A 57,098-nucleotide genomic window follows, 5' to 3' on the forward strand; every position below is an offset into this window, starting at 1 on the left:
TTTTTCTTACTTTAGAGTCTGTTATCTCCAAGTCTATACTTTATTATCTGAAAAAAATATGAAAGAAGATTTTCTCCATTACCTATGGAAGTTCAAGAAGTTTGATGCCTTGAATTTAAAAACGTTCAACAATGAGGAAATCACAATTAGTAATTCAGGTCAATACCTTGAATTGGCAGGTCCTGATTTTTTCAATGCCCAGATTACTATTGGAACTCAAAAATGGGCTGGAAATGTAGAAATTCATCTCAAATCGTCTGATTGGTATGTGCATCATCATGAAAAAGATGCAAATTATGAAAATGTAATTTTGCATGTGGTTTGGGAGCATGATACAGAAATTTTTAGATGTGATAATTCGGAAATTCCAGTTTTAGAACTTAAAAACTATGTCGAAAAAGATACCATAGAAAACTACCAATCTTTAATGTCTCAAAAATCATGGATTTTTTGCGAAAACCAACTCAAAAACATTGACGAATTTGTGTTTAAAAACTGGCAAGAGCGTTTATTTTTTGAGCGTTTAGAAAGAAAATCTAAACCTGTTTTTGATTTATTGGAACAAACCAATCAAGATTGGGAAGCGGTGTTGTTTTGTCTTTTGGCTAAAAATTTTGGTTTAAATACGAATGGTGATATCTTTTTAAAAATGGCCCAATCTATTCCTTTTTCAATCATTAGAAAAGAAAGTTTTGAAGTGGAGAATCTAGAAGCTTTAATTTTTGGAACCGCTGGTTTATTGGATTCAGAAAAGGAAGATAATTATTTCAAAGATTTAAAATTCAGGTATTTCTATTTGTTGCACAAATATCAAATCACCAAAATTTGTATGGAACCTGTTCAGTTTTTTAAGCACCGTCCGGATAATTTCCCTACAATACGACTTTCTCAATTAGCCAATTTATACCATTGTCAGCAAAATTTATTTTCGAAAATAAGTACATTAAATTCATTAAAAGATATTTATGAAGTTTTCCAAGTTTGTGCTTCTGAATATTGGTTAAATCATTATCAATTTGATAAAGAAAGCCCGAAGAAAAAGAAACCACTTTCTAAATCTTTCATTGATTTGATTGTTATAAATACTATAATTCCACTCCAGTTTGCTTTTGCAAAAAGTCAAGTCAAGGAGATTTCTGAGGATTTGATAAGTTTAATAACTGAAGTTTCTGCAGAGAAAAATGCTGTTATTGATAAATTTAGTTCTTTTGGAGTGCGATCAAAAAGTGCTTTTGAAACGCAATCCTTGTTGCAACTTAAGAACGAGTATTGTAATAAAAGTAAGTGTTTAGAATGTGCTATTGGGATGGAACTACTGAAAAAAAATTAATTCAGTTATTTTAGGATTTATTTACCGGAGAATGTGGTAATGTTGTAAATTTGTCTTTCGAATAAACGAATAACCAATTAAACTAAAGAATGTCAGTAGTAATCAAGCTCAAGTTTTTTTTTGAGAAGCACGGGTTTCATGTTTCTTCGCGTTTGGCTGATACATTAGGAATGCGCGCCAGTAGTGTGCGATTGTTTTTTATCTACTTGTCGTTTGTTACTGTTGGATTGTGGTTTGCCGTTTATTTGACATTGGCTTTTTGGATTCGTCTAAAGGATTTAATTAGAGCTAAACGTACCTCGGTTTTTGATTTGTAATTTATATTTTTTGCATAAAAAAAGGACTAAAAAGTAAGTGATTACTTTTTAGTCCTTTTTTAGTTTATGATAGAAATTTTATTTATCGGGATTGTTTAATTTACTGTTTTTCTTTCCATATACAAAATAGATAATAACACCTAACGCCATCCATATAACAAGTCTAGCCCAGCTTTCATTTGGTAATGAGTACATTAAAGCTAAACAGATTAAAATACCTGCTATCGGTACAAATGGTACCAAAGGAGTACGGAACGATCTTGGTGCATCTGGCATTCTTTTTCGCATTACTAAAACTCCGATACATACTAAAACGAAGGCTAATAATGTTCCAATACTTACCATGTGACCCAAATCACTTACGGGTACGAAACCTGCAAAAAGGCTTACAAATACCATGAAGAAAATATTTGTTTTCCATGGAGTTCTGAATTTTGCATGAATATCACTAAAGAAAGAAGGTAATAAACCATCTTTACTCATCGTGTAGAAAACACGACTTTGTCCCATTAACATCACAAGCATTACCGATGTATATCCCGCTAAAATAGCTACGATTAAACCAGTTTGTAGAAATGTATATCCAGTTCTGGCAAATGCTGTTGCTGCTGGTTTAGCATCTCCTGCAAATTCACCGTAAGGAACAAGTCCTGTCATTACATGTGCAAATAATACATAAAGGATAGTACAGATTACTAATGATCCTAAAATACCAATTGGCATTCCTTTTTGTGGGTTTTTTGCTTCTTGCGCTGCTGTTGATACAGCATCAAAACCAATAAAAGCAAAGAAAACAGTTCCTGCTCCGGCAGCTATTCCAGACCATCCAAATTCTCCAAAAACTCCTGTATTCTCAGGGATATATGGAGTATAGTTTGCAGTGTCAATAAAACTCCAACCTAAAACAATAAACATAATAACTACGATTACTTTTACAACAACGAGTATGTTGTTTATAGATGCAGATTCTTTTGTCCCTCTTATTAGTAATAAAGATAGCATAGAAACGATAAAAATTGCTGGAAGGTTTATCATTCCGCCTTCTATAACAGTTCCATCGCTTAATTTTAAGGTTTCCCAGGGCGAACAAATCAAATTATGTGGGAGGTGAATTCCGTATTTATTTAATAATTCGAGTAAATATCGAGACCAGCTTACGCCTACTGTAGCGGCTCCTAATGCATATTCAAGAACTAAATCCCAGCCAATAATCCAAGCCATAAATTCTCCCATAGTTGCATAGGAATATGTATAGGCACTTCCTGCTACAGGTATCATTGATGCAAACTCTGCGTAACAAAGTCCTGCAAAAGCACATCCTACGGCGGCTAAAACAAAGGAGAGTGTAACTGCAGGACCTGCGTGTTCCGCTGCTGCAATACCTGTTAATGAAAATAATCCTGCTCCAATAATTGCTCCAACTCCAAGTGCTACTAGTGAACGTGAAGACAAAGTCCTTTTTAATCCTTTTTCAGATTCTGATGCTTCATTTAGCAATACCGACAGTGGTTTAGTTTTCCAAATTGACATGGGTTATATGGTTTTGTTTGTTATTAAGCTCCAAATGTATTCTTTTTTATAAAAAATAAAAACAATAATTTAAATAAACTTTTAAAATAAAAAAAAACTAACAATATTTCAATAAATACATAATAATTATTTTAACGACTTGTTTTTGTGAATTGTGTAAAAAATTCAACTATATTTTTTTAAATCCTTATTTTAAAGTTATGAAACTTTCATTAAGAAAATGCAAATTGAATTGATTTTTATTATATTTTTAAATTTAAATAGTTTTCTTGTTTTTAGCTGTTAAAATAAGTTTTTTTAATCAAATTAAAATAATGGATTTCAGAACGATGGTTACTTATTTTAAATTTTCTCGTGAGCAACGTAATGGTGTTTTATTGTTGTTTGGGATTATAATTGTTTTACAATTGATTTATTTTTTTGTTGATTTTAGTGTTGTAGCAAAAAATTATCCAGAGAAACAAAAGTGGCTTTCACTACAATCTCAAATTGATTCCATGAAAACCGAGAATCAAACTGAACTTCCTAAAATATATCTCTTCAATCCTAATTTTATTACAGATTATAAAGGATATAAACTTGGAATGTCTGTTGAAGAAATAGATAGGTTGCTTTCTTTTAGAAAAGAAAATAAATATGTGAATTCTCCAAAAGAATTTCAAAGCGTGACTAAAGTTTCCGATTCGTTATTAAATGCAATAGCTCCATATTTTAAATTTCCAGATTGGGTAAACAATAAAAAAGAATTCAAAGCCAATAAAAATTATTCAAATCAGGCTTTCGCTAAAAAAGAAAAAATTGTTTTAATTGATATCAATTTGGCGACGAAAGAAGATTTGATAAAAATTTACGGGATAGGTGAGGCCATTTCTTTGCGGATTTTAAAACAAAAAGAAAGTTTAGGAGGTTTTGTTTCGATGGAACAAATGAAAGATGTTTGGGGGTTATCTCCCGAAGTTATTGAAAATTTGAACACTCATTTTAAAGTTTTAACTCTCCCAAATTTAAAAAAGATAGACGTTAATAATGCTTCGCTAAAGGAGCTTTCCCAGTTTTCTTATTTTAGATATGCTTTAGCCAAAGAAATTGTGACTTATAGAAGTATGATAGGAAATATTAAGAATATTGAGGATTTAACAAAAATTAAGGGATTTCCTGTTGATAAAGCAAATATAATTGACTTATATTTGGACTTTTAAAATAAAACACTATCACAATGAACTTTGATTACAACGAAACGCAAGCTATGATTGCACAATCTATAAGAGATTTTGCTGAAAAAGAAATTCGTCCGAATATAATGGAGTGGGATGAAGCACAAACATTTCCTGTGCCATTGTTTAAAAAATTAGGTGAAATGGGGTTTATGGGTGTTTTAGTGCCAGAAGAACTTGGAGGTTCTGGATTAGGATATCATGAGTACATTACCATTGTAGAAGAAATATCAAAAGTAGATCCATCTATTGGTCTATCAGTAGCAGCTCATAATTCTTTATGTACCAATCATATTTTGACTTTTGGAAATGAAGAGCAAAAGAAAAGATGGATTCCGAAACTAGCCACCGCAGAACATATAGGTGCTTGGGGATTGACAGAACATGATACAGGGTCAGATGCTGGAGGAATGAATACTACGGCAAAAAAAGATGGAGATTTCTGGATTGTCAATGGAGCTAAGAATTTCATTACACACGCTATTTCGGGAGATATCGCTGTAGTTATTGTTCGTACAGGTGAAAAAGGAGATTCGAAAGGAATGACTGCTTTTGTGTTCGAAAAAGGAATGCCAGGTTTTGCCTCAGGAAAAAAAGAAAATAAATTAGGGATGCGCGCCAGCGAAACTGCTGAATTGATATTTGATAATTGTCGTATTCCTGATGCTAACAGATTAGGGGAAGTAGGACAAGGTTTTATTCAAGCGATGAAAGTTTTAGATGGTGGAAGAATATCTATTGGAGCATTGTCGCTAGGAATTGCTAAGGGAGCGTATGAAGCGGCGTTGAAATATTCGAAAGAAAGACATCAATTTGGGCAGCCAATTTGTGAGTTTCAAGGAATTTCATTCAAGTTGGCTGATATGGCAACTGAAATTGAAGCATCGGAATTGTTGTTGCACAAAGCGGCTTTCTTAAAACAAGAACACAGACCGGTTACCACGATGGGAGCTATGGCCAAAATGTATGCTTCAGAAGTTTGTGTAAAAGTAGCGAATGAAGCGGTGCAAATTCATGGTGGATATGGTTATATTAAAGATTATCCAGTGGAGAAATTCTATAGAGATTCTAAATTGTGTACTATTGGTGAAGGAACTACTGAGATTCAAAAAATAGTAATTTCCAGAAATTTGTTGAAAGAATAGTTTTTGAAAATTTGAATATAGTAAAAGAGTCAAGATGCATTAAATTGTAGATTGGCTCTTTTTTTTGCGTGAAGGATGGAAGAGGAAAGCCCGGAATGCAATGAGGACTTGAAACGGACAGCCTGACGGCGGACGAATTGACGTTTTGTGAATGGTAAAAGTGATGTCCGCCGGCACGCCCAAAAATAATCTATAATTCATGACTCGTAATTCAAAATAATGTTTACTTTTGCACACTTAAAGAAAGGGGGTGTCTATATTATGTTAATTATACCAATTAAAGACGGAGAAAATATCGATAGAGCGTTAAAACGTTACAAAAGAAAATTTGATAAAACAGGAACTGTTCGTCAACTAAGAGCACGTACTGCTTTTATTAAGCCTTCAGTTACAAATAGAATCAAAATTCAAAAAGCGGCTTATATCCAAAATATGAGAGATAACTTAGAGAGTTAGTCAATATCTATTAAAATAAAGTACCGTTAGTCATTAAAGTTTTATAACTTTGATGCTAACGGTTTTTTTATGGCTACTAATAAAGATGCATTTCGGGATTATCTACAGTTGGAGAAAAAATACTCTTCGCATACTGTAACTGCGTATTGCAATGATATTGCTTCTTTTGAGTCATTCAATACAATTCATTTTGATCAAGAGAATATTGAGCAAGTTAATTATAGTCAAATTAGAACTTGGATTGTCTCTCTTGTTGATAATGATATATCAAATACCTCGGTTAATAGAAAAATTGCATCCTTAAAAGCATTTTATAAATTTCTATTAAAAACAAAACAAATAAAAGTGAGTCCGCTATTGAAACACAAAGCGCTAAAGACTCCTAAGCTATTGCAAATTCCGTTTTCTGAAAAAGAACTTGAAGACGCGTTGAGTCATGTGCAAAATCCAGTGGGCTTTGAGGAAATCAGAAATAAACTTATAGTCGATTTGTTTTACACTACTGGCATGCGAAGAACAGAGTTGATTCATTTAAAAGTAGTTAATGTCAATTTATCTGGTGGTACAATCAAAGTGTTGGGAAAAAGGAATAAGGAGCGGATATTGCCAGTTTTACCGATAATTATAAATCAGTTTTCTTTGTATTTAAAGGAGCGTTCCTCTGTGTTGTCGATAGTGGATGGCGATTATTTTTTTCTCACAAAAAAAGGGTTAAAATTAAATGATTCTTTTGTGTATCGATTAATAAATTCTTACTTTAGTGCTGTCTCCGAGAAAGTAAAAAAGAGTCCGCACATATTGAGACATACGTTTGCAACTCATCTATTAAATAACGGAGCTGATTTGAACTCAGTAAAAGAATTATTAGGACATTCTAGTTTGGCGTCAACGCAAATATATACGCACAGTAGTTTAACAGAACTAAAAAAGGTATATGAAGATGCGCATCCAAGGAATCAGAAGTAATTTGGAAATGTTTAACTATTAAAAAATAACGATTATGAAGGTAAATGTTCATGCAGTTAACTTTACTGTTGACAAAAAGCTAGTGGATTTTGTTCAAGAAAGAATGGACAAATTAGAGAAATATTACGATAAGGTAGTGTCGGTGGATGTTTTTTTGAAAGTTGAAAAGACAAGTGATAAAGAGAACAAAATTGCTGAGATAAAAATTAATGTTCCGGGAGATGATTTTGTAGTTAAAAAGCAGTGTAAAATTTTTGAAGAAGCGGTGGAGCTTTGTGCTGAATCCTTAGAACGATTGTTAGTAAAAAGGAAAGAAAAAATAAGTTCGCATATTTAATATAAATTTTTTTGAAAAAATGTTTTGATTGAGAGATAAAATCTATACATTTGCAGTCCGTTAGAAATAGCGGACTTTTTTATTGATATTGCCAGCGTAGCTCAGTTGGCTAGAGCAGCTGATTTGTAATCAGCAGGTCGTGGGTTCGAGTCCCTCCGCCGGCTCTAAAATTTTGTTTCCAAAGCGTTTGGAAATAGTTCTTTTAAAGTACTGGGAATCAATAAAAGGGGAGATACTCAAGCGGCCAACGAGGGCAGACTGTAAATCTGCTGTGTAAACTTCGCAGGTTCGAATCCTGCTCTCCCCACAAAATGAAGTTTAAAAAAAATCAAATTTTTATAAATTTGAAATGTTGAACTTGAAATGAAGATTTCTCTGCCGGTGTAGCTCAGGGGTAGAGTGCTTCCTTGGTAAGGAAGAGGTCTCGGGTTCAATTCCCGACATTGGCTCAAAATGAAATATTTGAACACTAATAAATTATAATAACTAAGATTAAAAATTAAGTAAAATGGCAAAAGAAAATTTTAATCGTTCCAAACCGCACTTAAATATAGGTACAATTGGACACGTAGATCACGGAAAAACTACTTTAACTGCAGCAATAACGAAAGTATTATCTGATGCTGGTTACTGTCAAGCAAAATCATTTGATCAAATTGATAATGCTCCTGAAGAAAAAGAAAGAGGTATTACAATTAATACATCTCACGTTGAGTATGAAACTGCTAATCGTCATTACGCTCACGTTGACTGTCCAGGTCACGCGGATTACGTAAAAAACATGGTTACAGGTGCTGCTCAAATGGATGGTGCTATTCTTGTTGTAGCTGCTACTGATGGACCTATGCCGCAAACACGTGAGCATATCCTTTTAGGACGTCAGGTAGGTATTCCTAGAATGGTTGTATTCATGAATAAAGTGGATATGGTTGATGATGAGGAATTGCTTGAATTAGTTGAGATGGAAATCAGAGACTTGTTATCTTTCTACGAATATGATGGAGATAATGGTCCTGTTGTTCAAGGTTCAGCTTTAGGTGGATTGAATAATGATCCAGTTTGGGTACCAAAAATTCTTGAATTGATGGAAGCTGTTGATGCTTGGATCGAAGAGCCGGTAAGAGACGTTGCGAAACCTTTCTTGATGCCTGTTGAAGATGTATTCTCAATCACTGGTCGTGGAACTGTTGCTACAGGTCGTATCGAAACAGGTGTTGCTAATACTGGAGATCCAGTTGAAATCATTGGTATGGGAGCTGAAAAATTAACTTCTACTATTACAGGAGTTGAGATGTTCCGTAAAATCCTTGATAGAGGAGAAGCTGGAGATAACGTAGGTATTCTTTTAAGAGGTATTCAAAAAGAAGATATCAAAAGAGGAATGGTTATTTGTAAGCCAGGTTCAGTTAAACCACACGCTACTTTTAAAGCTGAGGTTTATATCTTGAAAAAAGAAGAAGGTGGTCGTCATACACCATTTCATAATAACTACCGTCCACAGTTCTACGTACGTACAACTGACGTAACAGGTATCATTACTTTACCAGCAGGTGTAGAGATGGTTATGCCTGGGGATAACTTAACTATTGATGTTGTATTGCTTAGTGCAATTGCATTAAATGTTGGTTTACGTTTTGCTATCCGTGAAGGTGGTAGAACAGTAGGTGCAGGTCAGGTAACTGAGATTGTAGCATAATCCTAATTAAATAAATTAGAAGCCAGTAACTTCTTAGGTTGTTACTGGCTTTTATTAACAGACGGGCGTAGTTCAAGGGTAGAATAGCGGTCTCCAAAACCGTTGATGGGGGTTCGAATCCCTCCGCCCGTGCAAATAAACTAAATCATAATGACAAAAGTTGTTAATTACATATCAGAAGCATTTGAAGAATTAAAATCAAATGTTACTTGGCCGGCTTGGGCTGAGGTGCAACGTCTAACGATTGTTGTTGCTGTTTTCTCAGTATTATTCGCTTTGGCAACTTGGGGAGTAGATGAAATTTTCGCAAAAGCTTTGGCTGGATTTTTTAACTGGATAAAAGCGTAATTTTTTTGTTATGGCAGATAGTAGTATTAAAAAGTGGTATGTAGTTAGAGCAGTAAGCGGGCAGGAAAATAAAGTGAAGGCATACATCGAAACTGAAATCGCAAGATTAGGCATGGGTGATTATGTTTCGCAAGTTCTCGTTCCCACTGAAAAAGTAGTTACTGTAAAAGAAGGAAAGAAAATAATCAAGGATAAAGTTTATTTTCCTGGTTATGTTATGATTGAAGCGAATCTAATAGGTGAAATACCTCATATTATCAAGTCTATAACAAGTGTTATTGGTTTTTTAGGTGAAATTAAAGGTGGTGAGCCTGTGCCATTAAGACTTTCTGAAGTGAATAGAATGTTAGGTAAAGTAGATGAGTTGGCTGTGAATACAGATACTCGTTCTATACCTTTTAATATTGGAGAAACTATTAAGGTTATTGATGGTCCTTTCAATGGTTTCAATGGAACAGTTGAGAAAATCAATGAGGAAAAGCGTAAACTAGAAGTGATGGTTAAGATTTTCGGAAGAAAAACACCATTAGAATTGAGTTTTATGCAAGTTGAAAAAGTATAATTTTTTGTTACATCTATAATATCCATTACAATCGCTTCCAATGATTGTAATGTTAAATTTTTTAAAAAATGGCTAAAGAAATTAGTAAGGTAGTTAAACTACAAGTTAAGGGAGGTGCTGCGAACCCGTCGCCACCGGTTGGACCTGCTTTAGGAGCTGCTGGGGTAAACATCATGGAATTCTGTAAGCAATTTAATGCTAGAACTCAAGATAAACCCGGCAAAATATGCCCAGTACAAATTACTGTGTATAAAGACAAATCGTTTGATTTTGTTGTAAAAACTCCTCCTGCTGCTGTCCAGTTATTGGAAGCTGCAAAGCTAAAGTCCGGATCAGGTGAACCAAATCGTAAAAAAGTAGCTAGCGTTACTTGGGATGTTATCAAGGCAATTGCTGAAGATAAAATGGTAGATTTAAATGCATTCACAATCGAATCTGCTATGAGCATGATTGCTGGAACTGCTAGGTCTATGGGTATAACTGTATCAGGAGATTCTCCTTTTTAATTAAGAGAAAGACATGGCAAAATTGACAAAAAAGCAAAAAGAGGCTGCTTCAAAAATTGAAAAGAACAAACTATATTCTCTTAAAGATGCTGCGGCATTGATAAAAGTAGTTGCTTCTGCAAAATTTGATGAGTCTGTTGATATCGCAGTTCGTTTGGGCGTAGATCCAAGAAAAGCGAATCAAATGGTTAGAGGTGTGGTAACATTACCTCATGGAACTGGTAAAGACGTTAAAGTATTAGCATTGGTTACTCCAGATAAAGAAGCGGAAGCTTTAGCAGCTGGTGCAGACTATGTAGGTCTTGACGATTATTTGCAAAAAATTAAAGACGGTTGGACTGATGTTGATGTAATCATCACTATGCCTTCTGTTATGGGTAAATTAGGTCCATTAGGTCGTATTTTAGGACCTAGAGGTTTAATGCCAAACCCTAAGACAGGTACTGTAACTATGGATGTTGCAAAAGCTGTTCAAGAGGTTAAAGCTGGTAAAATTGACTTTAAAGTTGATAAAACTGGTATTGTGCATGCAGGAATTGGTAAAATTTCTTTTGGAAGCGAACAAATCGTTGACAATGCACACGAAATTATTCAAACATTAATCAAACTTAAGCCAACTGCTGCTAAAGGAACTTACATCAAAAGTATTTACCTAACTAGCACTATGAGTCCAGCAATTGCTTTGGACCCTAAAGCAGTATAATTGGTAGTTAAAAATTTTTAGTATGACTAGAGAAGAAAAATCAATCGCGATTGAAGTTTTAACTGCACAGTTAGCTGGTACAAACATTGTTTATGTATCTGATATTTCTGGAATGAATGCAGAAACAACTTCAAACTTGAGAAGAGCTTGCTTTAAAGCAGGTATTAAATTAGAAGTGGTTAAAAATACTTTGCTTGCAAAAGCAATGGAAGCTTCAGCTAATGATTATGGAGATTTACCTTCAGTTTTGACTGGTAATAGTGCTATATTCATTTCTGAGATAGCAAACGCTCCTGGTAAAATAATCAAAGATTTCAGAAAAAAATCAGCTAAACCTGTATTAAAAGGAGCTTTTATTAACTCTGAAATTTATATTGGAGATGATCAATTAGATGCATTAGCAACTATTAAATCTAAAGAAGAGCTTATCGGCGAACTTATTGGATTATTGCAATCACCAGCACAAAGAGTTATTTCTGCTCTTCAAAACCAATTCGCAAAAAGCGAAGAGGCTACAGAAGAAGTGGAAGCATAATGAAAGTAGGGTTTTACTCTAATTTTATTTAAAAAACGCGCACAATAAATAAATTATATTTTTACAAATCATTTTAAAACGATAGAAAAAATGGCAGATTTGAAACAATTCGCAGAACAATTAGTTAACCTAACGGTAAAAGAAGTTAACGAATTAGCAACAATATTAAAAGATGAGTACGGAATCGAACCAGCTGCTGCAGCTGTAGTAGTTTCAGGTGGTGGTGAAGCTGCTGCTGAAGATGTTCAAACAGAATTTACAGTTGTATTAAAAGCAGCAGGTGCTTCTAAATTAGCAGTTGTAAAATTAGTTAAAGAACTTACAGGTTTAGGTTTGAAAGAAGCTAAAGATGTAGTTGATAGCGCACCAAGTAATGTAAAAGAAGGTGTTTCTAAAGAAGAAGCTGAAGGGCTTAAAAAATCTTTAGAAGAAGCTGGAGCTGAGGTTGAACTTAAATAGTTAAACTCGGTTTTGAGAACTAGGTTTAGGTCTTGGATATACTTCCAATGACCTAAACCATTTTTCGTATAACAAAAGTCTACCTTGTATAATTACATAATAGCCTTTTAAAACAAATTCATTTTACCCATTACGAGGAAAAAAAATTAACAGATAATAAGAAAGTAGTTATCTTAAATTGGTTTTTAAAGATGTAATGGTTGTAAAAGGAAAGTATAAATAAATCAATATTTGTACAAAAAAAATTACTTTTTTAATCAAAATTTTGTCCATTGATGATAACAAATCAGACTGAAAGATTGAATTTTGCCTCTACAAAAAATATTCCTGATTATCCAGATTTTCTAGATGTTCAGGTTAAATCGTTTAAAGATTTTTTTCAATTAGAAACTAAATCTGACGAAAGAGGCGACGAAGGGCTTTACAATACCTTCATGGAAAACTTCCCAATTACTGATACAAGAAATAACTTTGTATTGGAATTCCTTGATTATTTTGTAGATCCACCACGTTACACAATTCAAGAATGTATAGAAAGAGGTCTTACTTATAGTGTGCCCTTAAAAGCAAGGTTAAAACTATATTGTACTGATCCAGAACACGAAGATTTTGAAACAATTGTTCAGGATGTATATCTTGGTACAATTCCTTATATGACACCAAGTGGTACCTTTGTTATTAATGGTGCTGAGCGTGTAGTTGTATCTCAATTACACAGATCACCGGGTGTTTTCTTTGGTCAATCATTCCATGCAAATGGTACAAAATTGTATTCTGCCAGAGTAATTCCTTTTAAAGGTTCTTGGATAGAATTTTCTACAGATATTAATAGCGTAATGTATGCTTATATTGATAGAAAGAAAAAATTACCAGTTACCACTCTTTTTAGAGCAATTGGTTTTGAAAGAGATAAAGATATTCTAGAAATTTTTGACCTTGCTGAAGAAATTAAGGTTTCTAAAACAGGTCTTAAAAAATATGTTGGTAGAAAATTAGCTGCCCGTGTATTGAATACATGGCATGAAGATTTCGTAGATGAAGATACTGGTGAAGTAGTTTCTATCGAACGTAACGAAATAATCCTTGATAGAGATACAATTATCGACAAAGATAATGTGGAAGAAATCATTGATTCTAACGTTAAATCTATTTTGTTGCATAAAGAAGATGCTAATCAAGGTGATTATGCCATCATTCACAATACGCTTCAAAAAGATCCAACAAACTCTGAAAAAGAAGCTGTTGAGCATATCTACAGACAATTGCGTAACGCAGAACCGCCTGATGAAGAAACTGCTCGTGGTATTATAGATAAATTATTCTTCTCTGATCAACGTTACAACTTAGGTGAGGTAGGTCGTTATAGAATGAATAAAAAACTTGGTTTAGATATTCCAATGGAAAAGCAAGTGCTTACCAAAGAAGATATCATTACCATTGTAAAATATTTGATCGAATTGATCAACTCTAAAGCAGAGATTGATGATATTGATCACTTATCAAACCGTCGTGTTAGAACAGTTGGAGAACAATTGTCTCAACAATTCGGTGTTGGTTTAGCTCGTATGGCTAGAACTATTAGAGAGCGTATGAACGTTAGAGATAACGAGGTGTTTACCCCAATAGATTTGATTAATGCTAAAACATTATCATCTGTTATCAACTCTTTCTTTGGAACAAACCAGTTGTCTCAGTTTATGGATCAAACGAATCCGCTTGCCGAGATTACACACAAAAGAAGATTATCTGCACTAGGACCAGGTGGACTTTCGAGAGAGAGAGCAGGTTTTGAGGTACGTGACGTTCACTATACGCATTACGGACGTTTATGTCCAATTGAAACTCCTGAGGGACCAAACATTGGTTTGATATCTTCTCTTGGTGTTTATGCTAAAGTAAACGGAATGGGTTTCATCGAAACACCTTACCGTAAAGTAACTAACGGAACTGTAGATTTAGTTTCTACTCCGGTTTACTTAAGCGCAGAAGAAGAAGAAGGAATGATGATTGCTCAGGCAAATATCCAAATGGATGCTACAGGAAAAATTACTGCCGAAGACGTAATTGCGCGTCAAGAAGGGGATTTCCCGGTAATTGAACCAACAAGAGTTGATTACACTGATGTTGCTCCAAATCAAATTGCTTCTATTTCAGCTTCTTTGATTCCTTTCTTAGAACATGATGATGCGAATAGAGCCTTGATGGGATCTAACATGATGCGTCAGGCCGTACCATTAATTCGTCCTGAAGCTCCAATTGTTGGAACTGGTTTAGAGCGTCAGGTTGCTTCTGATTCTAGAGTTTTAATTAACGCTGAAGGAGATGGAGTTATTGAATATGTAGATGCTAATATCATCACTATCAAATACGATCGTTCTGAGGAAGAAAGAATGGTAAGTTTTGAGCCTGATGAAAAAACATACAATCTAATTAAATTTAGAAAAACCAATCAAGGAACAAGTATCAACTTGAAACCTATCGTAAGAAAAGGGGACAGAGTGATTCTTGGTCAAGTATTATCGGAAGGATATGCAACTCAAAATGGTGAATTAGCTTTAGGTCGTAACCTAAAAGTTGCATTTATGCCATGGAAAGGATACAACTTCGAGGATGCGATTGTAATTTCTGAAAAAGTAGTTCGTGACGATATTTTTACCTCTATTCACGTTGATGATTATTCATTAGAAGTTAGAGATACTAAATTAGGTAACGAAGAATTAACGAATGACATACCAAACGTTTCTGAAGAAGCTACTAAAGATTTAGATGAAAATGGTATGATCAGAATTGGAGCCGAGGTTAAACCTGGTGACATTCTTATCGGAAAAATTACTCCAAAAGGAGAATCAGATCCTACTCCGGAAGAGAAATTGCTTCGTGCAATCTTCGGGGATAAAGCAGGTGATGTAAAAGATGCTTCATTGAAAGCGTCTCCTTCTTTACATGGTGTTGTTTTAGACAAAAAATTGTTCGCAAGAGCAGTAAAAGATAAACGCAAACGTACGCAAGATAAAGATGCTTTAGGCGCTTTAGAAATGGAATTCGAAACTAAATTCGTTGAATTAAAAGACAAATTAGTAGAGAAACTTTTCTTAATCGTTAACGGAAAAACATCTCAAGGTGTAATGAATGATTTGGGTGAAGAAGTTTTACCAAAAGGTAAAAAATACACACAAAAAATGCTTTATGCTGTTGAAGATTTTGCTCACTTAAGTAAAGGTCAATGGGTTGCTGATGATGCAACTAATAAAATGGTTAATGATTTAATTCATAACTATAAAATTAAATTGAACGATTTACAAGGGGCATTACGTAGAGAGAAATTCACTATTACTGTTGGAGATGAATTGCCGGCAGGAATCTTGAAATTAGCGAAAGTATATATTGCCAAAAAACGTAAACTGAAAGTTGGGGATAAAATGGCGGGACGTCACGGTAACAAAGGTATTGTTGCTCGTATCGTTCGTCATGAAGATATGCCTTTCCTTGAAGACGGAACGCCAGTTGATATCGTGTTGAACCCATTAGGTGTACCTTCACGTATGAACATTGGTCAAATTTATGAAACTGTTCTTGGTTGGGCGGGACAAAACTTGGGTAGAAAATTTGCTACACCAATTTTTGACGGAGCAACTTTAGATCAAATCAATGAATTGACTGACGAAGCTGGAATACCACGTTTTGGACATACACATTTATATGATGGTGGTACAGGAGAGCGTTTCCATCAAGCGGCAACAGTAGGAGTTATCTACATGTTGAAACTTGGACACATGGTTGACGATAAAATGCACGCACGTTCTATAGGTCCATACTCGTTGATTACGCAACAACCACTTGGAGGTAAAGCTCAATTTGGAGGTCAACGTTTTGGAGAGATGGAGGTTTGGGCACTTGAAGCTTATGGAGCATCAAGTACACTTAGAGAAATCTTGACTGTGAAATCTGATGATGTTATCGGTAGAGCAAAAACTTACGAGGCAATCGTAAAAGGAGAATCTATGCCAGAACCAGGATTACCGGAATCATTCAATGTATTGATGCATGAATTGAAAGGTCTTGGACTTGATATACGTTTAGAAGAATAAATAAATTTTGTCAATTGTAGAGACGCGATTAATCGCGTCTCTACTTTGGCATTTATATAAGTTTTTAGGATTTATACCCGTAACCCGTTCCGATTTTTTATTTAGACCCAAATAGGTTTTATAATTAGCACTTCAAAATTTTTATTTGAAGTTTAGAGAAGTAATTCGAGGTGATAGAGACGCAGCACTGCTACGTCTGTACAAAATCAATTTTTAATTGCAAATAAATCAATAGTAAAAACTATGATGAATAATAGAAATAATAACAATAAAGATAAAAACCCTGTAAAAAGGTTTAATAAAATCTCAATAGGACTTGCTTCTCCTGAATCGATCTTGAAAGAATCAAGAGGTGAAGTATTGAAGCCGGAAACTATCAACTACAGAACGCACAAACCGGAGCGTGATGGTCTTTTCTGTGAACGTATTTTCGGACCAGTAAAAGATTTTGAATGTGCTTGTGGTAAGTATAAAAGAATACGTTACAAAGGAATCATCTGTGACCGTTGTGGTGTAGAAGTTACTGAGAAAAAAGTACGTAGAGACAGAGTGGGTCACATCAATCTTGTTGTGCCAATTGCTCATATCTGGTATTTCCGTTCTCTTCCAAACAAAATTGGTTATATCCTTGGTCTTCCATCTAAGAAATTAGATATGATTATTTACTACGAAAGATACGTAGTAATCCAAGCAGGTATTGCTAAAAATGCAGAAGGTGAATCATTACAAAGATTAGACTTTTTGACAGAAGAAGAGTATTTAAATATTTTAGATACACTTCCTGCTGACAATCAGTATCTTGATGATTTTGATCCTAATAAATTTGTTGCCAAAATGGGAGCAGAATGTATTATGGATTTATTGGCAAGAATAGATCTTGATGCATTGTCTTACCAATTGAGACATAATGCTAACAATGAAACGTCTAAACAACGTAAAACTGAAGCGTTAAAAAGATTACAAGTTGTTGAATCTTTCCGTGAGTCTAACTTGAACCGTGAGAATCGTCCGGAATGGATGATTATGAAAGTGGTACCAGTTATTCCACCAGAACTACGTCCACTTGTGCCACTTGATGGAGGTCGTTTTGCAACTTCAGATTTAAATGATTTATACCGTCGTGTAATTATACGTAACAATCGTTTGAAAAGATTAATGGAGATTAAAGCTCCAGAAGTTATCTTAAGAAACGAAAAACGTATGTTACAGGAATCTGTAGATTCACTTTTCGATAATACGCGTAAAGCTTCTGCAGTAAAAACAGAATCAAACAGGCCATTAAAATCATTATCTGATTCCCTTAAAGGTAAACAAGGACGTTTCCGTCAAAATTTACTTGGAAAACGTGTGGATTATTCTGCTCGTTCGGTAATTGTTGTTGGACCTGAATTGAAATTATCTGAATGTGGTATCCCAAAAGATATGGCAGCAGAATTATACAAACCTTTTGTTATCCGTAAATTGATAGAAAGAGGAATTGTAAAAACTGTAAAATCAGCTAAGAAAATAATAGATAAGAAAGAGCCTGTAGTTTGGGATATCCTTGAAAATGTTATCAAAGGTCACCCAATATTACTGAATCGTGCTCCTACTTTGCACAGATTAGGTATCCAAGCATTCCAACCAAAATTAATTGAAGGAAAAGCAATCCAATTGCACCCTTTAGTTTGTACTGCATTTAATGCGGATTTTGATGGGGATCAAATGGCAGTTCACTTACCATTAGGACCAGAAGCTATTTTGGAAGCTCAATTGTTAATGTTGGGTTCTCATAATATTCTGAATCCTGCAAATGGTGCTCCAATCACGGTACCTTCTCAGGATATGGTTTTGGGTCTATACTATATGACCAAAGAACGTTTATCTACTCCTGAGCTTAAAATTTTAGGAGAAGGAATCACTTTTTACTCTGCTGAAGAAGTAAATATTGCTTTGAATGAAGGTAGATTAGAATTGAATGCATCTGTGAAAATTAGAGCAAAACATTTTAATGAAGCTGGTGACTTAGTTTACCAAATCATTAAAACTACTGCGGGTCGTGTATTGTTTAATGAAGTAGTACCGGAAGCAGCTGGATATATCAATGATGTATTGACTAAGAAAAACCTTAGAGATATTATCGGACACGTTTTAAGCGCTACCGATGTACCTACAACTGCGGCTTTCTTGGATAACATGAAAGACATGGGTTACAAATTTGCCTTCAAAGGTGGATTGTCATTCTCTCTTGGGGATATTAGAATTCCAGATCAAAAACCAAAATTAATTGCAGACGCCAGAGAACAAGTTCAAGGTATTTCTGCAAATTATAACATGGGTCTTATTACTAATAACGAACGTTACAACCAAGTTATTGATGTATGGACTTCAGCGAATGCTCAATTGACAGAGTTAGCAATGAAGAACATTAGAGAAGACCAACAAGGTTTCAACTCAGTGTATATGATGCTTGATTCTGGAGCGAGGGGTTCCAAAGAACAAATTCGTCAGTTAACCGGTATGCGTGGTTTGATGGCTAAGCCTAAAAAATCTACTGCTGGTGGTGGTGAAATTATTGAAAACCCGATTCTTTCTAACTTTAAAGAAGGTCTTTCTATCCTTGAGTACTTTATCTCTACTCACGGTGCGCGTAAAGGTCTTGCGGATACGGCTTTGAAAACGGCCGATGCAGGATATTTAACAAGAAGATTGCACGATGTATCTCAAGATGTTATTGTTAATATCGAAGATTGTGGTACATTAAGAGGTGTTGAAGTATCAGCATTGAAAAAGAATGAGGAAATAGTTGAATCTCTAGGAGAAAGAATTTTAGGGCGTGTTGTATTACAAGACTTAATTAATCCTTTAACTAGTGAAATATTAGTTAGATCTGGTCAGCAAATCACTGAAGTTATAATGAAAGCAATTGACGCTTCTCCTATCGAGAAAGTTGAAGTTCGTTCACCATTAACTTGTGAAGCGTTGAAAGGTATTTGTGCAAAATGTTACGGTAGAAATTTAGCTACTGGTAAAATGACACAAAGAGGTGAAGCGGTTGGTGTAATTGCAGCACAATCTATTGGAGAACCTGGTACACAGTTGACATTACGTACATTCCACGTTGGTGGGGTTGCGGGTGGTATATCTGAAGAGTCTAGTATCGTTACAAAATTTAACGGTAAACTGGAAATTGAAGATTTAAAAACGGTTAAAGGAGAAGATAGTGAAGGTAATGCAGTTGATATTGTAGTTTCTCGTTCAACTGAATTAAAATTAATCGATGAGAGAACAGGTATTTTATTAAGTACTAATAATATTCCTTACGGTTCTAGTATTTTCGTTAAAGACGGTCAATCTGTTGTTAAAGGAGATGTAATTTGTAAATGGGATCCATATAATGGAGTTATCGTTTCTGAGTTTACCGGTAAAATTGCTTACGAAGATTTAGAGCAAGGTCAATCATTCATGGTTGAAATTGATGAGCAAACTGGTTTCCAAGAAAAAGTAATTTCTGAATCCAGAGCTAAAAAATTAATTCCAACTTTATTGGTTTACGGTAAAGAAGGGGAACTAATTCGTTCTTATAACTTACCAGTTGGAGCCCACTTGATGGTTGAAAACGGTGAGAAAATTAAAGCAGGTAAAGTATTGGTAAAAATTCCACGTCGTTCTTCTAAATCAGGAGATATTACAGGAGGTTTACCTAGAATTACAGAGTTGTTAGAAGCTCGTAATCCTTCAAACCCAGCTGTTGTTTCTGAAATTGATGGTGTTGTTTCTTTTGGAAAAATCAAAAGAGGTAACCGTGAGATTGTTATCGAATCTAAATTTGGTGACGTTAGAAAATACTTGGTTAAATTATCAAGCCAGATTCTAGTTCAAGAAAATGACTTTGTAAGAGCAGGGGTGCCTTTATCTGATGGTGCAATTACTCCGGATGATATTTTAAGAATTCAAGGTCCAGCAGCTGTTCAACAGTATTTGGTAAATGAAATTCAAGAAGTATACCGTTTACAAGGGGTAAAAATCAACGACAAACACTTTGAAGTAGTAATACGTCAAATGATGCGTAAAGTAAGGGTACAAGATCCAGGTGATACTTTATTCTTAGAAGATCAATTGATTCACACTAAAGATTTTATCGTTCAAAACGATAAATTATATGGTATGAAAGTAGTTGAAGATGCTGGAGATTCTAGTGCTTTAAAAGAAGGTCAAATTATTACGCCTCGTGAGTTGCGTGATGAAAACTCTCTTTTGAAACGTACAGACAAAAATCTTGTTGTAGCTCGTGATGTTGTTACTGCAACAGCTACACCGGTTTTACAAGGTATTACAAGAGCATCTCTTCAAACGAAATCGTTTATATCAGCTGCATCTTTCCAAGAAACTACTAAAGTATTGAATGAAGCTGCTGTTGCAGGTAAAATCGATTACTTAGAAGGATTGAAAGAAAATGTAATTGTAGGTCATAGAATCCCTGCCGGAACTGGTATGAGAGAATATGACAATACGATTGTAGGTTCGAAAGAAGATTACAATGATATGATGGCTAATAAAGAGGAGTACATTTACTAATAAAAAGGATATGAGCAATTCAAATCAACAACAAGAACAAATCAACATTGAGTTAGATGAAAAAACTGCCGAAGGAATTTATTCCAATTTGGCAATAATCAATCATTCCTCTTCAGAATTTGTTTTAGATTTTGTAAGTATCATGCCTGGTATTCCTAAAGCTAAGGTAAAATCAAGAATTGTCTTGACACCACAACATGCCAAAAGATTGTTGAAAGCGATTGGAGAAAATATTCACCGATTTGAAGTCGCTCACGGCGAAATAAAAGATAGTGAACAACCTTCAATACCACTTAATTTTGGTCCTGCAGGACAAGCATAATTCTAAGTTATAGAAAAAAGGCTCCAGAAATGGAGCTTTTTTTTTGTCATTTTTTTAATGAAAAACCTTCTTTAAAGTATTATAATTCAATCTTTTTCTTTGTTTTTATTTAAAAGGTTAAAAGGAAAATGGTTGATTACCTCATGTTAGTGCTATAAATAAACGGAGTTTTTATTCAAATTTTGTCGCTTAGACGAGTATTAAGGCGATTCATCGGAAATATTTTTTATTAGAAATTTAATGGTATAGTTTCGTATCAGAATAAGAGAGACATCTTATTTTATTTTAATAAAAAACATAAAATGAACTATATTTCACAACATAATGATACTAAAATAACTAATAATATTTTTATATTATTAGTTATTCTTTTACTGTCTAATGTTTCTGTTTTTGGTCAATCGACTGAAAATATTGTTGCTACTAATGCTATTGAAGTTGTTAGTGTTGCAAAGCAAGATAATGTTTCAACAAGTACTACTTCTAATAATATGAATTTTGTGCTTTGGTTCATGGGTTCAAAACAAGATCCTAACGTTACGATTTCAACAGAGGGAATTAACACAAAGAAACAAATTATGACTTCAGGAATGGCTCCAAATAGATTGTTAATTAAAGCTTTTTTGAAAAAAGCGGTAAATTTAGAGAGTTCATTAACTTAAGATTAAATTGATTTTAACCCACATAAAAAGAGGCTGTCCGAAAAGTAATTTCGGGCAGTTTTTTTTGTTTTCAATCTTGATTATTGGCATTTTTCAGTACTAAAAACACTGATTATGCAGCCCGTTTTCAAACATCATTAGAATTTTTTTCGTTGAATTTAAATGATTTAATCTCAGAATATCATTCCGCTAGATTAATAGATTGCGTTATTGAAATATAAGAAATTACTGATATTATCTCACGATACAAAGGTGGTGGAACTTCTAGTTACCACTCTAAAATACTGCTTAAAATATTATTTTACGGGTATTTAAACAATACTTATTCTTACAGAAAATAGCTAGAGCCATTAAGGAAAACATTTACTTTATGTGGCTTTCAGGTGGTTTGCAACCTAATTTTAGAACCATAAATGATGTCCCGTCCTGAAATAACGACACACAATTTAATTTGTCTACCCTAAATTATTGTTACAGTTAATAGACAAATTATCATTAAATGTGATAATTTTAATTTGTCAGTATAATTTAAATGATTTATAAAATTTAAGTGTTAATTTTATCCATATTTAGTTTAAAAAGGGGGTGTTGTAATATGAAAAATTTTATTTTGTTTTGTTGTTTAGTGTTGTTTTCCATAGCTGTTTGGGCTCAAAAACCAATTGAAAAATATAGATTTGTTAATATAAAAGAAAACATTTCCCAAATTGGCGTACATACAATAATTCAAGACCACTACGGTTTTATTTGGCTAGGTACCGGTGGAGCTGGATTAAATAAATTTGACGGAAGTGATTACAAAACATATAAATTCAAACCAAACGATCCTACCTCATTAAGTAATAATATTATCAATTGTTCTTATCTTGACAATATGAACAGATTATGGTTTGGTACAGACGAAGGACTCAACTTATACGACTACAAGAATGATTGTTTTAAAAGAATTCTTTTATCTGAATTCAAAAAAAATAAAAGAAATGTTTCGGTTAAGAGTTTGATAGGAGATAAGAAGGGGAACTTATTTATTGGTACTGTAGAACTAGGATTATTCAAGATGGATTTAAATAATTTTAAGGTTGAAAAAATATTATGTCAAGAATCTAACTTAACTTCAACTATTACGATAAATGCGCTTCAGGTAGATGCTAAGGGAAAGGTATATGCTGGAACTGATAGAGGTCTTAAAGAGTTTGACGCTAAAACAAATACACTTAAACGTTCTGTTTTTAAAAATAAAGAAGGGCTTAAGTCCATTAATGACCCTATTCAATGTTTATTAATAGAAAAAAATAATATATGGATTGGAACTGTGTCTACAGGCTTATTTAAAATTAAGAGCAATGATAATAGTAAAGATCATCTATTAGAGATAAATCATTTTCAAATTTCACAAAATCGTCTTTTATCAATTATTACTTTACCGGACAAAACCTTAATGTGTGGTACGGAGAATGAAGGGTTATTTCATATTGATTCCAATGGGAAAATTTTAAATCATTATTTATCAAGTAAATACGAAATAAAAAATATTCTATCTAATTCTATTTGGTCTTTATTTTTGGATCGTAATGAACGTATATGGATGGGATATTACAATGCAGGAATTGGTGTTTACGACAAGTTATATGATAAGTTTGAAAATCTAGAAAGTATACCTGGCATTCCTAATTCATTACAAATAAATTCTGTTACTGCTATTGTAAAAGATCATTTTAATAAATTTTGGTTAGCTATGGATGGAGGAGGCATTGATGTTTTTGATCCTAAATCGAGTCAGTATACTCATATTGGCCCTACAGAAAACAAGGTGTTTTCGGGGCTGACCAATAATTACGTAGAAGCATTATTTATTGACAGTAAACAAAATATATGGGCTGGTACTTGGAATGGAGGGGTATATTTTTTAAAGAATGGCAATAAAAAATTCATTAATTTCACAGTAAATAATTCAGGTGGAGGTTTAACCTCCAATAATATCATCAGTATTACGGAAGATTTAGAAGGAACTATTTGGTTTGCTAGTTGGGACAAAGGTCTGCATTCGTTCAATCCGGAAACAGGAAAATTTACAAATTACAGGTCAGGGGTATTTTTAAAATACGGTATTTCAGATAGTTACGTGTCTAAAATATTAGTTGACAAAAAAGGTAATCTTTGGGTAGCGACAACAAGTTTAGGTTTGTTTAAGATTAAAAAGTTAGCAGGGAATACGTTTTCTATTGTATCAATGGCTAATAGGATGTCTAAAGAACTTAAAAATTACGCAAAAACTGACGCCGTTTGGTCACTATATGAAGGAGAAGACGGTTCAATATGGATTGGAACAAGAGGTGGTGGTTTGTGTAAATACAACGGTAAAACTGATCGTTTTAAATGGTATAACAGACTAAATGGTTTAGAAGCCGATAATATAGTGGGTATTATTGGAGATTTAAAAGGAAATATTTGGCTTAGCTCAAATTCAGGAATTATAAGATTAGACGTTAAAACCAATAGGTTTACTAGTTATACAAAAAATGATGGACTTCTTTCTAATGATTTTAACCGAAATGCTACTTTTAGAGATGAACAAGGAATCATTTATTTTGGTAATTATTTTGGATTAGATTATTTCAACCCTTCAAATATTTTAGTTAATAATGTTTTACCATCGTTATATTTAACAGACTTTAAGTTATTTAATAAAACGGTTACGACTAATCAGAAAGGGTCGCCTCTTCAAAGTGCTATTGGTGAAACGAAGAGTATTACTTTAAATAATACCCAATCTGTATTTACTATTGAATATACAGGCATTAACTATACAAGACCCGAAAAAAATCAATATGCTTATTATCTTGAAGGTTTAGAAAAATCATGGAATTATGTTGGTAGATTAAGAAGTGCCACTTATACAAATTTGGAACAGGGTAATTATATATTCAAATTAAAATCTGCCAATAGTGATGGTAAATGGAATAAAGAAATATTAGAACTAAAAATAACTGTTTTACCACCTTGGTGGAAGTCAAATATAGCTTTGTTCTCTTATGTTGTTTTGTTGCTTTTGGGGGGCTATTATTTTAATAAGATGATGCTTATTAGGTTGAATAAAAATAAAGGAATAATTCTAGAACAAAATAAAAGAGTGCAAGAAAAGGCTTTAAATGAAAAAAAGTTTCAGTTTTTCACTAATATATCCCATGAATTAAGAACACCTCTTACCTTAATTATGAACTCTATTGACGATATTATTAGAGATGATACCTTAAACCTTGCAACACGAACAAAAGAAAAGTTAAATATTATTCATAAAAACACCAATAGACTTTATAGATTGATTAACGAGCTATTAGATTTTAAAAAACTTGAATCAAATAAATTAAAGGTTAAAGCTGTGAAATTAAATTTAGTGGATTTTATTAAAGATGTTGTAATCCATTTTAGAGAAGAATTATCTATCAAAGGAATAGAATTTGATCTAGATTCAGATGTAGCAGATCTATCAATTTGGAGTGATGCAGATATGTTGGAAAAGATTATTTTCAATATCCTATCAAATGCTATTAAGGTAACACCAAATGGTGGGACAATCAATATCAACCTTCAATCAACGGATAAGTTATTCCATTTACCTTTAGTAAATAAAACTGAGGGGGTAAAAGCGGTAGAGATTATTATTTCTGATACGGGTCCGGGCATTGAAAAAGGAGAAGTGGAAAAAATATTTGAGCGTTTTTATCAAGTTGAAAATTTAAATAAAAGTTATTACGGAGGTACAGGAATTGGTTTAGAATTGGTTCGAGATTTTGTTAGGTTACATAAAGGCGAAATTGAAGTTGACAGTAAAGTAGGAGAAGGAACAACTTTTACAATCATATTGCCAATGGGCAAGTCTCATTTTGATGATAATGAAATACTTTTAAATAGTATAGCGGTTCAAGTTAAAAAGGAACAAGCACTTACAAATTTTGAAATAGAAAAGGAAAAGGGAATTGATATAGATGAAAATCTACATAAATATACATTGTTAATAGTAGAAGATAATTACGAACTTAGAGATTATTTAAAAAAAGAACTTGAAAATGAGTACAAGGTTTTAGTTGCTAATAATGGAAAAAGTGGAATTGATTTAGCTAATGAGTTTCTTCCGGATATTATATTAACAGATGTCATGATGCCAGAAATGGATGGGTTCGATTTTTGTAAAAATATAAAGAGAGATTTAAGAACAAGTCATATTCCTGTATTAATGCTTACTGCCAAAACTGAAATCGAAGATAGAATAGAAGGTATTGAAGTGGGTGCAGATGCTTATATGGTTAAGCCTTTTGATATGAGGTTATTAAGGTTGCGCTTATCCCAGTTAATAACTAGCAGGCAGTTAATTTTTAATAAATATTTTAGTTTAATTAGTACAGTGCCTGAGGGAATTAAAACATTATCCTTAGATAAAGAATTTATTGAGAAAGTGTTAAACTATATTAAAGAGAATATAAGTAATCCGGATTTAAATGTAGAATCACTTGCAACTCAATTAAAATTGAGTAGAAGCCAGTTTTATAGAAAAATTAAAGTGCTCACTAACCAGACCGCTAATGAGTTTTTAAGAAATGTTCGACTTCAAAAAGCAAAACAAATTTTGGAAAAGGACAATGTAAGTATAAGCGAAGTATGTTATAAAACTGGATTTTCTTCCCCTTCTTATTTCACAAAATGCTTTAAGAGTTATTTTGGTATATTACCTACAGATGTTAAAATCAATAAAAACGAGCTTTGATGATTGGTTTAGTCGATTAGAAAATCAGTGTAGAATCCTCATTTTTAAACCCACCAAGTACACTATTCCAAAAAGGGTGTAAGTTGAAATGGATATGTAATAAAAACGACACTCTCCCCAAAAGTGTGTAAGTTAAAAAGTTAGGCTTCGATTTTATAATAGGAGCCTTTTTTTAATATAAGGGTAAATTGGTTTAAAACAATTCACCAATTTTGAATCGGCATGGACTATTTTTTGGTTGCTTCTCTTAAAGCCAAAAAAACACTGATTTTAGAACTGCCTCATCCGTGGGGAATGACAATTTATTTTTGGTGTATTTTCGGATTTTACCAGTAAGATTTTCAATTAAATTGTGGCATAAATGTTTTTTCGGATTACAATTGGAAAGTCAAAAAATACCGTTAGCTCCTTCCAGTTATCGTGCCAGGATTTGAGTACATAAAAATAGTTGTTTTCCCATTTGTCGGTAAAATCTTTTAAAGCCAGCTCTGCGGCTTGCTTGGTTGGAGCGTTATGATAGTTTCATATCGGCAGTAAATTGCTTACGGTCCTTCCAAGCAACGTGTTTACAAGCGTTTCTAATTTGATGAACCATGCATATTTGTGTTTTGGATTTTGGAAAAACACTTCTGTCTTCAACAACACAAGCTTTTAAATCGGTTAAGATACTCATCCAAAAACTGCTGCTTTCGTATTTGCCGAACCGTATCCCCAAATCTTCTTTTTTATCCTTTTCTGTTGGGCCTAAGGCTAAAAAGATGGTTTTGTAGATGACTTTTGAGCCTTCTCTAACTTTAAAAACAATGTCATCCATCCAAACAATTAATTAAAGGTCTTCTAATGGTTTATTGGATATGTAAATAAATCAATTATAGGATCGAAATATCATAGAAGGCCGTTTGCAAAGGGATATTTTATAGTTAAAATGGAATTTAAGACTATAAAAATTGTTGCATCGACTATAAAAATATCGCTTAAAAGCTAATTAAATGCGTAATAGCTTTAAAAATTATAGTTATTGCTTTAAAATTGATATTTAAATTTTTGTATTTTCTTAACATTTGCCAAACTATAGAATTCAAATTTTTTAAATTGAATTAATTTGTTGAAATACTACTATTAGATGCTCTCAGCACTTTTTGATTATTCACATTAATCTTTTTTAAAATTAAATCTCATAGTACTAAAACTAACCAAAAAAAAATTTTTATGAAAAACAAACTGCTAAAAAAACTAATACTTCCAGTATTCTTATTATTTGGAAGTATTATTTATGCTCAATCAGTATCGGGTACTGTATCCGATAAAACAGGTCCTATCCCAGGTGTTAATGTATCGGTTAAAGGTACTGCTGCAGGAACACAAACAGATTTTAATGGGGCTTTTGAAATCAATGTTAAGAATGGAGATGTTTTAGTCTTCACTTTTATAGGTTTTAAATCCCAAGAGATTAATTACAAAGGGAAATCTCCAATTAATGTAGTGTTGGAAGAGGATTCAGCTGTTTTAGACGAAGTTGTGGTTGTAGGTTATGGGGCTAAGAAGAAAAGTTTAGTAACAGGGGCAATTTCTAGTATTAGTTCTGCTGATATTCAAAATTCTTCGTCAGCACGTGTTGAGTCCGTGTTACAGGGTAAAACATCAGGTGTTACCGTTGTATCTTCTTCTGGGGCTCCAGGTTCTGGTTCTAAAGTTAGAATTAGAGGTGCCGGTTCTAATGGAAATTCAGATCCATTATATATTGTTGATGGAATGAAAGTAAGTTCTATAGATAATATTTCTCCAAATGACATTGCTAACATGGAGGTTTTAAAAGATGCAGCATCTTCTGCAATTTATGGTACACAAGGAGCAAATGGAGTTATCATTATTACAACTAAACAAGGTAAGCCTGGAGAAACAGTAGTTAGCTATAGCACTCAATTAGGTACTCAATCAGTTAGGACTAATATGAAGTTGATGAATGCGTCTCAATTTGTAACCTATTTCCAAGAGGCAGGAAGAACCCATGTAGTTGATAACGGTATTAATACAAATTGGATAGATGAAACTTTTCAAAATGCAGCTACACAAAGACATGATTTAAGTATCTCTGGAGCTAACGAGAAAACGTCTTTCTATTTTTCAAGTTCCTATATGGATCAAGATGGAGTTGTTGGTAAAGATTCAAACTATAAAAGGTTTACAGGAAGACTTAATCTTAAAACTCAAGTCAATAATTGGCTAGAAATAGGTTCTAATATAACCTATTCAAATATAGGGTCTTCACCAATTGCTGAAGATGATTCAACACGTGGAGTTGTAACTAATGCTTTAGTTATAGATCCATTAACGCCAGTAATTTATACAGGAACTTTACCACAAAGAGCTTTAGATGGAGTAGCTGCAGGAACAGCTATGACAGATAGTAATGGGAATGTTTACGGATACCCAACTTATGCAACTGGTGAGGCTGTCAACCCTGTGGCATCTGCAAATTACAGATTTAGAGGAGGTATTGATACGGATAAAATTTTAACATCGGTGTTTGCTAAATTGAATTTAGCAGAAGGTTTATCATTTACGTCTAGATTCGGATATGAAAGAACAAATACGTTTGATAATAGATGGAGTCCTATTTGGGTTGTATCTTCAGAATCTCAAAATTCTACTGTAACATTAAACAATCAGATTTCAAGAAGTTCAAAATGGTTATGGGAAAATTTTGCGAGCTACACTAAAGAATTTGGTAATCATAATATAACAGGATTATTGGGGTATTCATCTGAGAAAACTAAGAGTCCATTTTATTCTTTACGCGGATCGGAAATTCATGATCAAACAGACCAATTTGCATACTTTGACTATGCAAACCGAGATAATGATGTAATTGGTGGTAGTATTGTTGAGAAAAAAGGAAGCTCAGTTTTTGGAAGAATTTCATATGATTATATGGGTAAATATTTATTAGAAGGCTCGTTGCGTAACGATACCTCTAGTTTTTTTCCGACTTCAAAAAAATCGGGGTATTTCCCGGCAGCTTCTGCAGGTTGGTTAGTATCTAAAGAAAATTTTTGGAAAGAAGGTTCGAAAATTGATTATCTAAAACTACGAGCTAGTTGGGGACAAAATGGTAGTGATAACAATTTAAGTACTTACATAAGCAGCTTAATATTTCAAACTGTTGCAACAGAAGTCGCTACAACAGTTCCAGTTGTTTACGAAGGCGTAAGTGGTATTACTCCAGGGAATTTACCAAATGCTAATTTAGAATGGGAACGTTCTGAACAATTGGATTTAGGTTTAGATTTACGAGCATTAAATAATAGGCTAAATTTTTCAGTTGACTATTATGTTAAAACAACTAAAAATTTACTTCTTGTAAATGGAAATATCATTGCACCTCCATCTTTAGGTGTAGGAGTTCCTTCTATTAATGCTGGAACAGTTGAAAATAAAGGGTTTGAATTTGAAATGGGTTACAGTGATAAAACAGTGGGTGGTTTTAGTTATGGTATAGACCTTAATTTGTCAACCTTGCATAATGAAGTTACCGAAATTAATTATGTAGGTGATGATGGTTTTATAATAGGCGCACTTGCACCACAAAACAATGATGGTGTAACTCGTTTTCAAAAAGGATTACCATTATGGTATTTCTATGGATACAAAACTGACGGTATAGATCCTGCAACAGGACAAATAAATATTGTAGACACCGATGGTGTAGCTGGAATTACATCAAACGATAAAACAAAAATCGGTTCTCCTCACCCTGATATTCTTTATGGAGGAAATATTGAATTTGGATATAAAGGCATTGATTTAAACATTAGAATTCAAGGTACGCAAGGGAATGATATTTTTGAAGCTTACCACCAGACTTCAAGACCGATCACCAATAAACCAATTCAATTTTTTACAGGTAGATGGCAACAGGCAGGAGATATTGCATCTTATCCTGCTGCGCAATATGCAACATCTGCATATGATACTGATTTAGTAGTAAAAGATGGTTCTTATATGAGAATTAAACAAATTCAATTGGGATATAATTTCTCTAATGAAGTTTCTAATAAATTGAAATTGAGAAAACTAAGAACTTATGTGTCTTTAGACGACTATTTTACTTTTACTAAATATAATGGTTTGGATCCTGAAGCAGGAAGTTTTTCTGATAATAGTATAGGGGTAGATAGAGGATTTTATCCAATAGCTGCTAAAGTATTACTTGGTTTGTCACTTGAATTTTAATAAAATAAAACATTAAATATGAAAAAAATAATATATAGTGTTATGGTTATATTTTTTATAACTGTATCATGTAGTTCAGATTTTACGGAGGTAGCTCCGGTAGGTGTGCTGGAGAGTACAACTTTCTTTGATAGTGAAAGTAATACGGAAGAAGCCTTAATTGGATTGTATGACCTTGTACAATTTAATAATGATCAGGCCTGGAATTCAGCTTTTTTTATTAAAGTACTGCCTGGTGATGAGGCTAATGCCGGTGGTGGTAATGCAACAGATCAAAAGCAATTACAAGATATTGATGATTATGCAAATATATCTATTTCTAATCCCTCTTTGGAAGGTGTTTGGAATAAGGAATATAAAACAATTGCACTTGCAAACACTATTATAGAGAAGGTTGAAGCAGGAAGTTTAAGCAATAAGACCTTTGCAATTGCAGAAGCAAAGTTTATGAGAGCTTGGTGTTATTTTGAGCTAACAACTATGTGGGGTGATGTGCCTTTGCGTTTAGAAAATCCAACAACAATTAGCGCTGATGCTTTTGCTAAACCAAAAAGTTCAAGAGCAGAAATTTATGCTCAAATAGAAGCTGATTTAGCTGTTGCTATTGCTGGTTTGCCAGATAAAAGCGCGGTTAAAAATAATTTTAGAGTTTCAAAAGGGGCTGCTCAAGCATTATTAGGGAAAGTGTTGATTTTTCAAGGAAAAACTCTTGCTGCAATTCCTTATTTAAAAGCTGTAATAGATAATCCCGCTCATGGTTTAGAGTCAGACGTTTCAAAAGTTTGGTTAAAAGATTCAGAATTTGGAAAAGAGTCTTTATTCGAAGTAGGCTTTATTACTACAAAAGGTTACGATTGGAGTAATCAAACTATTGCTGGTCGTCAAGAAAGTAACATATTTATACAATTAATGGGTGCTCGTGGTGATGGTTACTTTAATTTGACAGGTACTGGATTGAGTAATGGATGGGGCTTTAACTTGCCAACAGCAAAAATATTAAATGCTTTTGATACTGCAGGAGATGTAAATCGTAAAGCTGCTACAGTAATGAGTGAAGCGGAACTTAATGCATTTGGAGGAAGTTTAACTGGCACCCCTTGGGACTATGAAGGAGGTATCAGAACAAAATATGCTGCACGTGCTTCAGAAACAAGCAGTGGTGGTGTTGCAGCATTAAATTATGGTACAAACTTGAGATTATTTAGATATGCTGAAGTATTGTTACTTGCGGCCGAAGCTTATAATAAGGAAGGACAAGATGACAAAGCGAGAATAGAATTAAACAAAATTAGAAATAGAGCTGGATTAGCTGATGTGTCTTCGTCCTTAACAGGTGCAAATTTGTTTAACGCTATTGTAAATGATAAATTCTTGGAGTTAGCTTTTGAAGGACAGCGTTTTTGGGATTTAGTTAGATGGGGAAGAGCTAATGCAGAGTTATCTAGTAAAGGATATACTTCTAAAAATGATTTATATCCAATTCCTGCATCAGAAATTGCTAAAAATAAAGCGCTAACAACTGCAGATCAAAATCCAGGTTATTAATATAATTTGTTAAGTTTGTTTGTTAATGGTGGCTGCCCGAAAAGTGATTTTCGGGCAGTTTTTTTATAAAATGGTTAGATTTTGTATTTTTAGGCATTATAAAAACTGAGAATGCAAGCTGTATTTAAATCCCATTCTGTTCATGAATAAATATTTTTTTTATTTAGATTTAAATGTTTTAATTCCAGAAAATCATTCGGAAAAACTTATAAATTCTGTAGTTGAAAAAATAGAGATTCCTGATGTGATTTCACAATACAGAGGCGGGGACCTATCGAGTTGTTTCCTAAAATGAAGATAAAAATACAATTTTAGGCTATCTGAATAACACCAGTTTTTTGTAGAAAAAAAGCTAAAGTTGTCAAGGGAAACATTTACTGTATATGACTTATAGGTGGTTTTCAGCTTGATTTCAGAACGATAAATGGACACTTTTTGTAGCATATTCAATCTTTGAGCTTTTTCTCCAGTTCATGAATTTTTGCTTGCTCGGGAATTAGTTTTAAATTTTCTTTTCCAGAAAAAATTCCTTCTTCAAACTCCTCGGACTCTTTGCTCTATTTATAAAATTGTGGGGCTGTTATTCCTAATTCTTTGGCGAATTCTGATATGTTTATTCTATAAACTCAATTGGATCGCTTTCTCTTTAAAAGCTTTGTCATAAATTTTGCGCACTTGTTTCATAAGCTAAAATTAAGATTTTTCTTAACTTTCTGTGATTGCTAAGTTAACATGTCCAAATGTTTGATGGCTTTTAAAATTGTAACTTATTAAAACCTAAAGAGGCTGTCTATTTTTGGACAGCCTCTTTAAAATTGTACTTTATTTTTTATTAATCCAGTATCACTTTCTCAGGAATAAACATTTTTTTATAAGTACCTTAATCAAATTCCGAAGTGAAATATAATTTAACATTTGGATATTTATTTTGTGTCATTTGAATTGTAAAGTCAGAATCAGCTAGAAATACCAATTGTCCGTATTTATCATGAGCCAAGAATTTTTGTTTAATTCTTCTAAATTCTTTAAACTCATCGCTTTTTAAATCATTTGGTTTCACCCAGCAAGCTTTATGAACAGGAAAATTTTCATAGGTACATTTTGCACCGTATTCATGTTCTAGTCGATATTGGATAACTTCATATTGAAGTGCTCCTACGGTTCCGATAATTTTTCTGTTATTCATTTCTAAGGTGAATAATTGTGCAACACCTTCGTCCATCAACTGATCAATACCTTTGTCAAGCTGTTTAGCTTTCATTGGATCAGCATTATTTATATATCTGAAATGCTCTGGAGAGAAACTAGGAATTCCTTTAAAACTCATAATTTCACCTTCGGTCAACGTATCTCCAATTTTGAAATTTCCTGTGTCATGTAAACCAACAATATCACCAGGATACGATATGTCTACAATTTCTTTTTTCTCGGCAAAAAAAGCATTTGGACTGGAGAATTTTAAATTCTTCTTTTGGCGAACGTGATAATACGGTTTGTTTCTTTCGAAAGTTCCAGAAACAATTTTTATAAAGGCCAGACGGTCTCTGTGTTTCGGATCCATATTGGCATGGATTTTAAAAACAAATCCAGTCATTTTTTCTTCTTTGGGATCTACTAATCGTGTTTCAGAATCTTTTGGTCTTGGTGATGGAGCAATTTGAACAAAACAATCTAATAGTTCTCTTACACCAAAATTATTCAATGCCGAACCAAAAAATACAGGTTGTAATTTCCCATCTAAATAATCCTGACGATCAAATTTTGGATAAACTTCGTCTATCAGCTCTAGTTCTTCACGTAATCTGTCAGCAGGTTTTTGACCGATAATTTTCTCTAATTCTGGATTTTGAACATCGGAGAAAGCAATTGTTTCTTCAATATTTTTACGGCTGTCGCCACTAAATAAGTTGATGTTTTGTTCCCATAGATTATAAATTCCTTGAAAATCATAACCCATTCCTATTGGAAAACTTAATGGAGTAACTGTTAAACCCAGTTTTTGTTCCACTTCATCCATCAAGTCAAAAGCATCTTTTCCCTCTCGGTCTAATTTATTGATGAATACGATAATTGGAATTTTTCGCATTCTACAAACAGCAACTAATTTCTCTGTTTGTTCCTCAACACCTTTGGCAACATCAATTACAACAATAACGCTGTCAACAGCGGTCAAGGTTCTAAAAGTGTCCTCGGCGAAATCCTTGTGTCCCGGAGTATCTAGAATATTTATTTTTTTGTCTTTATAATTGAATGCTAAAACCGAAGTAGAAACCGAAATTCCTCTCTGACGTTCAATTTCCATAAAGTCACTGGTAGCACCTTTTTTGATTTTGTTGTTTTTTACAGCACCTGCTTCTTGAATAGCCCCACCAAAAAGGAGAAGTTTCTCAGTAAGTGTTGTTTTTCCGGCATCAGGATGTGAGATAATCCCGAAAGTTCTTCTGCGTTGTATTTCTTCTAAAAAGCCCATATTTGTATAAATAGTTTGCAAAAGTACTATTTATAAATGCCAATTAAAAAAATTGTATACTCTAAATGGAGTAGGCGAGTTTTGAAGTTGCAATTCTTGAGATTTTAAATCAATATTAGAATTGCAAATATTTAACAGCTGATAAAAAAGAAGGCTGCCTTTTCAGACAGCCTTAATGATATTTATGTGTTACATGTTGATTGACCAAACAGAATATCCATTTGGTGGGCACTGAATTTTAACCCATTTATCACCTTGGGTTGTAGGAAACCAAGTTGAATTTCCTGTAAAATCTTTGATTTGAGCATTAGCCCAATTCGTCTGAATCCATCTTTCTTGCCAAGTTGATGAGTTGTTAATGTAAACCACTAAACCAGGATTTCCATTATAGCCATTTCTTCGGGCGATATATTCATCAGTATCTGTATATAAAATAGAAGTAGTTCCCGTTCCTTTATTGTTGTGAATCCAAATAAGATTATCCAGTTTCGCTTTATTCAACCATTCTTCATAATCTCTATAAAAAATAGTTGGATATCCCTCGTGCGTTAAAATATAAGCGTACGCTAATTCTTTTTTCCAAATTTCATCGGTGTCATGATTGGTGACGAAAGTAACCGCTTTGTAAGGGTTTCTTTTCCACATCATGTCATCATTCAAAATATTTAGATTGTTTCCGTCAAATGCATCGTTCATTTTATAGTAACAGGCAAAATCAAATACAGAACTGTTGGCGTTGTTCGCCCAATCGTTAAGTATGTTTACGTTAGAATCCCATAATTCACCAACGGAGAAGCCACCAACGTTTGCATTCCAGTCTTTGACAACCCAAGGAGCAAAACCTTTCACGTAATCAAATCTCCAACCATCAAATTTCATGGTGTTTTTATAATATTTCCCTACGCCATCTGCTCTTTTCCAAAGCCAGTCTTGTACATTTGGCACCACATGAGCTAAGTCAGGAAAACCTCCAAAAGCACCTTCATCGTTGTTTCCGTAAGCATTTTTATAAAAATCAGCACTGGTCCTAGGGAATTTGCCTGAAGCGACACTAGTAAAATTAGTATAGGTTTGTGTTCCTGTAAAAGGATTGTTTTCTAATTGTCCACCGCTATTGTGATTTAATACCATATCAGCATATACTTGCATGTTTTCGGCGTGCACTTTAGTTATCAGACTTTCTAATTCTGTGCGGGAACCAAATCTGGTTTCTACAGTACCATTTTGATTGTAATTTCCAAAATCAAAATAATCTGTTGGATCGTAACCCATAGAAAATGGTCCGTTTTGCGCTTTTGAAACCGGAGGAAGCCAGATGGAACCAATACCAGCATTTGACCAAGCAGTTATTTTGGTGTTAACAGTATTCCACCAGTTTCCGCCAGCAGGAACGTCCCAATAAAAAGCTTGCATCATAACGCCACCGCCAGGATTTGCAACGTACCTTCCAGTTGTTGAATTAGTCGATTTTCCTGTGCTGAAAGGTTGTCCGTCGTGATGAGTAACGTTGATTACTTTGAATTGTGAAACTGCTGTAGATGAATCGGTTACCAGATCGTCATTCGAATTACACGAATACATACCAACTAATAAGGCTGATAACAGATACGCTTTAAAATTTTGTTTTTTCATAAAATGAATAAATTAGGTTAAGTAATAGATTTTGGGGTAACAATTGAAAAATAGAATGCAATATGATTTCTAGAAATTTAATTTTTATTTAGTGGTTTTTTTAAGGTTAGAAATTAAAGCTCATTTTATTAAAACCAAAAAAATAAATTAAATAATTATTATAAATTTATTTTTATGTTTAATATTTTGATAAAAAATCACTTTTTTAGCTAATTTATATAAATTCTTATGTGATGATCATGAGATTTTTTTTAATTCTTAACGAAAACGTTGTAGTGTTTACAACTTTTTAAATAGAGTACTGAAAATGAAAATTTTAAACCTTGGTTTTTTGATATTTTTTTTGGGGAATGATTTTTTTAATTGTAACTCCATTTAGAGTAAATGAAATATTAGAAAAAGGAAAACAGATTTTACAAAAAAGCTAGGATGTTTGAAAAAGGGAAATAAAACGATACTGTTACGATTCAAGAATGTACAATGAAGATTTTATTTTTTCATTTCTAACGTTCAGTTTCTTTACTATCTAGGAGCTAAATATCGCAATAAATAAATGCGTTTATAATTTTTTGTTAATACTAGGTAGGAAACTTGTATTATGTAATTGAATTGTTATTTTTGTTCGTTTTAAGTTTAAAGAAATGTAAGTAATTGTATTATAAATTCAATTGATTTCTTGGTTCTTAAAGTGTATATTTGGCCAAAATTAAAATGGTCCTATCAAAACAGATTTGAAGATAGAAAAATAACGATAGTTTACGATAAAAATAAATTTAAAAAATGCCATTAAAAACAATACAAATGAGATTCATAAATAATAAAATTGCACTTACTTTTTGTCTTATGTTTTTTTTAAGTGCTGTTATGAGTGCTCAGGAAATTATAAAAGATAGTGCAGTTGTTGCTGTTGTAAAAACGTCATCTAATCAAAAGTTAAAAATTGACGGTGTTATTGCTACAGTTGGTGATTACATCATATTAGATTCAGATATTGATAAGTCTTACTTGGAAATTTCCAGTCAAGGTGGTTCTGTAAAAGATATTACAAGATGTCAGATGTTGGGGAAATTACTGGAAGATAAATTGTATGCGCATCAAGCGATACAAGACAGTATCAAGGTAACGGATTCTGAAGTGAAAGGAATGATGGACGATCGAGTGAACTATATGATAGAGCAACTAGGATCTTTGGATAAAGTGGTGAAGTATTACAAGAAAAATTCCGAAGAAGAATTTAGAACTTATTTCTTTGATATTTTGAAAGAAGGGAAGTTGACTTCTGAAATGCAAAAAAAGATTGTCGATGAAGTAGAAATCACACCTGAAGAAGTACGTAATTTTTTCAAAACAATACCTTCAACTGAGCTTCCTCTTTTTGGTGCCGAAATGGAAGTAGCGCAAATCGTAATCACTCCTAAAGTTTCGGATGTTGAGAAGCAAAAAGTGATAGACAGACTTAATGGTTTCAAAAAAGAAATCCAAGAAGGTTCCAGTTTTGCTACAAAAGCAGTTTTGTATTCACAAGATCCAGGTTCAAGATCCAATGGAGGATATTATAAAATGAATCGTAAAACACCATTCGTCAAAGAATTTAAAGATATCGCTTTTAGTCTTGCCGAAGGAGAAATTTCAGCTCCATTTGAAACGGATTTTGGATATCATATTATATATGTAGAAAAGATAAAAGGACAAGAAATAGAATTGCGTCATATCTTATTGACACCAACTGTGTCTGAAGAATCATTGAACGAGGCGAAAGAAAAAATTGCTTTAATTCGAAAAAGAATTGAGGATAAAGAGATTACTTTTGCGGAAGCAGCAAGAACGCTATCTGACGAAAAAGAAACCAGAGCAAACGGTGGAGCATTAATTAACCCAAAAACACAGGATACACGTTTTGAATTAACAAAAATGGATCCTAGTTTATACAGTCAAGTTTCAAATTTGAAAGAAGGAGAAATTACTGCGCCGTTCATGGAAGATGAGCAAGGAAAGAAAAAATTTAAGTTGATTACCGTAACTAATAGAATAAACGAACATACAGCTGATTACGCTAAAGATTATATCAAAATTAAAGAATTGGCTTTAAAAGAGAAACAAATCAAAGCTATCGGAAAATGGTTCGATGAAAAAATCAAAGAAACCTATATTAAAATTATTGGAGAATACAGAGATTGTACTTTTACAAATAACTGGTTGAAAAAATAATTTTTATAAAATAAATAAAAAGAGTTAGCTTTATGAATTCATAAAGCTAACTCTTTTTAATTTAAAATACATTCTAAATGTCTGACGTCGCAGCAATACATAACTTAGTTCAAAAAAGAAATGAGCTAAAAAACGAAATAGCAAAAATAATTGTTGGTCAGGATGCGGTGGTGGATCAAATTTTACTTTGTATTTTTTCTGGAGGTCATGCGCTTTTAGTGGGAGTTCCTGGATTAGCAAAAACATTAATGGTAAATACTTTGGCGCAAGCCTTAGGACTTGATTTCAAAAGGATTCAGTTTACTCCGGATTTAATGCCATCGGATATTTTGGGAAGTGAAATATTAGACGAAAGCCGAAAATTCAAATTTATAAAAGGACCTGTTTTTTCGAATATTATTCTGGCGGATGAGATTAACAGAACGCCTCCCAAAACACAAGCGGCTTTACTAGAAGCCATGCAGGAACGTTCCGTTACCATTGCAGGTGAAAATTATAAATTAGATTTGCCATATTTTGTATTGGCAACTCAAAATCCTATCGAGCAGGAAGGAACGTATCCTTTGCCTGAAGCACAATTAGACCGATTCATGTTTGCCATAAAGCTGGAATATCCTTCTTTTTTAGAAGAAGTTCAAGTGGTAAAACGTACGACTTCCGATTTGAATAATACAATAAATCCGTTATTTACGGCACAGGAAATCACCGACTTTCAACATTTGATTCGCAGAATTCCTGTCGCTGATAATGTGATTGAATATGCGGTTACATTGGTCAGTAAAACGCGTCCGGATAATGTACTGTCGAATGAATTTATAAAAAACTATTTGGATTGGGGAGCAGGACCAAGAGCTTCACAGAATTTAATTTTGGCTGCCAAAGCAAATGCCGCTTTCAACGGAAAATTTTCTCCTGATATCGAAGATGTAAAAGCTGTGGCAACAGGAATTTTACGTCATAGAATTATTAAAAATTACAAAGCTGATGCCGAGGGAATTACAGAAGAAATGATTATTGCATCTTTGTTGTAAATTATAAGAACTATAAAAAAAGATACTCACACAAAGTCAATTTATTTATATTTTATTTAACCAAATAAAAAGACAACTATGATTTTTTCTTATGAAACTGCCCCGCTTAGTAATTTAAAAAATAGCAGTTCTTATCCTCTCTGGGGAGTTTTGTGAGCTGTGAACTTATTTTTTATTTATAACGGCATCCAATTCGGTATCATAAAAGAATAAAAACATGCTTCCCATCATGTCTTGGGCAACAGTAGATGTATTGTTGACTTCCAAAACCAATTCATATTTATGGTTTTTATACAACCAAATTCCTGCTTCTGAACTAAAGGAATCAATATTTGAAAGGCCTATTTTGTCTTTATGGTTATTCATGTGACTCGTGAAAATTGATTTTTGTGTTGTTTTGTCAAACAAATTGATGGAAGTGGCAAAAGGATGTACATGAACTGCCGCGGCATGCAATCGCAGGCTGTCTTCAATTTGTAATTGATTGTCAATCGAACTTCGATAGGTGTTCTTGCCAACAGGTATTACCCAATGTCCCGATAAAACATTCCCTTTTCCGTCCTCATAACTGTGATTTTTGGTTTCTATTGGAGTGCAAAAATCGGTTCCGGGGTAAATCGGACTTTTAAAAGGGTCGACTTTATTGTAGGGCAGCATGATGAAAACTGTTCGGCTTAATAAAGGTTTTATAATCGTATTGTCTTTTGAGTAATCAATAGTCACTTCATGTTTTATTAGGTAATTGGCGTCAGGAAAGTTATGGTTTAAGGATTGTGTAGTAATATAAAGCATGTCGTTACCTTTCATAGGAACGCCATATCCATTTGGAAAATTAAAATTTTCCAGACCATGTGAAAGTGAGGTTAATCTCGGATAGTAAATACCTATTCTTTTTTCAAGATGAAAATTGCTGAAGTATTTTACATCGTTAAAATCGATATTAGTATGACATATAAAATCATTGGAAATTTGAGTTTTGGTTTTCGAGTTCAATGCCTTAACATGAAAACCAGTGATCCAAAGTAAGGTGGAATCTTGTGAAAGTTGTATAAAATTAGATGATTTTGGACCTTCCATTGATTTGTAAATCCCGTCAATGTAAAAAGTCGGGGAAATCATTTTGTATTCCTGATGAGAATTGTCAATAAACCATTGGTTGTCTACTAATCCGGTTTTCAGAAGAAAAGTAGTTTTTAGTATCGCTTTATGCCGATTTGGAAGTTGCCAATACCAAATTCCGGTGCCAATAATGCAGAGTAAAATAAAAACTCCTGATAATTTATATATCTTTGATTTTGTCATACTTTTTTATCCTATTCGAAAAAATCAAAAATACAATTTTAAATGATTGAAGCACCACAAAAGCCTTCGAAACGGATTTTTGGACTAGATTTGTTACGGGTCGTTTCCATTGCATTAGTTTTGTGTTCTCATGCTTCCTGGATTTATCCACTAAGTTCGAGCTTGTTCTCAAAAGCTATTGATATGTGTGGTTTTTTTGGAGTGGAATTGTTTTTTGTAATGAGTGGTTTTCTGATTGGAAGTATTATTTTTAAGCAATTTCTTAGAGAGGATTATGGTTTAAAAACTACGATTAATTTTCTGAATCGACGTTTGATTCGAATTTTACCAAACTATTATTTGATTATTTTTGTAAATCTTATAATTGGGTTCTTTATCGGGTTTCCTCTTGCGGAATCCTGGAAATATTTTTTATTTTATCAGAATTTTGCATCGCCATTACTTCCTTTTTTTCCGGAATCATGGAGTATGCCTATTAAAGAATATGGTTATTTGATTACGGTTTTTTTACTATTTGGTTTTTCAGAAATATTCCAGACCGTTTCACGTAAAACTATTTTTTTATCCGTTGTTATTGGGTTGATTGTTTTCTCTTTTATTCTGAAAGTATATTATAATTTTTATACATACAATACCACGATGTTGCAATGGAATTTATCACTGCGTTCTGTTGTTATTTATAGAGTAGATACCGTTTTGATTGGAGTTTTATTTGGATTTGTATCTTGTGAATATCCAAAATTTTGGAAAAAATCAAAATATGGTTTTGCATTAATTGGGGTTTTCTTAACGGTGTCATTGTTGTTGTTTTTAGGCTATTTAAAAATTAAGATAAACGAAAGCCCGTTTTTTTGGAATGTTATTTGTTTGCCACTAAATTCGGTTGCTTTGGTTTGTTTTTTGCCTTTTTTTTCAGAATGGAAATTAGGCCCATTACGATGTGTAAAACCAGTCGAATGGGTTAGTGAACTTTCATATGCTATATATTTAGTACATTATAGTATCGTGCTTTTTATAATGAAACATTTCGTAGATACCACAGCACTTAGCCTAATGCAATTACACCTTTTTACTTTTGTTTATCTTATAATAACTTTTCTTTTGAGTTACTTGTTATATAATTACTTTGAAAAACCAATTACAAGATTAAGGGATTTAAAAACTTGAATTTATGATTACAAACTCAAACACGGAAAGAATTTTTGGATTGGATTTAATGCAAGCAATTGGTGTTGGCATGCTTTTGTTGGCTCAATGTATTTGGATTGCTCCACAATTCAACGGGCTGATATGGCAGTTGGCAAGTTTGTTTAACTTTATTGGCGTTGAAATTTTCTTTGTTTTGAGTGGTTTTTTTATGGGGAAAATAGTGTACGGTTTATTTATAAATGAAAATTTTGGAGGCTCTAGTATTATTTATTTTCTAAAAGGTCTTGGGATTCGAATTCTTCCTCTTTATTTTTTAATTCTGCTAATCAATGTTTTAATTGCTTTTTGGTATGACTATTCTATTGTGCAAAGTTGGAAATATGTTTTTCTGCTACAAAATTTTGCAACTGCAATACCTGCTTTTTTTTCTGAATCTTTTGTTTTACCTATCATATTGTTTGCCAGTATTCTTTTTCCAATTTTATTGTGGGTATTTATTTTGTTTTTTAAAACCATTGGTAAATCAAAGATATTTTTAATAACTACCCTTGTTCTTGTTTTTCTTTTTTTTCTCACGAAATTGATTTACAATGCTAATACAAGGAATACAGATATTAATCAATGGGCTTTTTCCTTAAAATCGGTTGTTATCTATAGATTAGATGCTGTTTTTGTCGGGGTTTTATTTAGCTGGTTTCAAGTGCATTTTCTATCTGTTTGGAAAAAGCAAAAGTTTTTAGTTGCATTTTTGGGAAGTCTAGGAATCGTTTTTATTTTTGTTGGTGTAGGTCATTTTCAGCTTTTAATAGAAAATCATAAACTGTTTTGGAATGTGTTTTATTTGCCTTTGACCTCATTGTCTATTGCTTTTTTTCTTCCATTGTTATCAGAATGGAAATCCATTGCCTCGTGGATTAAGAATCCGATCAGTTATATAAGTTCTATTTCTTTTACATTGTATCTTGTGTATTTTGGAGTTGTATATCAATTACTGGTATATAATTACCCTAAGATTTCGTCCCATTGGTTTAGGCTGTCTTTATTTTTAGTTTTATACCTTTTGATTACTTTTTTGATTGCTTTTTTGTTATTCACTTTTTATCAACGATTGCTTATTAATCGATTTATCAAGACGTTAAAATAATTGCATAATCATATTATAACTTTAATTTAGAAAGGTATTGTGCTTGGAATAGCCGTATAATGATTCATTGTTATAACATTCAATTTCGACTTTGTTAAAAAAAAGGCGCTATATTATCGATTGTTTATTATTATGTATTAAAATCTGCTATTTTATCAATTTAATGCAGTGTAAATTATTATTTTGCAATAATAATTTTTCAAAATGCGACTTCCATTAAATTTTTTTAAATTCTCATCTTTAATTCTTAAGTTTGCATCACAAATAAAAAAAAACTAATATTATGGCTTTTTTATTTTGAAATAATCAAGGAAATCTGCCATACAACATTGAAAAGATATCATTATGAACACTTATAACGATTACATCAAGGAGATCGAAGAACGAAAAATTCAGGGACTTCACCCGAAGCCAATTGATGGTGCTGAATTGTTAAGCGAAATTATTGCGCAAATTAAAGATTTAAATAACGAGTACAGAGCAGATTCTCTTAACTTCTTTATTTACAATGTTGTTCCAGGAACTACTCCTGCTGCTACTGTAAAAGCTAATTTTTTAAAAGAAATCGTTCTAGGTCAATCAGTAGTTGCTGAAATTACTCCTGCTTTTGCTTTAGAGTTATTGTCGCATATGAAAGGTGGAACTTCTATAGCCGTTTTACTTGATTTAGCTTTAGGTAATGATGTTGCTATTGCAAAAGATGCTGCGGAAGTTTTAAAGACACAAGTTTTTCTTTATGAAGCAGATACAGATCGTTTAGAAGCTGCTTTCAAAAGCGGTAACGGAATAGCGAAAGAAATTCTAGAGAGCTATGCTAAGGCTGAGTTCTTTACTAAATTACCAGAAATAGCAGAAGAAATTAAGGTAGTTACTTTTATTGCTGGTGAAGGAGATATTTCAACTGATTTACTTTCTCCAGGTAACCAAGCGCATTCAAGATCAGATCGTGAACTTCATGGTAAATGTTTGATTTCTCCTGAAGCACAAGATGAAATCAAAGCACTACAAGCACAGCATCTTGACAAAAGCGTGATGTTGATTGCTGAAAAAGGTACTATGGGTGTTGGTTCATCAAGAATGTCAGGTGTAAACAACGTGGCACTTTGGAGTGGAAAACAAGCAAGCCCATATGTTCCATTTATTAATATTGCTCCAATCGTTGCAGGAACAAACGGAATTTCTCCAATTTTCCTAACAACAGTTGATGTTACGGGTGGTATTGGTCTTGACCTTAAAAACTGGGTAAAAAAATTAGATGAAAATGGTAACGTTCTTCGTAATGAAAGCGGTGATCCTATTCTTGAGGAAGTTTATTCTGTTGCTACTGGTACTGTTCTTACAATCAACACAAAAACAAAGAAACTTTATAACGGAGATAAAGAATTGATTGATATTTCTAAGGCATTCACACCTCAGAAAATTGAATTTATAAAAGCTGGTGGGTCTTACGCTATTGTATTTGGAAAAAAACTTCAAACATTTGCATCAAAGACTCTTGGTATTGATATTGTACCGGTATATGCTCCGTCAAAAGAGGTTTCTGTTGAAGGACAAGGTCTTACAGCTGTAGAAAAAATATTTAATAAAAACGCAGTTGGTTCAACTCCGGGTAAAGTTTTACACGCTGGTTCAGATGTTCGTGTTACCGTAAATATTGTTGGTTCGCAAGATACAACTGGTTTGATGACTTCTCAGGAATTGGAGTCTATGGCTGCTACTGTGATTTCTCCAATTGTTGACGGTGCTTACCAATCAGGTTGTCACACTGCTTCTGTTTGGGATAATAAATCTAAAGCAAATATTCCGAGATTGATGAAATTCATGAACGACTTCGGTTTGATCACGGCTCGTGACCCGAAAGGGGTTTATCATTCAATGACGGATGTAATTCATAAAGTACTTAATGATATTACTGTAAACGAGTGGGCTATCATCATCGGTGGTGACTCTCATACAAGAATGTCTAAAGGTGTTGCTTTTGGTGCTGACTCAGGAACAGTTGCTCTTGCACTTGCTACTGGAGAAGCTTCAATGCCAATTCCTGAATCTGTGAAGGTAACATTCAAAGGAGACATGAAAGGGTATATGGATTTCCGAGATGTAGTTCATGCTACACAATCGCAGATGCTTAAAACATTTGGTGGAGAGAATGTATTTCAAGGAAGAATCATTGAGGTTCACCTTGGAACTCTTAATGCGGATCAAGCATTTACGTTTACGGACTGGACTGCAGAAATGAAAGCAAAAGCTTCGATTTGTATTTCTGAGGATTATACCTTGATTGAATCACTAGAGATTGCGAAGGGTAGAATTCAGATTATGATTGATAAGGGAATGGATAACAAAAATCAAGTTCTTAAAGGACTGATTGCTATTGCCGATAAGAGAATCGCCGAAATTATATCAGGCGAGAAACCAGCACTAAGACCAGATGCAAATGCTAAGTATTACGCTGAAGTTGTTGTAGATCTTGATCAGATTGCTGAGCCAATGATTGCTGATCCTGACGTAAATAATGCTGATGTTTCTAAAAGATATACGCACGATACCATCAGACCTTTATCTTTCTATGGAGGAGTTAAAAAAGTAGATCTTGGATTTATCGGTTCTTGCATGGTTCACAAGGGAGATATGAAAATCCTTGCTCAAATGCTTAAGAATATTGAAGAGCAAAAAGGTAAGGTAGAATTTCTAGCACCGCTTGTAGTAGCGCCACCTACTTATAACATCGTAGATGAACTTAAGGCTGAAGGTGACTGGGATGTTTTGAGAAAATACTCTGGTTTCGAATTCGACGATAATGTTCCTAAAGCTGCGGCACGTACTTCATATGAAAATATGTTATATCTAGAGCGCCCGGGTTGTAACCTTTGTATGGGTAACCAGGAAAAAGCTGCCAAAGGTGATACTGTGATGGCAACATCTACTCGTCTTTTCCAAGGAAGAGTCGTAGAAGATACTGAAGGTAAAAAGGGAGAGTCATTACTTTCCTCTACACCGGTTGTGGTTTTATCTACAATCCTTGGTAGAACTCCAACAATAGAAGAATATAAAACTGCAGTGGAAGGAATTAATCTGACTAAGTTTGCACCTTCTCATAAGTTATTAGTTAAATAATTCACATAATTAGTTAATTATAATTTAAAAGCCTGAGTCTAATGACTCAGGCTTTTTTTTATACTCTATTTTTTTGTATCTTGTATGTTTAAAATAGAATAGTAACAATTATATATAAATCTTATGGCTTTTGATATTGAAATGATTAAAAAAGTGTACGCGAACATGACTAGTCGTGTTGATGCAGCACGTGAAATAGTTGGTCGTCCACTAACTTTAACTGAGAAAATTTTATATAGTCACCTTTGGGATGGAACTCCATCTAAAGCTTTTACAAAAGGTGTTGATTATGTTGATTTTGCTCCGGATAGAGTTGCTTGTCAAGATGCAACAGCTCAAATGGCATTATTGCAATTTATGCATGCAGGAAAGAAAACGGTTGCAGTTCCTACAACGGTTCACTGTGATCACTTGATTTTGGCTAAAAATGGAGCTGAATTTGATTTAGCTGCAGCAAATAAACAATCTAAAGAGGTTTTTGATTTTCTTTCTTCAGTATCTGATAAATACGGAATTGGTTTTTGGAAACCAGGTTCAGGAATTATTCACCAAATCGTTTTGGAGAATTATGCATTCCCTGGAGGTTTGATGATTGGTACCGATTCACATACTGTAAATGCAGGTGGATTAGGGATGTTAGCTATTGGTGTTGGTGGAGCTGATGCAGTAGATGTAATGTCAGGAATGTCTTGGGAATTAAAATTTCCAAAATTAATAGGTGTAAAATTAACTGGAAAACTTTCTGGTTGGACTGCACCAAAAGATGTTATCCTTAAAGTAGCTGATATTCTTACTGTAAAAGGGGGAACAGGTGCTATTGTTGAGTATTTTGGAGAAGGAGCTACTTCAATGTCATGTACTGGAAAAGGAACTATTTGTAATATGGGTGCCGAAATTGGTGCTACCACTTCTACATTTGGTTATGACGAGTCTATGAGAAGATACCTTTCTGCAACAGGTCGTCAAGATGTAGTAGATGCTGCTGATAAAGTAGCTTCTTATTTAACTGCCGATCCAGAAGTATATGCTGATCCAGCAACTTATTTTGATCAAGTAATCGAAATTAACCTTTCTGAATTAGAGCCACATATTAATGGTCCTTTTACTCCGGACAGAGGTACACCAGTTTCTAAAATGAAAGAAGAAGCTGCTGCTAATGGATGGCCTATTAAAGTAGAATGGGGATTAATCGGTTCTTGTACGAACTCTTCTTACGAAGATATGGCTCGTGCAGCGTCTATCGTAAACCAAGCAGTTGAATTAGGAATCAGTCCAAAAGCTGAATTTGGTATCAACCCAGGTTCGGAGCAAATTAGATATACAATCGAAAGAGATGGAATCATCGCTACTTTCGAAAAAATGGGAACCAAAGTATTTACAAATGCTTGTGGACCATGTATCGGACAATGGGATAGAGCAGGAGCTGATAAAGGAGAGAAAAATACAATCGTTCACTCTTTTAACCGTAACTTTTCTAAACGTGCTGATGGTAATCCAAACACACATGCTTTCGTAACGTCTCCAGAAATGGTTGCTGCATTAGCAATTTCAGGTCGTTTGGATTTCAATCCTTTGACAGATACTTTGATTAATGATAATGGTGAAGAAGTAAAATTGAGTGCTCCTTATGGTGATGAATTACCTAAAAAAGGATTTGCTGTAGAAGATGCAGGATTTCAAGCACCAGCTGCTGATGGATCAGGAGTTCAAATCGTAGTTAGCGAAACTTCAGATCGTTTGCAATTATTGGCACCATTCCAACCTTGGGACGGTAAAAATATTTCAGGAGCTAAATTATTGATTAAGGCTTTCGGGAAATGTACTACAGATCACATCTCTATGGCTGGTCCATGGTTGCGTTTCCGTGGTCACTTAGATAACATTTCTAACAATATGTTGATTGGAGCAGTTAATGCTTTCAATGATAAAACCAATTCGGTTAAAAATCAATTGACAGGTGCATATGATGCCGTTCCAGCTGTAGCACGAGCTTACAAAGCAGCTGGAGTTCCTTCTATTGTTGTGGGAGATCACAATTATGGAGAAGGATCTTCCAGAGAACACGCAGCTATGGAACCTCGTTTCTTAGGTGTTCAAGCAGTATTGGTAAAATCATTTGCTCGTATCCACGAAACAAACCTTAAAAAACAAGGTCTTTTAGGATTGACATTTGCTAACGAAGCAGATTACGATAAAATTCAAGAAGATGACGTTATCAACTTCACAGATTTAGTAGATTTCGCTCCAGGAAAACCATTAACATTAGAATTCGTTCACGCGGATGGAACCAAAGATATTATCTTGGCAAACCATACCTACAACGAAGGGCAAATTGGTTGGTTCGTTGCTGGTTCAGCATTAAACTTAATTGCTGCTGCTAGTAACGCATAAGTAAATTAAAATATTTTATATTCAAAACTCTCAAGGCAACTTGGGAGTTTTTTTGTTTCATGGGGTTTTCTTCGAAGAGTGGTATTTCTCATTTTAAAACATATTAATTGTAAGTTAAAATACTGATAATAAGTGTTTTGAAGTTTAAAATGATTCGACTATTTTGTATCTTTAGTCACTATTAATTTTAAATCTAATTGCGATGAGAATGTTAGTTAATGTTATCTTCCCTATTGAGCCTTTCAACTCAATGGCTAGAAATGGTACAGCAGGTGAGATCATCAGTCGAGTGATTGAAGATATTAAACCAGAGAGTATTTATTTTTCTGAACAAGACGGTAATCGAGGTGCGGTTATGGTAGTTGAAGTTCCTGATGCTTCTGCTATTCCATCTATTGCTGAACCTTGGTTTTTAAATTTTGAAGCCAATTGCGAGTTTAGGATTGCAATGACTCCTGATGATTTAATGCGAGCTAACCTCAGTAAACTTGCAGAAAAATGGCATGATGTTCATGTAATGTAATGAAAGCGAAAGAACTAAAAGCACCACTTCATATAAAATGGGGTGGTTTTTTTGGAGCTATTTCCTGCTGACCGCTTCAAGATTTTTCATAAAATTGCTTTTTTCCAAGATAAAAAAGGAGCTTCCGCCGGTCGCTCTTTTTTCTCAGGAAAAAAATGCAATTCCATCTCAAAAGGCTTTCCACTTTCATCAGGGCTAGAAATCGGGGAGACGATTTCTTTTGGATTTTACGATTTAAAAAAAAGAAGTGAATAGTGTTATTTTAAATAAAATGGAATTTTTTGTTCAAAAAAGACCTGAAAAATGCTAAAAAATAGGCGTTTTCTTTTTTTTACACGTTAAAATCAAAAAAAAATATTGTTTTTTAAACTTTATAACTTAAATTAGCTTTTTTGTAGATAAATTTTTCAGTGAAGCCTTTTTTGATTGTAAATACAAATCATCACTTCATTAGAATATTTATTTTTAGCGCAACAATACATTAGGATTGTACCGCGTTACTGTTTAAGTTGCTTTTGCAATTCGAACAAAAAATTCAATTAGATTTTAAAATGAACTTATTCTTGCCCTCTTTTTTGAAAAGAGATACCATTTTTTTGAATTTTAAAAAAATATAAAATAGTTGAAAAAAGAAACCCTAGCGAGATTTAATAATTATATCCCGAAATTGCTAAGGAGAATAAAATGGGGTAAGTAATTTGAAATAAATGAATATGAGTTTAAGATTAGTTGTAACATTGTTTTTATTGAATAGTATGGTACTTTTTTCTCAGGAAAGTACCAAGAAACATACAATCGTAAAAGGGGAAACCATTTCGAGCATTGCAGAGAAATATGATGTAAAACAAAGCGAAATCTATAAACTAAATCCAAAAGCCAAGAATCTATTAAAACTCAATTCAGTATTATTAATCCCTGTTACTGCTCCAAAAAATACCAATACCAAATCTAAGGTTGCAACAAATTATCAAGAGAAAGAACACGAAGTACTTGCCAAAGAAACACTATACGGAATCGCAAAACAATACGGAATTACATTAAAAGTATTAAACGAAGCCAATCCAACCTTAGAATCTTCAGGATTGAAAATAGGTCAAAAAATTACCATTCCCCAAAACGCATCTTCAACAGAAATAACAGTTCTTCCCCAATCAAAAAAAGCTTCAGCAAAAACAGAATCAGATGCTGTATCTCAAGTGAGTGAAACTGTAATCCCAACTTCAGAAACATTTTCACGGGAAGTTTTACCAAAAGAAACTAAGTATTCGATCACGAAACAATACGGAATCACAATCAAGGAATTTGATAAAGCTAATCCAGCAATAGGCGTTAAATCACTTAGAGTGGGTCAAAAAATTAATATTCCCGGTAATGCATCTGTAATAAATGAAATGGCTGTTGTTGCGCAACAAAACAAAGAAGTGCCAAAAGAAACACTTGCGGTTATTCCTAATACATCTTCGGTTTTACCAAAAATTGAAGAAGCGGTTATTCTTCAACCGAAAATTGATTTACCAAAAACAGAATTAGTCGTTGTTCCTCAAGAAAATGAGACTTCAAATTCAACATCAGAAGTGATTGTTCGGGAAGTATTGCCTAAAGAAACTAAATATGGTATCGCAAAACAATACGGAATCACGGTTCAGGAATTAGAAAAACAAAACCCAGAAATTAAAAATACGCTTCCGTTAGGTTATAAATTAAATATTCGCAAAGGTGATTCTTCAAGTAATCGTGCAGCAGTTTTAACGACTGAAAACAGAAATGATGAATCTAGTAATACTGGAAATTATCGATTTCAAAATGCAATGGCAGAAAGTAACAATGGAGAAAACAAAAATTTTTTAAAACCAACTTTTAGCAATGAATTCCTAGAGCAATTGATAGCACGCGCTTCAGAAAATATTGGTTCGCGATACCGTACCGGAGGCACTTCTAAAGCTGGATTTGATTGTTCTGGTTTGATGTGTACCACTTTTGAAGCTTTTGATATTAAGTTGCCAAGAACCTCGCGGGAACAATCTGACTATGGGACTAAAATCAATACTGAAGAAGCTCAGAAAGGCGATTTAATTTTCTTCAAGACGAACGGCAGAAGCCAAATCAATCACGTAGGAATGGTGGTAGAAGTTTGCGAGGGAGAAATCAAATTTATTCATTCTTCAGTAAGTAACGGAGTAATTATTTCCTCTACCAAAGAAAAATATTATGAGAAAAATTTCACTCAAATTAATCGAGTAGTACAATAATTTCAGTGATTTGGCTCTTATAAAAAACGAAAAACTCCCCAGATAAAGGGAGTTTTTCGTTTTTTAAAGTGTTTTTATTTCACACTGTTTACCTCAATCCAATACCCATCTGGATCCTGAAAATAAATTTGTTTAATGCCATCAGCACGAACGTTGATTTTATCAAGCGTTCCAGGCCAATCCGAATAAGTGATTTTTAGATTTTCTAATACTTTTACCAGTTCATCAAAGTTGATGGCTTTAAACGCAAGATGTACCGCTCTATTTATTGTAACAGGTTCTTTAATAGTGGAGACTAGATGTAATTCTTTTCCATCTCCCAAAGAAATCCAACGAATACCTTCTTTTCTGGTGAGGTTGGTAATTTCTTTAAGTTTCAAAACGTTTGTGTAAAAATCAACCGAACGATCTAAGTCTTTTACTGAAAGTGCTGCATGATCCATAGTTAAAGAAAATGAGTTGGTTTCCTGTGCCCAAAGGGATCCAGTAAATACAAGTGTAAGAACTAAAAAGAGTGTTTTTTTCATGTTGATGTAATTTTGGTTTTAGTAAGGAAAATGTAGTGTTAATTTAGTTGATAGTAAGAATATGATTGATGATTTTAATACAATCATCCGTATTATTGGTATTGGTATTTATTGCCACACTATTATTATTGTATGGCGAATACATGTTTAGATTAGGACGTGAAAACAAACCTACTGTAGGGGTTTGTGAAGCACTGGCCAAATGCATAATGCCGCTATCAGCACCAATAAAAATCACGGTATTTGCAATAACAGATCCAATTTCACGAACATCTTTACTGTAAAAGGTAGGTGCTTTAAATCCAATTTGTGAAATATTTTCAACGGGTAAAACTTCAATAATATTATAATTTGGGTATTCCGTTTTTAATCGCTCATAAAATTCTTCCCACCAAGATTCCGAATAGCATTTATCGTCAGTGGCATAAGTAAAAATAGAAATTGTCTTTATGTCGTTTTTTACTATTTCTTTCACTATTTTTAGACCTTCAGCAATTTCTAAAGGGCTTAACTTGAGGTCTAATGATGGAACTGGATTCTCGTTTTTCTTAAATCCTAATTTGGTTAAAAAACTTCTAAATTCATAGACCGGATATTTTGCAATATGCTCATAATCGGTATATTTCAATTGAATGTTTTCGTCAACTTCGCCAAAAAATTTATATTTTGCATTAGCAAATTGTGCAGACAATCTTCCTGATGAAGAACCTTTATCTACATTGATGACAATATCATAGTGTTGTTTTTTGATTTTTATCCAAACTTGAAAATAAGCTATTAAATTTTTAAAAGGCTTTTTAGGAAGCTCAATAATGTAATTGATGTTTTCATAATTTTGAAAAACAATTGGCGCTAAGCCTCCTTTTACAAATAAATCAATTTTACACTCTGGAAAAGTGGCGACAACTTCTTGCACTAGCGGCGTAATTAACAAAAGGTTTCCTAATCTGTGATTGGGCCTAGAAATTAAAACTCTTTTAATTTCAATTTTTTGAGTCAAATCAATTTTTTGATTCTTTTGTGAACTACCAATATTTTTAGTCAGGCTGTGCGTTAAAATCCTTCTGTAAACATTTACTTTTTGTAAAATACTCATGCTTTTGAAATATTATAGGGTATTGAATTCTTTTTAGTTAAAATTAAAAAGGTTGTGAATATTCATGAAACAAAATATGAAATAATTAAACACTGCCCAAAAATGTACTTCGTACTTGACAAATGTACAATATAGATAGAAATCATTCGGCTTATACCATAAAATAAAAAGGGAACTAAGAATCAGAATTTATATTCTGTGTGAAGCCTCCTTTCTATAGAAAGAATTTGGTTGTAATTGATTTGGTATCAGATCTGATTTGTTTCAGTTGGCTACTATTACTTCATAATTTCCCTTTTACATAATATAGAATTAATGTAAATTAGCTTTTTGCATCATAAAAAAATAGCGATTTCAAAGTGGTAAGCATATATTTTACAATCTTTGGACTCTAAAAAATTAAACAGCACTATGAGTAAGACGAAACTAATAATTAATCGCAACGGATCTATAAAAATTGAAGGGGATTTCGAAATAATGGACTTCGAAGGTAAAGTTTATGGATTGGAAGGAAGAACCGCATTGGGTCTTTGTCGTTGTGGATTATCATCTAATAAACCTTTTTGCGATGGTTCACACCGTAACAATTTTGAACATGAAGCAGAAGCATTTGATTTGCCACCGATGAAAACTAAGTAAGAAATACTGTTTTCTGATTCGATCAAATAAAAAAGCTAAATCTTTATAGATATAGCTTTTTTGTTTTCTTAGGTTAATTTGTGTATAACGTTAGGCCGCTTGACTCAGTTGCGAATCAAAGCGGACCGAGTTCTCTCTGCCGAAGATAATATTTCTTCGTGAAATAGAAATTGCCGGTGAAGAAAAATCCCGCAATTGCTTGAAACGGCGGTTATGCACATTCAATCAATGTCACGTTGTTTTCATTTGATTGATAATTTCTAAAATATGTTCTTCGTCGGTACCGCAGCAGCCACCAAATACATTTAAATGGCTAAAAGAATCCTTCAACCTTTTGTATTCTTTGCCCAATTCGCGCGGAATTCCCCTGTCTAATTCTGTGGCCTCGTCTAATTCTGCATGGCTTTTACAGGATGCATTTGCCCTGATAGCATTGATGGTTGGTTGCGCAATAGACTGCGCTATTGCATTTGGACGGACTGGAAGAATTGTAGCGAAGCGAAAATCACGAATGCCAAAAAAACAATAAAAACACATGAGCTAAACCCGAACGCAAAAGGAAAAACCTGATGCGACTAGGGATTGACAAAGACCACGCTTATGCATGGAGCAGAACCAGAAAAGGAGGATGGCGCATCGCCCAAAGTCCAATTCTTACCACTACAATTACCCTACTACGACTTAAGAAGAAAGGCTATCAATCAATGTTGGAGATTTACATGGAACTCAACCCATCACTTTGCGAACCGCTGTATACGAGACCCGTACGTACGGTGGTGTGAGAGGCGCACTCCGTCAGTTTCTGGCGGAGCCGTCTACTCGATTATGTGAGGTTCCTTATAGTCTACTTTTTAAATCCATCATTCCATGAAGAATTCTTGCGATTTCTATTTCGTTCTTTGATATAATTGAGTAGAAGATAATATGTTCACCTGATTTAAAACCTAATATTCCTTTCGTAACTATATCATAGTTTCTACCAAGTTTTGGATTATTTGCTAGATCATCACATGATGCCATAAGTAAATCATAATACTTTTCAGCTTGCATTTCAGACCAAGTTTCGATTGTATAATCCCAAATTTCAGTTAAGTCATCAACAGCTTTATTTGTTAAATAATATTTAGCCATTTGATGTTTTTCTTGCTTTTAAAACGTTAAGATGTTTTTTAGCATCAAAATCTACTGCACGTCCACTTTCAATTCCATCATTAATCGCTTTTCTTAAAGCTGCAATTTTATTTTCCTCATCTTCTAAAAGACGAAGACCGGCTCTGACAACTTCACTTGCGTTATTGAATCTTCCATCATTTACACTGTGTTCGATAAAACTTTCGAAATGATTACCAAGCGATATAGAAGTATTTCGTCCCATAATTTTTTTTAGCTAAGTTACCAAAAAATGGTAACTTTTCAAATTATTCCGTATTTTTTTTGGAATCCTCAAGCAAAGTCTAAAAGAAGTGACGCGCAAAACCGCACCGAGAAGTTTCGAGGAACGCATCCGAAAAATCAACGACCCGAGCCGATAGGCGAATAGGCGAAGCAAATCTAACGAGGATGGTTAAACTATTTTCGAGGGACTAGTATTCAAGGAAAGTTACGAGATATTGATGGTTGGTTGCGCAATAGACTGCGCTATTGCATTTGGACGGACTGGAAGAATTGTAGCGAAGCGAAAATCACGAATGCCAAAAAAACAATAAAAACACATGAGCTAAACCCGAACGCAAAAGGAAAAACCTGATGCGACTAGGGATTGACAAAGACCACGCTTATGCATGGAGCAGAACCAGAAAAGGAGGATGGCGCATCGCCCAAAGTCCAATTCTTACCACTACAATTACCCTACTACGACTTAAGAAGAAAGGCTATCAATCAATGTTGGAGATTTACATGGAACTCAACCCATCACTTTGCGAACTGCTGTATACGAGACCCGTACGTGCGGTGGTGTGAGAGGCGCACTCCGTCAGTTTCTGGCGGAGCCGTCTACTCGATTGTAGGCAGTGCTTTATTTTGATGCTTTAGACTTTTTAATGTTCAAAGCTTTCTGTTTTATCCATTGAATTGAAATATCAACAGGTGCTGTAATATTATCAGAAGCAGTATTGTGTCCTAATGTTGAAAACAAGGTATATTCGAAAGGTTTGCCTTGAACTTTAAATGTATTTAATTGGTCTATGCACAATTTTACGGGAATTTGGATATCTTTCTCACCAAAAAGCCAAAGTCCTGGAATTGAAAGAGTATTCAAGGAAATTTTTGGGTCAGTCGCAACGAATTGATACCTGTCTGGGTCATTTTTAGTATGTTCACGAGCATCTGATTCTGTATGATTTTCCCAAAAATTATTGTTGCCATTAGTATAAAACTGAAATCGAAGTTGTTCTAGAGTTGTAATTGTAGGGCAACTAAATAAAACCATAAATTCTATTTGTGGATTTTTGCTTGCAGTAATTGGGATTATCCATCCTGCTTGACTGAAGCCAACTAATCCAATTGGTGTTTTTTTATCTTTCAAATAGGTTCGAAATGTATTTACTGCTGAACTTGCATCTTGAGATAATAAATTAAGATTAGTAGTGTCAATATTATTCGTGCCAACAGATGGTCCTACATATACACCGCCTGATTCTCCAACTCCACGTTTATCATATGTCAATACAGCAATACCTTCTTTAGCAAGACGTTTAGCGAACTCCATTTCTCTTTTTACAGGATCAGACCCATGAACAATTACAACTGCTGCAAATGTTTTTTTAGGCGTTAAAATCGAGCCTGCAATAGTGACTCCTTGACTTTCAAACTTTATATCTTGAGTGGTAAAGTCGGACGATTGAGAAAATACCATTTCTGGTAAAATTATTAGTAATAACCAAAGAAATAAGTTAATGTTCATTTTGGTTTAATTTAAAAAATGTTTTGAATTGTCTTGGTCTTCGTTAGCATTGCCACCAACGTCAGTTCGTCTAAAAACCTTCAAACAGACTTTATTTGGTTAATCAGTGAGTAAATATATGGGATTTAAACTACAATTAAAATTTTTTTTAATAAAAGCCATTTTCTCATTCTCAAAATAAAATAAGGTATAAAAAGTATTAAAAAGCGCTGTTAGAACGGCAAAACATTGGGCCAATACTTTTAGATATTGTTTTAGTAAATTTTGGTCGATCAAATTAAAAATCCGGCGCAGGTTGTAGGCTGAGAAAATCAATCCTACATCGGCTGAGGCGTGTTTGATGGTTTTCTTTGTCATGATATAATAAAAGTCCCATTGGCGTTTTATGACACCGTAAGGATGTTCTACTATGGCTTGCCGTCTGCGGTAGATTTCATAATTATTT

The 57,098-nt window shown here is 33.6% G+C and carries 44 protein-coding genes, 4 tRNA genes and 3 pseudogenes; 39 read left to right on the plus strand and 12 right to left on the minus strand.

Annotated features, from left to right (window positions below):
• Positions 1–58 precede the first annotated feature (58 nt).
• Complete coding sequence (locus ACM55F_RS16680) at positions 59–1,330, plus strand: DUF2851 family protein (RefSeq protein WP_416854974.1); 1,272 nt, start codon at positions 59–61, stop codon at positions 1,328–1,330.
• Between the two features lie 89 nt (positions 1,331–1,419).
• Positions 1,420–1,647 (plus strand): PspC family transcriptional regulator, encoded by a 228-nt coding sequence (locus ACM55F_RS16685; RefSeq protein WP_099714538.1) that lies wholly within the window; start codon positions 1,420–1,422, stop codon positions 1,645–1,647.
• 78 nt (positions 1,648–1,725) lie between these two features.
• Here the strand turns inward: ACM55F_RS16685 and ACM55F_RS16690 are convergent, their stop codons facing one another.
• Complete coding sequence (locus ACM55F_RS16690; protein ID WP_416854975.1) at positions 1,726–3,177, minus strand: amino acid permease; 1,452 nt, start codon at positions 3,175–3,177, stop codon at positions 1,726–1,728.
• Between the two features lie 314 nt (positions 3,178–3,491).
• Here ACM55F_RS16690 and ACM55F_RS16695 point away from each other — a divergent pair, with 314 nt between their 5' ends.
• The 22 genes and pseudogenes from ACM55F_RS16695 (at position 3,492) to ACM55F_RS16800 (ending at position 26,495) form a co-directional block, all read left to right on the plus strand.
• Positions 3,492–4,376 (plus strand): ComEA family DNA-binding protein, encoded by an 885-nt coding sequence (locus ACM55F_RS16695; RefSeq protein ID WP_416854976.1) that lies wholly within the window; start codon positions 3,492–3,494, stop codon positions 4,374–4,376.
• A 17-nt stretch (positions 4,377–4,393) separates the two neighbouring features.
• On the plus strand, positions 4,394–5,536 hold the full coding sequence (locus tag ACM55F_RS16700) for an acyl-CoA dehydrogenase family protein (RefSeq protein WP_416854977.1): 1,143 nt from the start codon (positions 4,394–4,396) through the stop codon (positions 5,534–5,536).
• Positions 5,537–5,797: 261 nt separating this feature from the next.
• On the plus strand, positions 5,798–5,992 hold the full coding sequence (gene rpsU, locus ACM55F_RS16705) for a 30S ribosomal protein S21 (protein WP_035670421.1): 195 nt from the start codon (positions 5,798–5,800) through the stop codon (positions 5,990–5,992).
• Between the two features lie 69 nt (positions 5,993–6,061).
• Positions 6,062–6,958: a tyrosine-type recombinase/integrase gene (locus ACM55F_RS16710; RefSeq protein WP_416854978.1), complete on the plus strand. Its 897-nt coding sequence runs from the start codon at positions 6,062–6,064 to the stop codon at positions 6,956–6,958.
• 34 nt (positions 6,959–6,992) lie between these two features.
• Positions 6,993–7,295: a ribosome hibernation-promoting factor, HPF/YfiA family gene (gene hpf, locus ACM55F_RS16715; protein ID WP_039109464.1), complete on the plus strand. Its 303-nt coding sequence runs from the start codon at positions 6,993–6,995 to the stop codon at positions 7,293–7,295.
• A 90-nt stretch (positions 7,296–7,385) separates the two neighbouring features.
• Positions 7,386–7,459, plus strand: a tRNA-Thr gene (locus ACM55F_RS16720).
• A gap of 62 nt (positions 7,460–7,521) precedes the next feature.
• Positions 7,522–7,602 (plus strand) — tRNA-Tyr (locus tag ACM55F_RS16725).
• 70 nt (positions 7,603–7,672) lie between these two features.
• A tRNA-Thr gene (locus tag ACM55F_RS16730) sits at positions 7,673–7,744 on the plus strand.
• A gap of 59 nt (positions 7,745–7,803) precedes the next feature.
• On the plus strand, positions 7,804–8,991 hold the full coding sequence (gene tuf / locus ACM55F_RS16735; protein WP_039109058.1) for an elongation factor Tu: 1,188 nt from the start codon (positions 7,804–7,806) through the stop codon (positions 8,989–8,991).
• A 61-nt stretch (positions 8,992–9,052) separates the two neighbouring features.
• Positions 9,053–9,123: transfer RNA gene (locus ACM55F_RS16740), tRNA-Trp, on the plus strand.
• Positions 9,124–9,141: 18 nt separating this feature from the next.
• Entirely contained in the window at positions 9,142–9,339 is a 198-nt protein-coding gene (gene secE / locus ACM55F_RS16745; protein ID WP_039109059.1) for a preprotein translocase subunit SecE, read from the plus strand.
• Positions 9,340–9,349: 10 nt separating this feature from the next.
• Complete coding sequence (gene nusG, locus ACM55F_RS16750) at positions 9,350–9,901, plus strand: transcription termination/antitermination protein NusG (RefSeq protein WP_416854979.1); 552 nt, start codon at positions 9,350–9,352, stop codon at positions 9,899–9,901.
• 68 nt (positions 9,902–9,969) lie between these two features.
• Positions 9,970–10,407: a 50S ribosomal protein L11 gene (rplK, locus tag ACM55F_RS16755; RefSeq protein ID WP_035639405.1), complete on the plus strand. Its 438-nt coding sequence runs from the start codon at positions 9,970–9,972 to the stop codon at positions 10,405–10,407.
• Between the two features lie 13 nt (positions 10,408–10,420).
• Positions 10,421–11,110 carry a 50S ribosomal protein L1 gene (gene rplA / locus ACM55F_RS16760; RefSeq protein ID WP_039109061.1) on the plus strand — a complete coding sequence of 230 codons (690 nt, stop codon included), beginning with the start codon at positions 10,421–10,423 and terminating at the stop codon, positions 11,108–11,110.
• Between the two features lie 22 nt (positions 11,111–11,132).
• A complete protein-coding gene (gene rplJ / locus ACM55F_RS16765) occupies positions 11,133–11,645 on the plus strand; it encodes a 50S ribosomal protein L10 (protein ID WP_039109062.1) in 513 nt (170 codons plus the stop codon).
• A gap of 90 nt (positions 11,646–11,735) precedes the next feature.
• Complete coding sequence (rplL, locus tag ACM55F_RS16770) at positions 11,736–12,104, plus strand: 50S ribosomal protein L7/L12 (RefSeq protein WP_039109063.1); 369 nt, start codon at positions 11,736–11,738, stop codon at positions 12,102–12,104.
• Between the two features lie 275 nt (positions 12,105–12,379).
• Positions 12,380–16,192, plus strand: coding sequence for a DNA-directed RNA polymerase subunit beta (gene rpoB, locus ACM55F_RS16775; RefSeq protein WP_416854980.1), 3,813 nt, complete (start codon positions 12,380–12,382; stop codon positions 16,190–16,192).
• Positions 16,193–16,435: 243 nt separating this feature from the next.
• A complete protein-coding gene (gene rpoC / locus ACM55F_RS16780; RefSeq protein WP_416854981.1) occupies positions 16,436–20,749 on the plus strand; it encodes a DNA-directed RNA polymerase subunit beta' in 4,314 nt (1,437 codons plus the stop codon).
• Positions 20,750–20,759: 10 nt separating this feature from the next.
• Entirely contained in the window at positions 20,760–21,071 is a 312-nt protein-coding gene (locus tag ACM55F_RS16785; RefSeq protein WP_035670440.1) for a DUF3467 domain-containing protein, read from the plus strand.
• Between the two features lie 302 nt (positions 21,072–21,373).
• The gene (locus tag ACM55F_RS16790; RefSeq protein WP_416854982.1) at positions 21,374–21,733 is read left to right on the plus strand and encodes a hypothetical protein; all 360 of its coding nucleotides are present in this window, start codon (positions 21,374–21,376) and stop codon (positions 21,731–21,733) included.
• Positions 21,734–21,975: 242 nt separating this feature from the next.
• Positions 21,976–22,151: pseudogene (locus tag ACM55F_RS16795) on the plus strand (transposase); the annotation flags it as partial.
• Positions 22,152–22,328: 177 nt separating this feature from the next.
• Positions 22,329–26,495 (plus strand): hybrid sensor histidine kinase/response regulator transcription factor, encoded by a 4,167-nt coding sequence (locus ACM55F_RS16800; protein WP_416854983.1) that lies wholly within the window; start codon positions 22,329–22,331, stop codon positions 26,493–26,495.
• 230 nt (positions 26,496–26,725) lie between these two features.
• Here the strand turns inward: ACM55F_RS16800 and ACM55F_RS16805 are convergent.
• Positions 26,726–27,321, minus strand: a pseudogene (locus tag ACM55F_RS16805) (IS256 family transposase); the annotation flags it as partial.
• Positions 27,322–27,704: 383 nt separating this feature from the next.
• Between ACM55F_RS16805 and ACM55F_RS16810 the strand changes: the two are divergent.
• Together ACM55F_RS16810 and ACM55F_RS16815 are read left to right on the plus strand one after the other, a co-directional pair.
• Entirely contained in the window at positions 27,705–30,728 is a 3,024-nt protein-coding gene (locus ACM55F_RS16810) for a SusC/RagA family TonB-linked outer membrane protein (protein WP_416854984.1), read from the plus strand.
• 18 nt (positions 30,729–30,746) lie between these two features.
• Positions 30,747–32,273 carry a RagB/SusD family nutrient uptake outer membrane protein gene (locus ACM55F_RS16815; RefSeq protein ID WP_416854985.1) on the plus strand — a complete coding sequence of 509 codons (1,527 nt, stop codon included), beginning with the start codon at positions 30,747–30,749 and terminating at the stop codon, positions 32,271–32,273.
• An 880-nt stretch (positions 32,274–33,153) separates the two neighbouring features.
• On the opposite strand, the gene ACM55F_RS16820 is transcribed toward ACM55F_RS16815, so the two are convergent.
• Both ACM55F_RS16820 and ACM55F_RS16825 read right to left on the minus strand, forming a co-directional pair.
• A complete protein-coding gene (locus ACM55F_RS16820; protein WP_416855002.1) occupies positions 33,154–34,743 on the minus strand; it encodes a peptide chain release factor 3 in 1,590 nt (529 codons plus the stop codon).
• Between the two features lie 189 nt (positions 34,744–34,932).
• Positions 34,933–36,375 carry an alpha-amylase gene (locus ACM55F_RS16825; RefSeq protein WP_416854986.1) on the minus strand — a complete coding sequence of 481 codons (1,443 nt, stop codon included), beginning with the start codon at positions 36,373–36,375 and terminating at the stop codon, positions 34,933–34,935.
• 780 nt (positions 36,376–37,155) lie between these two features.
• On the opposite strand from ACM55F_RS16825, the gene ACM55F_RS16830 reads away from it, so the two are divergent.
• Positions 37,156–38,583, plus strand: coding sequence for a peptidylprolyl isomerase (locus ACM55F_RS16830; RefSeq protein ID WP_416854987.1), 1,428 nt, complete (start codon positions 37,156–37,158; stop codon positions 38,581–38,583).
• Positions 38,584–38,660: 77 nt separating this feature from the next.
• A complete protein-coding gene (locus tag ACM55F_RS16835; protein ID WP_416854988.1) occupies positions 38,661–39,614 on the plus strand; it encodes an AAA family ATPase in 954 nt (317 codons plus the stop codon).
• Between the two features lie 165 nt (positions 39,615–39,779).
• Here ACM55F_RS16835 and ACM55F_RS16840 read toward each other — a convergent pair whose 3' ends face one another.
• Positions 39,780–40,916, minus strand: coding sequence for a hypothetical protein (locus ACM55F_RS16840; RefSeq protein WP_416854989.1), 1,137 nt, complete (start codon positions 40,914–40,916; stop codon positions 39,780–39,782).
• A gap of 42 nt (positions 40,917–40,958) precedes the next feature.
• Between ACM55F_RS16840 and ACM55F_RS16845 the strand changes: the two genes are divergently transcribed.
• From ACM55F_RS16845 to ACM55F_RS16875, 7 genes are all read left to right on the plus strand, one after another.
• Positions 40,959–42,083: an acyltransferase family protein gene (locus tag ACM55F_RS16845; protein ID WP_416854990.1), complete on the plus strand. Its 1,125-nt coding sequence runs from the start codon at positions 40,959–40,961 to the stop codon at positions 42,081–42,083.
• A 4-nt stretch (positions 42,084–42,087) separates the two neighbouring features.
• Positions 42,088–43,209: an acyltransferase family protein gene (locus tag ACM55F_RS16850; RefSeq protein ID WP_416854991.1), complete on the plus strand. Its 1,122-nt coding sequence runs from the start codon at positions 42,088–42,090 to the stop codon at positions 43,207–43,209.
• A gap of 345 nt (positions 43,210–43,554) precedes the next feature.
• On the plus strand, positions 43,555–46,326 hold the full coding sequence (locus ACM55F_RS16855; protein WP_416854992.1) for a bifunctional aconitate hydratase 2/2-methylisocitrate dehydratase: 2,772 nt from the start codon (positions 43,555–43,557) through the stop codon (positions 46,324–46,326).
• A gap of 123 nt (positions 46,327–46,449) precedes the next feature.
• Positions 46,450–48,717 (plus strand): aconitate hydratase, encoded by a 2,268-nt coding sequence (locus ACM55F_RS16860; RefSeq protein WP_416854993.1) that lies wholly within the window; start codon positions 46,450–46,452, stop codon positions 48,715–48,717.
• Positions 48,718–48,919: 202 nt separating this feature from the next.
• The gene (locus ACM55F_RS16865; protein ID WP_039109077.1) at positions 48,920–49,240 is read left to right on the plus strand and encodes a hypothetical protein; all 321 of its coding nucleotides are present in this window, start codon (positions 48,920–48,922) and stop codon (positions 49,238–49,240) included.
• 51 nt (positions 49,241–49,291) lie between these two features.
• On the plus strand, positions 49,292–49,495 hold the full coding sequence (locus tag ACM55F_RS16870) for a hypothetical protein (protein WP_416854994.1): 204 nt from the start codon (positions 49,292–49,294) through the stop codon (positions 49,493–49,495).
• A 458-nt stretch (positions 49,496–49,953) separates the two neighbouring features.
• Positions 49,954–51,489, plus strand: coding sequence for a LysM peptidoglycan-binding domain-containing protein (locus ACM55F_RS16875; protein ID WP_416854995.1), 1,536 nt, complete (start codon positions 49,954–49,956; stop codon positions 51,487–51,489).
• 74 nt (positions 51,490–51,563) lie between these two features.
• Here the strand turns inward: ACM55F_RS16875 and ACM55F_RS16880 are convergent, their stop codons facing one another.
• On the minus strand, positions 51,564–52,016 hold the full coding sequence (locus ACM55F_RS16880; RefSeq protein ID WP_416854996.1) for a VOC family protein: 453 nt from the start codon (positions 52,014–52,016) through the stop codon (positions 51,564–51,566).
• A gap of 43 nt (positions 52,017–52,059) precedes the next feature.
• Positions 52,060–53,112, minus strand: coding sequence for a glycosyltransferase family 9 protein (locus tag ACM55F_RS16885; protein WP_416854997.1), 1,053 nt, complete (start codon positions 53,110–53,112; stop codon positions 52,060–52,062).
• A 411-nt stretch (positions 53,113–53,523) separates the two neighbouring features.
• Here ACM55F_RS16885 and ACM55F_RS16890 point away from each other — a divergent pair, with 411 nt between their 5' ends.
• The gene (locus ACM55F_RS16890; protein WP_143386209.1) at positions 53,524–53,751 is read left to right on the plus strand and encodes a CDGSH iron-sulfur domain-containing protein; all 228 of its coding nucleotides are present in this window, start codon (positions 53,524–53,526) and stop codon (positions 53,749–53,751) included.
• Between the two features lie 231 nt (positions 53,752–53,982).
• Here ACM55F_RS16890 and ACM55F_RS16895 read toward each other — a convergent pair whose 3' ends face one another.
• Positions 53,983–54,288, minus strand: coding sequence for a homocysteine S-methyltransferase family protein (locus tag ACM55F_RS16895; RefSeq protein ID WP_465245393.1), 306 nt, complete (start codon positions 54,286–54,288; stop codon positions 53,983–53,985).
• Positions 54,289–54,320: 32 nt separating this feature from the next.
• Here ACM55F_RS16895 and ACM55F_RS18780 point away from each other — a divergent pair, with 32 nt between their 5' ends.
• Positions 54,321–54,533: a hypothetical protein gene (locus ACM55F_RS18780; protein WP_465245394.1), complete on the plus strand. Its 213-nt coding sequence runs from the start codon at positions 54,321–54,323 to the stop codon at positions 54,531–54,533.
• Positions 54,534–54,588: 55 nt separating this feature from the next.
• On the opposite strand, the gene ACM55F_RS16905 is transcribed toward ACM55F_RS18780, so the two are convergent.
• A complete protein-coding gene (locus ACM55F_RS16905; protein ID WP_416854998.1) occupies positions 54,589–54,882 on the minus strand; it encodes a type II toxin-antitoxin system RelE/ParE family toxin in 294 nt (97 codons plus the stop codon).
• Positions 54,875–55,126 carry a type II toxin-antitoxin system ParD family antitoxin gene (locus ACM55F_RS16910; RefSeq protein ID WP_416854999.1) on the minus strand — a complete coding sequence of 84 codons (252 nt, stop codon included), beginning with the start codon at positions 55,124–55,126 and terminating at the stop codon, positions 54,875–54,877. Before ACM55F_RS16910 ends, ACM55F_RS16905 begins: the two co-directional genes overlap by 8 nt.
• Positions 55,127–55,360: 234 nt before the next feature.
• Here ACM55F_RS16910 and ACM55F_RS18785 point away from each other — a divergent pair, with 234 nt between their 5' ends.
• Together ACM55F_RS18785 and ACM55F_RS18790 are read left to right on the plus strand one after the other, a co-directional pair.
• Positions 55,361–55,498 carry a hypothetical protein gene (locus ACM55F_RS18785; RefSeq protein ID WP_465245396.1) on the plus strand — a complete coding sequence of 46 codons (138 nt, stop codon included), beginning with the start codon at positions 55,361–55,363 and terminating at the stop codon, positions 55,496–55,498.
• Positions 55,498–55,710 carry a hypothetical protein gene (locus ACM55F_RS18790; protein WP_465245395.1) on the plus strand — a complete coding sequence of 71 codons (213 nt, stop codon included), beginning with the start codon at positions 55,498–55,500 and terminating at the stop codon, positions 55,708–55,710. The genes ACM55F_RS18785 and ACM55F_RS18790 overlap by 1 nt, the downstream gene beginning before the upstream one ends.
• 55 nt (positions 55,711–55,765) lie before the next feature.
• Here ACM55F_RS18790 and ACM55F_RS16920 read toward each other — a convergent pair whose 3' ends face one another.
• Together ACM55F_RS16920 and ACM55F_RS16925 are read right to left on the minus strand one after the other, a co-directional pair.
• Positions 55,766–56,653 carry an alpha/beta hydrolase family protein gene (locus ACM55F_RS16920; RefSeq protein WP_416855000.1) on the minus strand — a complete coding sequence of 296 codons (888 nt, stop codon included), beginning with the start codon at positions 56,651–56,653 and terminating at the stop codon, positions 55,766–55,768.
• A gap of 99 nt (positions 56,654–56,752) precedes the next feature.
• A pseudogene (locus ACM55F_RS16925) lies at positions 56,753–57,098 on the minus strand (IS1182 family transposase); the annotation flags it as partial.

Source organism: Flavobacterium melibiosi (assembly GCF_048158545.1).
Taxonomy (GTDB): domain Bacteria; phylum Bacteroidota; class Bacteroidia; order Flavobacteriales; family Flavobacteriaceae; genus Flavobacterium; species Flavobacterium melibiosi.

Coding starts and splice junctions, on each gene's coding strand:
- ACM55F_RS16680 (WP_416854974.1), top strand. CDS start 59: ATGAAAGAAGATTTTCTCCATTACCTATGGAAGTTCAAGAAGTTTGAT.
- ACM55F_RS16685 (WP_099714538.1), top strand. CDS start 1,420: ATGTCAGTAGTAATCAAGCTCAAGTTTTTTTTTGAGAAGCACGGGTTT.
- ACM55F_RS16690 (WP_416854975.1), bottom strand. CDS start 3,177: ATGTCAATTTGGAAAACTAAACCACTGTCGGTATTGCTAAATGAAGCA.
- ACM55F_RS16695 (WP_416854976.1), top strand. CDS start 3,492: ATGGATTTCAGAACGATGGTTACTTATTTTAAATTTTCTCGTGAGCAA.
- ACM55F_RS16700 (WP_416854977.1), top strand. CDS start 4,394: ATGAACTTTGATTACAACGAAACGCAAGCTATGATTGCACAATCTATA.
- rpsU (WP_035670421.1), top strand. CDS start 5,798: ATGTTAATTATACCAATTAAAGACGGAGAAAATATCGATAGAGCGTTA.
- ACM55F_RS16710 (WP_416854978.1), top strand. CDS start 6,062: ATGGCTACTAATAAAGATGCATTTCGGGATTATCTACAGTTGGAGAAA.
- hpf (WP_039109464.1), top strand. CDS start 6,993: ATGAAGGTAAATGTTCATGCAGTTAACTTTACTGTTGACAAAAAGCTA.
- tuf (WP_039109058.1), top strand. CDS start 7,804: ATGGCAAAAGAAAATTTTAATCGTTCCAAACCGCACTTAAATATAGGT.
- secE (WP_039109059.1), top strand. CDS start 9,142: ATGACAAAAGTTGTTAATTACATATCAGAAGCATTTGAAGAATTAAAA.
- nusG (WP_416854979.1), top strand. CDS start 9,350: ATGGCAGATAGTAGTATTAAAAAGTGGTATGTAGTTAGAGCAGTAAGC.
- rplK (WP_035639405.1), top strand. CDS start 9,970: ATGGCTAAAGAAATTAGTAAGGTAGTTAAACTACAAGTTAAGGGAGGT.
- rplA (WP_039109061.1), top strand. CDS start 10,421: ATGGCAAAATTGACAAAAAAGCAAAAAGAGGCTGCTTCAAAAATTGAA.
- rplJ (WP_039109062.1), top strand. CDS start 11,133: ATGACTAGAGAAGAAAAATCAATCGCGATTGAAGTTTTAACTGCACAG.
- rplL (WP_039109063.1), top strand. CDS start 11,736: ATGGCAGATTTGAAACAATTCGCAGAACAATTAGTTAACCTAACGGTA.
- rpoB (WP_416854980.1), top strand. CDS start 12,380: ATGATAACAAATCAGACTGAAAGATTGAATTTTGCCTCTACAAAAAAT.
- rpoC (WP_416854981.1), top strand. CDS start 16,436: ATGATGAATAATAGAAATAATAACAATAAAGATAAAAACCCTGTAAAA.
- ACM55F_RS16785 (WP_035670440.1), top strand. CDS start 20,760: ATGAGCAATTCAAATCAACAACAAGAACAAATCAACATTGAGTTAGAT.
- ACM55F_RS16790 (WP_416854982.1), top strand. CDS start 21,374: ATGAACTATATTTCACAACATAATGATACTAAAATAACTAATAATATT.
- ACM55F_RS16800 (WP_416854983.1), top strand. CDS start 22,329: ATGAAAAATTTTATTTTGTTTTGTTGTTTAGTGTTGTTTTCCATAGCT.
- ACM55F_RS16810 (WP_416854984.1), top strand. CDS start 27,705: ATGAAAAACAAACTGCTAAAAAAACTAATACTTCCAGTATTCTTATTA.
- ACM55F_RS16815 (WP_416854985.1), top strand. CDS start 30,747: ATGAAAAAAATAATATATAGTGTTATGGTTATATTTTTTATAACTGTA.
- ACM55F_RS16820 (WP_416855002.1), bottom strand. CDS start 34,743: ATGGGCTTTTTAGAAGAAATACAACGCAGAAGAACTTTCGGGATTATC.
- ACM55F_RS16825 (WP_416854986.1), bottom strand. CDS start 36,375: ATGAAAAAACAAAATTTTAAAGCGTATCTGTTATCAGCCTTATTAGTT.
- ACM55F_RS16830 (WP_416854987.1), top strand. CDS start 37,156: ATGCCATTAAAAACAATACAAATGAGATTCATAAATAATAAAATTGCA.
- ACM55F_RS16835 (WP_416854988.1), top strand. CDS start 38,661: ATGTCTGACGTCGCAGCAATACATAACTTAGTTCAAAAAAGAAATGAG.
- ACM55F_RS16840 (WP_416854989.1), bottom strand. CDS start 40,916: ATGACAAAATCAAAGATATATAAATTATCAGGAGTTTTTATTTTACTC.
- ACM55F_RS16845 (WP_416854990.1), top strand. CDS start 40,959: ATGATTGAAGCACCACAAAAGCCTTCGAAACGGATTTTTGGACTAGAT.
- ACM55F_RS16850 (WP_416854991.1), top strand. CDS start 42,088: ATGATTACAAACTCAAACACGGAAAGAATTTTTGGATTGGATTTAATG.
- ACM55F_RS16855 (WP_416854992.1), top strand. CDS start 43,555: ATGAACACTTATAACGATTACATCAAGGAGATCGAAGAACGAAAAATT.
- ACM55F_RS16860 (WP_416854993.1), top strand. CDS start 46,450: ATGGCTTTTGATATTGAAATGATTAAAAAAGTGTACGCGAACATGACT.
- ACM55F_RS16865 (WP_039109077.1), top strand. CDS start 48,920: ATGAGAATGTTAGTTAATGTTATCTTCCCTATTGAGCCTTTCAACTCA.
- ACM55F_RS16875 (WP_416854995.1), top strand. CDS start 49,954: ATGAGTTTAAGATTAGTTGTAACATTGTTTTTATTGAATAGTATGGTA.
- ACM55F_RS16880 (WP_416854996.1), bottom strand. CDS start 52,016: ATGAAAAAAACACTCTTTTTAGTTCTTACACTTGTATTTACTGGATCC.
- ACM55F_RS16885 (WP_416854997.1), bottom strand. CDS start 53,112: ATGAGTATTTTACAAAAAGTAAATGTTTACAGAAGGATTTTAACGCAC.
- ACM55F_RS16890 (WP_143386209.1), top strand. CDS start 53,524: ATGAGTAAGACGAAACTAATAATTAATCGCAACGGATCTATAAAAATT.
- ACM55F_RS16895 (WP_465245393.1), bottom strand. CDS start 54,288: ATGTGTTTTTATTGTTTTTTTGGCATTCGTGATTTTCGCTTCGCTACA.
- ACM55F_RS18780 (WP_465245394.1), top strand. CDS start 54,321: ATGCGACTAGGGATTGACAAAGACCACGCTTATGCATGGAGCAGAACC.
- ACM55F_RS16905 (WP_416854998.1), bottom strand. CDS start 54,882: ATGGCTAAATATTATTTAACAAATAAAGCTGTTGATGACTTAACTGAA.
- ACM55F_RS16910 (WP_416854999.1), bottom strand. CDS start 55,126: ATGGGACGAAATACTTCTATATCGCTTGGTAATCATTTCGAAAGTTTT.
- ACM55F_RS18790 (WP_465245395.1), top strand. CDS start 55,498: ATGCGACTAGGGATTGACAAAGACCACGCTTATGCATGGAGCAGAACC.
- ACM55F_RS16920 (WP_416855000.1), bottom strand. CDS start 56,653: ATGAACATTAACTTATTTCTTTGGTTATTACTAATAATTTTACCAGAA.